This is a genomic window from Pseudomonas sp. EA_65y_Pfl1_P113 (assembly GCF_963970525.1).
GTDB lineage: Bacteria > Pseudomonadota > Gammaproteobacteria > Pseudomonadales > Pseudomonadaceae > Aquipseudomonas > Aquipseudomonas tritici.
On record NZ_CAXAQM010000014.1, the window covers coordinates 1 to 57,494 of the forward strand.

Below are 57,494 nucleotides of genomic sequence, written 5' to 3' on the forward strand. Positions count from 1 at the left end.
AAAGGGAAGAAAAGTATTAATATCACGCATAAGAACGCCGGTTTTTTAGATGTGTTTGCTCGCACGAACATCATCCATCAAATCGGCGTTCTTGTTTCTGTCTTTCCCGTGATTCCGTGAAGAACCATAAAAAAGCCCTGGCATGCCAGGGCTTCTTCTTTCGCTAAGACTCAGCGACGACGAAACAACGGCAACGGTTCATCCGTTGCAGCCTGGTACGTCACGGAGAAGTCCTTGAGGCTTTCCAGCGCTTCGTACGGGTCTTTGTCGGCGCGCAGGGCGAAGGCATCGAACCCGCAGCGGCGCAGGTAGAACAACTGGTCGCGCAGTACGTCGCCAATGGCGCGCAACTCGCCCTTGTAACCGTAACGGTCACGCAACAGGCGCGCGTTGGAGTAGTTGCGACCGTCGGTGAACGCCGGGAAGTTCAGGGCGATGACTTGGAAGTGTTCCACGTCGTCGCCGATCTCTTCGGCTTCTTCATCGGCGTCCAGCCACACACCCAGGCCGCCGTCGCGGGCCTTTAGGGCGTGGCCGTGTTCGCGCCACAGCGCCAACGGCACGATCAGGTCGTCGCAATTGGAGATGCCGTCGAAGCTCGCGTCCTTGGGCAGCAGGTGCCAGGTTTCGTCGAGGACTTCGTTGTTCTTAATGATTCGCTGCATAGACGCGCTCCTTGAACAGGTCAATGCCGATGCGCTGGTAGGTGTCGATAAAACGCTCATCTTCGGTGCGCTGTTCGATGTACACATCGATCAGTTTGCCGATCACCTCGGGCATGGCTTCCTGGGCGAAAGACGGGCCGAGGATCTTGCCCAGGCTCGCATCGCGGCTGGCGCTGCCACCCAGGGACACTTGGTAGAATTCTTCGCCTTTCTTGTCCACGCCCAGGATGCCGATGTGGCCGACGTGGTGGTGACCACAGGCGTTCATGCAACCGGAGATGTTCAGGTCCAGCTCGCCGATGTCGAACAGGTAGTCCAGGTCTTCGAAACGACGCTGGATCGATTCGGCAATCGGGATCGACTTGGCGTTGGCCAGGGAGCAGAAATCGCCACCCGGGCAGCAGATGATGTCGGTCAGCAGGCCGATGTTCGGTGTGGCGAAACCGCCTTCGCGCAGCTCGCCCCACAGGATAAACAATTGGCTCTGCTCAACGTCCGCGAGAATGATGTTCTGCTCGTGGGAGGTGCGCAGTTGGCCAAAGCTGTAGCGCTCGGCCAAGTCGGCGACGGCGTCCAGCTGCTTGTCGGTGATATCGCCCGGAGCAACGCCGGTAGGTTTCAGCGACAGGGTCACCGCGACATAACCCGGCTTCTTGTGCGCCAGGGTGTTGCGGGTACGCCAACGGGCGAAACCTGGGTGCCGCTGGTCGAGTGCCGCGAGCTCGGCGTCCTGATTGGTCAGGGCCTTGTACTCGGGATCAACGAAGTGTTTGGCCACGCGGTGCACTTCGGCTTCGGTCAGTGTGGTCTGGCCGCCGCGCAGGTGTTCCATTTCAGCGTCGACTTTCTGGGCAAACACCTCAGGGGTCAGCGCCTTGACCAGGATCTTGATCCGGGCCTTGTATTTGTTGTCACGACGGCCATAGCGGTTGTAGACCCGCAGGATCGCGTCGAGGTAGCTCAACAGGTCCTGCCACGGCAGGAACTCGTTGATGAAGGCGCCGACTACCGGGGTCCGGCCAAGGCCACCACCCACCAGTACGCGGAAGCCCAGTTCGCCGGCTGCGTTGTGCACTGGCTCCAGGCCGATATCGTGCACTTCGATGGCCGCGCGGTCCGAGGTCGAGCCATTGATGGCGATCTTGAACTTGCGTGGCAAGTAGGCGAATTCCGGGTGGAAGGTGGTCCACTGACGGACGATTTCGCACCAAGGGCGTGGATCGATCAGTTCGTCAGCGGCCACGCCGGCGAATTGGTCGGTGGTCACGTTACGCAGGCAGTTACCGCTGGTCTGAATCGCGTGCATTTGCACGGTCGCCAATTCAGCCAGGATGTCCGGCACATCTTCCAGTGCCGGCCAGTTGAACTGGACGTTCTGGCGGGTGCTGATGTGGGCGTAGCCTTTGTCGAAGTCGCGGGCAATCTTGGCCATCATGCGCGTCTGACGTGACGTCAGTTGGCCATAGGGCACGGCCACCCTCAGCATCGGCGCAAAGCGCTGCACATAAAGGCCATTTTGCAGGCGCAGAGGGCGGAACTCTTCTTCGCTCAGTTCACCTGCTAAGTAGCGTCGGGTCTGATCACGGAACTGCTTGACGCGGTCCTCGATGATGCGCTGATCGTATTCGTCGTATACGTACATATAGGTCCTGTTCTCGGCAAATCTGCGCGCACGGCCGCGCACTCCCAACGGAGCCGGGGCACGATACCAGTTTGCGTTTATGCGCAAAAGTGATGTTTGAGTATATGCAAATAACCAAATCGCCTAATTAGAGCCATTATTGCGATACCCACATTTGTCATACGGGCAATCGTCAACTTTACTGTGAGCGTGTTTAGGGGGCGTTCTCATCGATTTTCCCCGCCAGCGGGGAAAATCGATAAGAGCGCCCCCTAGCAATCACCTATAAAACCGATAAGAGGCGATGCGATGAGCAATCCTACAAAAGCCCGTAAACCCGACAGTACCGTTGATGCCTGGGCCATTCTGTTTTTGATCATACTGGTGGTGGGAACTGCCGTATTCTGGGTGAGCCACCAGTAAACGTCCTCGGGTGACTGTCGCATTGCCACTATCATGGCGGTCAATATTCAAGGTTTGATAACCATGTTGAAGGTGTTGATTGCGTGTGTCTGGTTGCTGGGGTCGGCGTATGGGGCAACGGCCCATGCCACGTCGGTGGTGTTTCTCAACCCGGGCATGTCGACGGAAACCTTCTGGGTCAGCTACACGCAATTCATGCAGGCCGGTGCCAAGGACCTCGGCCTGCATTTACGCGTGCGCTATTCCGAGCGCGATACCCAAAACACCCTGATCCAGGCCCGTGAGGCGCTGCAAGGCAGCGAGCGGCCGGATTACCTGGTGCTGGTGAATGAACAATACGTTGCCCCACAGATTCTGCGCATGGCCCAGGGCAGGGGGGTCAAGCTGCTGATCGTGAATAACGCGCTGACTGCCGACCAAGTGCAAATGCTCGGCCACGACGTCGATTGGCTCGGCAGCATCGTTCCCGACGACGAGCAGGCCGGGTACCTGATGTTCAGCGATCTACTGCGCCAGCACGGCCCTGTCGCGCCTGGCGAGCGCATTGATTTGTTGGCCTTCTCCGGCGTCAAGAACACCCCGGCCGCGCAGTTGCGTGAACAGGGCCTGCATCGCGCCCTGGCCGAGCACCCCGAGGTGCGGCTGCGCCAGTTGGTCTATGGCGAATGGAGCCGTCAGCGCGCGTTCGAGCAAGCCACGCAACTGTTCAAGCGCTACCCGAAGACGGCGCTGGTGTGGTCGGCCAACGATGAGATGGCACTGGGTGCGATGCAGGCGCTGCAGGGCAGCGGGCAAATGCCGGGCAAGCACGTGTTGTTCAGTGCGGCCAACAGTTCACCGCAGATCTTGCAGGCGCGGTTGGACGGTCGACTGAGTACGCTGGTCGCCGGGCATTTCACCCTGGGCGGGTGGGCGATGGTGTTGATTCATGATGATGCCAAGGGTGTGGACATTGGCACCTTCGGCGGACGTGATCGCCAGGAAGCGTTATTCCAGCTGATTGACGCCGCCCAGGCGCAGCGCTTACTGGGCGCTACTGCGCGCGTTGACTTTCGTGCGCTGTCTGCCGTCGGCAAGCCGGCGTCCTACCGTTATCCCTTCAGCTTGCAACTGCTGCTGCGCTAGACCCCGGCCAGGAGCAGCACCAGCTTGACGATGCCGAACAACGCCAAGGCAAACACCGCTGTGAACAGAATGCCCAGCAGCACAAAGTGGCTGGGCTTGCCGTGGGTAAAGTCGCGGGCGCGGTTCTTGCCACTCTGCACGCCAAAGGCGGCCGCCAAGACGCTGTGCAGCATCTGCCAGAAAGTAGGGGGCTTGTTGTTGACTGGATCGTCCATAAATCCCTCGACACAAGGTGTGTGAGGGACAGCATAGCTGACGATGTTTTGATCTGTAGTGAACGAGCTTGCCCCGCGCGGGGAAAGCCCGCTCACTACAGAACCTGGGGGGGCGGTCAATCAGTTGTCGTAACCCAGGTTCGGCGCCAGCCAACGCTCGGTCACGGCCAGGTCCTGGCCTTTACGGGCGGTGTAGCTCGCCACCTGGTCTTTGTCGACTTTGCCCACAGCGAAGTATTGCGCCTGCGGATGGGCGAAGTACCAGCCGCTGACGGCCGCCGCCGGAAACATCGCGTAGTGCTCGGTGAGGAACACGCCACTACGCCCGGCCTGCATTTCGCGGGCCTCGGGATCGAGCAGTTGGAACAGTTGGGCTTTTTCGGTGTGATCCGGGCACGCCGGGTAGCCCGGGGCAGGGCGGATGCCGCTGTATTGCTCCTTGATCAGCGCTTCGTTATCCAGTTGCTCGTCCCTGGCGTAACCCCAGTAGTCCTTACGGACTTGCTGGTGCAGCCACTCGGCGCAGGCTTCGGCCAGGCGGTCGGCCAGGGCCTTGACCATGATTGAGTTGTAGTCGTCGCCAGCGTCCTGATAGGCCCTGGCGACTTCTTCGGCACCGATGCCGGCGGTGGTGATGAAACCACCGATGTAGTCGGTTACACCGCTGTCTTTGGGTGCCACGAAGTCGGCCAGGGAGAAATTCGGCTTGCCGTCAGTCTTGATGATCTGCTGGCGCAGGTGGTGCAGCTTTGCGATCGGTTGGCCGTCGTCGCCGTAGACTTCCAGGTCATCGTCCTGCACCTGGTTGGTCGGCCAGAAACCGAATACCGCGCGGGCGCTGATGAGTTTTTCGTCGATCAGCTTGGCGAGCATTTCCTGGGCGTCGGCGTACAGCGCGGTGGCCGCTTCACCCACGACTTCATCGGTAAGGATGCGTGGGAATTTGCCGGCCAGGTCCCAGGAGATAAAGAACGGTGTCCAGTCGATGTACTCGGCCAGCACCTTGAGGTCGATATTGTCCAGCACCTTGGCGCCGGTAAAGGTCGGCACCACCGGCGTGTAGCTGCTCCAGTCGAACGGCGGCTTCTTCGCGATGGCGGCCGGGTAGCTCAGGCGTTCGGTGCGGGCGCTACGGTTGGAGGTCCGTTCGCGCACGTCGATGTATTCCAGGCGGGTTTTCTCGACGAAACCGGCCTTGAGTTCCTTGGACAGCAGTTGCGTGGCCACGCCCACGGCGCGCGAGGCGTCGGTCACGTAGATCACCGCATCGTTGCTGTACTTGGGCTCGATTTTCACCGCCGTGTGCGCCTTGGACGTGGTGGCGCCACCGATCATCAAGGGCAGGTGGAAGTCCTGGCGCTGCATCTCACGGGCGACATGCACCATCTCGTCCAGGGACGGGGTGATCAGGCCGGACAGCCCGATGATGTCGCACTTCTGCTCCTTGGCCACCTGCAGGATCTTCTCCGCCGGCACCATCACGCCGAGGTCGACGATGTCATAGCCGTTGCATCCCAGCACCACGCCGACGATGTTCTTGCCGATGTCGTGCACGTCGCCTTTCACAGTGGCCATCAGGATCTTGCCCTTGGCTTCCGGCTTGTCGCCTTTTTCCAGTTCGATGAACGGAATCAAGTGGGCCACGGCCTGCTTCATCACACGGGCGGACTTCACCACCTGGGGCAGGAACATTTTGCCGGCGCCGAACAGGTCGCCAACGATGTTCATGCCGGACATCAACGGGCCTTCGATCACTTCGATCGGGCGTGCGAATGACTGCCGGGATTCCTCGGTGTCGTCGACGATGTGGGTGGTGATGCCCTTGACCAGCGCATGTTCCAGACGTTTGTTGACCGGCCAGCCGCGCCATTCTTCGGTCTCGGCTTCCTTGACGCTGCCGTCGCCTTTGTATTTGTCGGCGATGGCGAGGAGGGCGTCGGTGCCTTCCGGGGTGCGGTTGAGCACCACGTCTTCCACGGCGTCACGCAGCTCGGCCGGGATCTGGTCGTAGATCTCCAACTGGCCGGCGTTGACGATACCCATGGTCAGGCCGTTGCGGATCGCGTACAGCAGGAACACCGAGTGGATTGCCTCACGCACCGGGTTGTTGCCACGAAACGAGAACGACACGTTGGACACGCCGCCGGAGGTCAGCGCATACGGCAGCTCGTCACGGATATAGGCACAGGCGTTGATAAAGTCGACGGCGTAGTTGTTGTGCTCTTCGATACCGGTGGCGACCGCGAAAATGTTCGGGTCGAAGATGATGTCTTCCGGCGGGAAGCCGACTTCATTCACCAGGATGTCGTAGGAGCGTTTGCAGATCTCTTTCTTGCGCGCTTCGGTGTCGGCCTGGCCGGCTTCGTCAAACGCCATCACCACCACGGCGGCGCCATAGCGCTTGCACAGCTTGGCGTGGTGAATGAACTGCTCGACGCCTTCCTTCATGCTGATGGAGTTGACGATGCCCTTGCCCTGGATGCACTTCAGGCCGGCCTCGATCACTTCCCACTTGGAGGAGTCGATCATGATCGGCACGCGGGAGATGTCCGGCTCGCCGGCAATCAGATTGAGGAAGGTCACCATGGCCTTCTTCGAATCGAGCATGCCCTCGTCCATGTTGATATCGATCACCTGGGCGCCGGCTTCTACCTGCTGCAAGGCGACTTCCAGGGCTTCGGTGTAGTTGTCTTCACGGATCAGGCGCGCGAAACGCGCGGAGCCGGTGATGTTGGTGCGCTCGCCGACGTTGACGAACAATGAGCTGCGATCAATCGTGAACGGCTCCAGGCCCGACAGGCGGCAGGCCTTGGGGATGTCCGGGATCTGGCGCGGCGCATAACCGGCCACAGCCTTGGCGATGGCTTCGATATGGCCCGGCGTGGTGCCGCAGCAGCCGCCGACGATGTTCAGGAAGCCGCTCTGGGCAAACTCCTCGATAACCTTGGCGGTTTCCGATGGCAGTTCATCGTACTCGCCGAATTCGTTGGGCAGGCCAGCATTGGGGTGCGCGGACACATGGGTGCTGGCTTTGTTCGACAACTCTTCCAGGTACGGGCGCAGTTCGCTGGCGCCCAGGGCGCAGTTTAGGCCCACGGAAATCGGCTTGGCGTGGCTGACGGAGTTCCAGAACGCTTCAGTGGTCTGGCCCGACAGCGTGCGGCCGGAGGCGTCGGTGATGGTGCCGGAGATCATGATCGGCAGTTCGATATTCAGCTCTTCAAACACACCCTGCACGGCGAAGATCGCCGCCTTGGCGTTGAGGGTGTCGAAGATGGTTTCGATCAGGATCAGGTCAGCGCCGCCTTCGATCAGGCCTTTGGTGGCTTCGGTGTAGTTTTCCACCAGTTCATCAAAGGTCACGTTGCGGTAGCCGGGGTTGTTCACGTCGGGCGACAGCGAGCAGGTACGGCTGGTCGGGCCGAGCACGCCAGCAACGAAACGCGGCTTGGCCGGTGTCTCCAGGGTCTTGGCGTCAGCGACCTTGCGCGCCAGGCGTGCGCCTTCTACGTTGAGCTCGTAGGCCAGTTCTTCCATGCCGTAATCGGCCATGGAAACGCGGGTGGCATTGAAGGTGTTGGTTTCGAGGATGTCGGCACCGGCATCCAGGTAGGCTTTTTCAATACCGCCGATCACGTCCGGACGGGTGAGCACCAGCAAGTCGTTGTTTCCCTTGACGTCACTTGGCCAGTCGGCGAAGCGTTTGCCACGGTAGTCCTGTTCTTCAAGCTTGTAGCTCTGGATCATCGTGCCCATACCGCCGTCGAGGATCAGGATGCGGTCCTTGAGGGCTTGGTGAAGGGCTTGCAGACGAGCGCTACGATCGGACATGGGACTACTCTGGTCAGGCATTTCGGAGGGCGTGAATCATAGCAAACCTGTGCCGATTTGGAGCATGTACGGGTTTTACATGAATATCGTTCATGTTGGCTGGGGGCATGGCCCGGTAGAATCACCGGCACTTTTCGCCGCACGCATTGAATCGGGACCGGATCCATGTCATTTCGCCTCATCGCCAGCGCCGTCCTGGCACTGGTTACCTGCACTGCTCAGGCCGACGGATCCGCCCCGGCGATTTCGTATACCCGCGACATTCAACCGATCTTCACCGAGAAATGCGTGGCCTGCCATGCCTGCTACGACTCCGCCTGCCAGCTCAACCTGGGCAGTGCCGAAGGCGCGGTGCGCGGTGCGAGCAAAATGCCGGTGTATGATGGCGAGCGCAGCCAGGCGGCGCCGACCACCCGCCTGTTTATAGATGCTTCTGGCAAGGCGGCCTGGCAACAGAAGGGCTTTTACTCGGTGTTGGACGCGCAGGGCAGCCAGGCTGCATTGATGGCGCGCATGCTCGAATTGGGGCACAACGCTGCACTGGCACCCAATGCCAAGTTGCCTGAAGACATCGTCCTGGGCCTGAACCGCGCGAACATGTGCGCAATACCCGGCGAATTCAACGCCTACGCCGGCGCCCACCCCAAGGAAGGCATGCCACTCGCCGTCACCGGCCTGACCGAGCAGCAGTACCAGGCGCTGCAACGCTGGCTCGCGTCCGGCGCGCCTATAGATGAACAAAGCCTGGCGCCGAGTGCCAGCGAAGCCTTGCAGGTGCAGCAGTGGGAGAACCTGTTCAACAAGCCAGGCGCCCGCGAAAGCTTGGTGGCACGCTGGTTATTTGAGCATTTGTACCTGGCGCATATTGACTTCGAGAATGGCGAGCCGGGGCATTTCTTCCAGTGGGTGCGGTCGCGCACCCCGAGCGGGCAGCCGATTGATCTGATCACTACCCGTCGCCCTAACGATGACCCTGGTACTCATGTGTATTACCGCCTGTGGCCAGTGCAGGGCGTGATCGTGCATAAAACCCACATCACTTACCCCTTCAGTGCTGCGAAAATGGCGCGCATCAAAGCGCTGTTCTACGCCGGCGACTGGCAGGTCAGCGCCTTGCCTGGCTACGGCCCAGCCCGTCGCGCCAATCCATTCGAAACCTTCGAGGCCATCCCCGCCAAGGCGCGTTACCAGTTCATGCTGGATAACGCCGAATACTTCGTACGCACTTTCATTCGTGGGCCGGTGTGCCGCGGGCAGATTGCCACGGATGTGATCCGCGATAACTTCTGGACCCTGTTCCAAGACCCGGACCACGACCTCTACATCACCGATGCGCGCTATCGCGGCCAGGCCACGCCATTACTGGCCATGCCGGGACAGAATGACGATGTGGGCAGCGTGCTCAGCCTGTGGCGGGCCTACCGCGATAAACGCAATGAATACGAGGCCCTGCGCCGTGACAGCTATGCTGACCTGCCGCCGCCAAGCTGGTCGAGCCTGTGGGCGGGCAATGACGATGCCTTGCTGAGCATTTTCCGCCACTTCGACAGCGCCTCGGTGACCAAAGGCCTGATCGGCGATGTGCCGCAGACGATGTGGTTGTTCGACTATCCGCTGCTGGAGCGTACGTACTACCAATTGGCGGTGAATTTCGACGTGTTCGGCAATGTCTCGCACCAGGCCCAGACCCGGTTGTACTTCGACCTGATCCGTAACGGCGCCGAGCAGAACTTCCTGCGCCTGATGCCCGCCGATACCCGTGAAGACTTCCTCGACGACTGGTACCAGAACAGCGGCAAGATCAAGCTCTGGCTGGACTATGAGGCCATTGATGATGAAAAACCCACGGGTTTGCACCTGAACCAAAACGACCCGAAGCGCGATTTCGCCAACCAATTGTTGACCCGTTATGCCAGCTTGAACGCCAGCCCGGACCCATTTAACCGTTGTGTGAGTGCGTATTGCTCGCGCAGCGGTATTGATCCGGTCTTGCAGGATGCGGAGCAGGCGTTGAGCCGCTTGACCTCACGCCCGGCCGCCGGGCTCAAGGTGATCGATCAATTGCCCGAAGCCACGATGTTGCGCATTCAAACTGCCAGCGGCAAGCGCGAGATCTACAGCCTGCTGCGCAACCGCGCCCACAGTAATGTCGCGTTTTTGCTGGGCGAAGCCTATCGCTACCAGCCGAGACTCGACACCTTGACCCTTTACCCCGGCGTACTAAGCAGTTACCCGAACTTCATGTTCAATATACCCGCCCAGGAAGTGCCCGAGTTCGTGGCTGAAATGGAGCGGGCCAAAGATGCCGATCGTTTCGAAAAGATCGTCGACCGCTGGGGCGTGCGGCGCAGTCATCCGTTGTTCTGGCAGTACTTCCACGATCTGTCGCAGTACCTCCACGAAGTCGCGCCCGTGGAAGAGGGGGTATTGGACATGAACCGCTATGAGAACCTATAACGACTCTCATTGATCCAGTCATCTCTCCAGGCGGAAGTTGAAGCAGTCGGATATCCAGTGCGCGGGGCTCGAAAAGGTACTCCGATAATGTTGATTTCAGTGCAATTTCTCCGCGCCTTGGCTGCATGGCTGGTGGTGGGTCACCATGTCATGCAGCTGTTTTTCAACTTTGAGGTGCACAACGCGCTGGAGTATCTGTTCGTCGAAAAAGGCGGCGCAGGGGTGGATGTGTTCTTTGTCATCAGCGGCCTGGTGATATTCCTTGCGACCGCAGACAAAGCCCTGACACCTCGGCGCTTCATGCTCATGCGCGTGGCACGGATCGCTCCGGCGTACTGGTTCTATACCTTGCTGCTGGCCCTCCTGACCCTGGCTGTGCCGTCGATGTTTCCCGATGTTCAACTCGCGCTGGGCCATGTGCTCCTGTCGATGCTCTTTATCCCTGCCCAGCACCCGGCAGGCTACGGCGTCTATCCGCTGCTGGATGTCGGCTGGACCCTGAACTTCGAAATGCTGTTCTATGGCCTGTTCGCCGTCGCCTTGTGGGTTCGTGGGGACTATCGGTTGTGGGTGGTGGCCGTGCTGTTGTACCTGGTGTGCTACCTCATCGCTCCCGCCCTTGACTTGGCCGACGGTTTTTACAGCAATGATATTGTCCTGGAGTTTCTGATGGGCATGGTCATCGGCATGCTGTATCGCCGCGGCCTGTGTCGGGCCAGGGCGTGGGTGCCGTTGTTGGGGATTGTGGCGGCATCAGTGGCGTTTTATCACGGGGCGGATCTGCCCCGTGCGTTTGAATGGGGCGTGCCCAGCGCGATCCTGGTCATCAGTTGCGTGGCACTGGAGCCTTACTTCCAAGGCTCACGCGTGTTGAAGCTGATGGGGGACTGCTCTTACTCGGTGTATCTGATCCACGTGCTGGTTCTGTGCGCTGGGCTGTGGGTGGTCAAGCGTACGGGAATAGATCCCTATGCGATGCTGCCTGTTTGCATCGTATTAACGGCGCTTTGCGCCTTTGCGAGCTACCAATGGCTGGAAAAATCGACCTATCGCACGCTTAAGCGTTGGTTTGGCATTGATGATCCCGCAGCTCTTTCCCGACAAAAATACTAGGACTTTGTACCTCTGTAATGATTTGGCGTAAACTGCCGGCAAGCCTGTGAGGAGTTTCCATGACTGCCATAACCATTACCGACGCCGCCCACGATTACCTGGCTGACCTGCTGTCCAAGCAGAACACCCCAGGTATCGGTATTCGTGTCTTTATCACCCAACCCGGCACCCAATACGCCGAGACTTGCATTGCCTACTGCAAGCCAGGGGAAGAGAAGCCTGAAGATACCGCCTTGGGGCTGAAAAGCTTCACCGCGTACATCGACGCCTTCAGCGAAGCCTTCCTCGACGACGCCGTGGTCGACTACGCCACCGATCGCATGGGCGGCCAACTGACCATCAAGGCGCCGAATGCCAAGGTGCCGAACGTCAACGCCGACAGTCCGGTGAACGAGCGCATCAACTACTACCTGCAAACCGAGATCAACCCGGGCCTGGCCAGCCACGGCGGTCAGGTCAGCCTGATCGACGTGGTGGATGACGGCATTGCCGTGCTCAAGTTTGGCGGCGGCTGCCAAGGCTGCGGCCAGGCGGACGTGACCCTGCGCGAAGGCATCGAGCGGACCCTGCTGGAGCGTATTCCAGAGCTCAAGGGTGTACGTGACGTGACCGACCACACGCAGAAAGAAAACGCCTACTACTGAGTAAGGTGTTCACTGCGGACAAAAAAACGGCGCCCCGTGAGCGCCGTTTTTATTGTTTAAATTCAATGGTTTGAGATACTTAGCTAAGAAAGCAGATCAACTGTGGGAATAAACCCGCTCCAGCGGGTTTATTATAATTTATTCAATTAAATCAGTGCTTTGAATCTGTAAGCTGATTCAGTTTATTAAGATCGATAAAGGTGCGCATGCCCTGCGCGATACAGCGAAGACTCACTGAAACCCTCACTGCCCAACACCCGACCCACCACAATCAACGCCGTTCGCCGAAATCCCTTCGCCGCCACTTTCCCGGCAATATCGCTCAGCGCCCCCACCACCCAATCCTGATCCGGCCACGTCGCGCGGTGCACCACGGCAATCGGGCAGTCCGCGCCATAGTGCGGCAGCAGTTGAGCGACGATTCTCTCCAAGTGATTGACCCCCAGATGGATCGCCATGGTGGTGCCATGTCGCGCCAGGCTGTCGAAGTCCTCGCCATCCGGCATGCTGGTTTTATCTGCATAACGGGTCAGGATCACACTCTGGGCGATGTCCGGCAGTGTCAGCTCGGTTTCCAATAACGCTGCGCAAGCCGCCACTGCCGTGACGCCGGGAATGATCTGGAATGGGATGCCCAGCTCACGCAAATGACGGATCTGCTCGCCAATCGCCCCGTACAGGCTCGGGTCGCCAGAATGTACGCGTGCCACGTCCTGGCCTTTCGCGTGGGCGGTCTTGATCAGGTCGATGATCTGTTCAAGGTGCAATTCGGCACTGTTGACCAGTTGTTCTGCCTGGTGGCCTTCGAGCACTGCCGTCGGCACCAGCGAGCCGGCATAGATGATCACCGGGCAACTGCGGATCAGCCGCTGGCCTTTGACGGTGATCAATTCCGGGTCGCCGGGGCCTGCGCCGATGAAGTAGACGGTCATGGGAATATCCTATGGAAAAACGCACGAGCATGAAGAACGCTCATGATCGGAGCGGGCGATTATCAGGTTTTCAGCCGGCGCAAGCCAATGCGAAGGTGGCCTGGGCGGTTTGCTTGCGGGTAATCAATAGCCGGGCAGGGGCGTTGGCGAGGTGTTCAGCCAGGGCCAGGGCGGCGCTTTCGGCAATGCCGTAGCAGCCTGTATGGGCAAACGCGATCGCGGATTTGTGGCTCAGCTGTTCTGCATAGCCCGCCAACTGATCAGCGTCGAAACACTGGAACGGCACGTTCAACAGATCGGCCAGGGCTCGAAGGCCAGGTTCATCGCGTTTGCGGTCGATACTGGCCAGCGCGGTGATCCGTTGGGGCTCGATACCGCCCTCGGCGAGGGCGCTCTCGAGCAGGGCCAGCAGGGTGTGAACGTCACAACCCCGCTGGCACCCCAGGCCGACCACTAAAATCATGCTGGGTATTGATCATCACGATTGCGGCGGAACAGCCAAGCGCTGATCAGGCCCAGCGCTAGCCAGAAGGCGACATTGGTCAACTGCGAAGCAATCTTGAACTGCGCTTCCAAGGCTTCGGGGGCTAGCATCGAATGCACTTGCGGCTGGGGCGCGCCGATCACGTGTGGCACGACCAGAATCGCTACGCCCAGCGCTTTGAGCAGCCAATTGCGGCCGAACACGATCAGCGCTATGCCCGCAGCGGTGGAGGCGGCGGTGCCTACCCACCAGATCTGCCGTTGTGCGAGATCAGCGGCAGCAGTGCCTGGCAGCTCAGGCGGCAGGCCCATTGTCGGCGCCAACACGAAGGTTGCGTAGCCGGCCAACCCCCAGAGCAGCCCCTGGGCAGTGCGGGTGGGTGCGCGCAGGGTATAGAGACCGGCGAGCATCAGCGCGAAACCGACAGCGACCACCAGATTACCGCCGGTGGTAGACAACACGCGCTGCCAGCCGTCTTCCGGCTCCCAGGCTTCGAGGTCATGGGTATGCGCGGCAGCACCGGCTGCGTGCTCATGCATCACTTCAGTCGCTGCCGGGGCCTTTTCAAAGGTTTCCGCCTGCAGAATTAACGGAGCGACCCAGAAGCTTTGCAGCAGGGTCAGCAGCAGGGCAGCCAGAAGACCGGTGAAACCGGCAGTTTGCGCAATACGCTTGATCATGTCGGCAGGTCTCAGTGGCACGGGAACGCGGCGCTGTGGCGGGTATCGTGGGCAGCGTTGTGCACCGCCTCGATGTGCGAGAAGCCGGCGAAATACACCAGGCACGCGCCCAGGATCGACGCGCCGATTGCGGCGGTCAGGCGTTGGCTCAAGGTAGAGGTGCTGCTGGCGGAGTGCGAAGTGCTGCTGATGATCGACATGGCGCGTCCCTTTCAGGTATCAGGGTGAAACGAGCGCATGAAAACCCCTCGAGCCAGGCTCGCAGGGTTTTGAACAGCGCCCGCCCACCGCGGGTTTGTTATCTGATTTTTCGGGCCGGTCTCCGGGCTTGCGAGGGGCATTGTGCCTAATTAAGCATCGCCTTCCCATGCCTTAGCGGCACAGTGGATCTGACGCTTCACTCGCTTACCGTTGCGGGGGCAGCACCGGACTTGCCATATATTATGGCTCACCGGTTTCCCGTTTCACCCTGTGAAGGGCACCCGAAACAAGGTGAGTAGGAGAGCATGGGGGTGGGAGGGGAGTCAATTGGGGAGTGCATATCCGTTATTTGGGTAATGGCTGCTATTGGTTCCGCCGTAATGGCGGAACCAATAGCAGCCGTAACCGCAGAAACGGATATGTACACCAACCCAACCCCATCATTGACCATCCCCCAAGCACTGCGTAGCCTTGCACCCTCGAGGTTCTTCGGCCCAGGCCAAAGCTAAGAAGGGAACGCGGTCCAAGCCGCGGCTGCCCCCGCAACTGTGAAGGGTTTATCTGACTGCCACGCCACTGCCGATACGGCGGGAAGGCGCAGCCAGCGCCGGTCGCAAGACCCGCAAGCCCCAAGCCAGGAGACCTGCCTCGCAACCGATTTTCAATTCAACCGGGCGGGGTGATCCGGTGACGAAAACCGCTGCTGCGCGCCGTCGCAGGGCCTATCGTCCCGTATGCCCGCCCCAAAGGGCATCCGATGAAAACACTGGCCAAACTCCCCGTCACCATCGTTACCGGCTTTCTCGGCTCGGGCAAAACCACCTTGCTGCGCCATATGCTCGACAACGCCCAGGGCCGTCGTATTGCCGTGATCGTCAACGAATTCGGCGAGCTGGGCATCGACGGTGAAATCCTCAAGCAGTGCTCCATCGGTTGCACCGAAGAAGAAGCCAGCGGCCGTGTTTACGAACTGGCGAACGGCTGCCTGTGCTGCACCGTGCAAGAAGAATTCTTCCCCGTGATGCGCGAACTGGTCGCGCGTCGCGGTGACCTTGACCATATCCTTATCGAAACCTCCGGGCTGGCCCTGCCAAAGCCGTTGGTACAAGCCTTCCAGTGGCCGGAGATCCGCAGCGCCTGCACCGTTGATGCGGTGATTACCGTGGTCGACAGCCCGGCCGTGGCCGCTGGCACGTTCGCGGCATTCCCGGATCAAGTGGATGCCCAGCGCAAACTCGATCCGAACCTGGACCACGAATCGCCACTGCACGAACTGTTCGCTGACCAACTGGCCAGCGCCGACCTCGTTATCCTCAATAAATCCGACCTGATCAGCCCTGAAGACCTGGCCCGCGTGCGCCTGGAAGTCGCCGAAGAGCTGCCGCCAGCGGTGAAGATCATTGAAGCCAGCAGCGGTCGCGTGCCGTTGGACGTGCTGATTGGCCTGGGCGCTGGCTCTGAAGAGCACATCGACGGCCGTCACAGCCATCACGATCACCATCACGAGGGCGAGGACGATCATGACCACGATGCCTTCGACTCCATTTCCATCGACCTGCCGCAGGCTGACGAAGCGCTGCTGCTCGATGCGCTGAACCAATTGGTCGTGCAACACGGCATCCTGCGCGTCAAAGGCTTCGCTGCCATCCCGAACAAGCCGATGCGCCTGCTGATCCAGGGCGTGGGCACGCGTTTCGACAAACACTTTGACCGCGCCTGGGGCGCCGACGAAGCCCGCATAACGCGACTGGTGCTGATCGGCCAGGCGCTGGACGCAGCGGGCCTTGAAGCGCAACTGCGCGCCGCCCTCAGCGTTTAACCCATGCACCTGCTCAGGACCCAGCCCGGTGGTTTCGTCTCAGACGACAATATTGCCGACCTTGGCCAAACCCCCGCTGAACTGGTGATCTTGTGCAGCGGTGATTCGAGCCTCGCACTGCTGGCCGAAGCCGCCCAGCACTTGCCGGATGATTACCCGACGTTTCGCCTGGCCAACCCGATGCAAGTGCAGAACCATGCCTCGGTCGACCTGTACGTCGATGAGGTGCTGCGCCACGCCAAGGTCATCCTGATTTCGCTGCATGGCGGCATTGGTTATTGGCGTTACGGCATCGAGCGTCTGGTGGCGTTGGCGGAACGCGGCGTGCAACTGATCCTGGTGCCGGGGTGTGATCGCCCGGACCCTGAGCTCAGCGGCTTGAGCACTGTTGGCGCACAGGAACGTGACCGCCTGTGGCACTTTCTGCGCCAGGGCGGCCTGGCTAACGCGCTGGATTTTTACCGCTGCCTGGCCAGTGCCTACCTAGGCCAAGACTACGCCTGGGCCGAACCGCAAACCCTGCCGCGCACGGCGATTTATCACCCGCACAACGCCACTGCCCGCCTGAATGATTGGCAGGCGGATTGGAACGCTGATTGGCCGGTGGCGGCGGTGCTGTTCTACCGCTCGCATTTGCAGGCCGCCAATACCGGCTTTATTGATGTGTTCTGCGAGCGCTTGCAGGCGGCGGGGTTGAACCCGTTGCCGATGGCGGTGGCCAGTCTTAAAGAGCCCGGCTGCCTGACGGTGGTCGAGGACTTGCTGGATGAGGTCGGCGCGGCGGTGATCCTCAACACCACCGGTTTTGCCCAATCCAGCCCCGAAGCGCCGCATTTGCGGCCGTTTCGCCGCAATATCCCGGTGATCCAGGCGATCTGCGCCCAGGACAATCAGCCCGGCTGGGAGGCCAGCGAGCAAGGCCTCGGCCCGCGCGATCTGGCGATGCACATTGCGTTGCCGGAGCTGGACGGGCGCATCATCAGCCGGCCGATCAGCTTCAAGGACCTGGCCTGGCGCAGCGAGCGCAGCCAGTCGGATGTGGTGTGCTATCGAGCAGCGCCCGAGCGTATGGATTTCGTGGCTGAGCTGGCGCGGCGCTGGGTCGAACTCGCACGGGTGCCGAACGCGCACAAGCGTATCGCATTGATCCTCGCCAACTACCCAACTCGCGATGGCCGTATCGGTAACGGCGTAGGCCTGGATACGCCCGCAGCGGCGCTGAATATCCTGCGTGCCCTGCAGGCCGAAGGCTATCCGCTGCCGGACACGTTGCCCGACAGCGGCACTGCGCTGATTCATCAACTGCTGGGCGGTGTCACCAACGACCTGGACAGTCTCGACCTGCGTCCGTGCCATCAAAGCCTGGGCCTGGACGACTACGAGACACTGTTCAGTCGCTTGCCCGAGGCTAATCGTCGAGCCGTGATGGAACGCTGGGGCACGCCTCATAACGATCCGATGTGCCGCGACGGCCGGATGATGATCGCCGGCCTGCGCCTGGGACTGACCTTCGTCGGTATCCAACCGGCGCGGGGTTATCAGGTCGACGCCAGCGCGGTGTACCACGACCCGGACCTGGTGCCACCCCATGGCTATCTGGCGTTCTATTTCTGGCTGCGCCATACCTACGGCGCCCACGCTGTGATTCACGTGGGTAAGCACGGCAACCTCGAATGGCTGCCGGGCAAGGGCGTGGGCCTCTCGGAAAACTGCTGGCCCGATGCGCTGCTGGGGCCGCTGCCGAATATCTATCCGTTTATCGTCAACGACCCAGGTGAGGGCGCCCAGGCCAAACGGCGTACCCAGGCGGTGATCATCGATCACTTGATGCCGCCGCTGACCCGCGCCGAAACCTATGGCCCGTTGCGTGACCTGGAGTTGTTGGCCGACGAGTATTACGAGGCGCAACTGCTCGACCCACGCCGCGCCCTGGAATTGCAGAAAGACATCCTCACGCTGGTGCGCGAAACCCGTATCGACCAGGAGCTTGAGCTGGACAAGGACGCCGACGCCGCCATCTGGCTGCCGCGCCTCGATACCTACCTGTGCGACTTAAAGGAATCGCAGATCCGCGACGGCCTGCACATCTTTGGCGAGTCGCCTGAAGGCCGCTTGCGTATCGACACCTTGCTCGCCTTACTGCGCATCCCGCGTGGTGACGGCCGAGGTCCGCAATCGAGTGTGCTGCGAGTGTTGGCCAAGGCTTTCGAGCTGGGCTTCGACCCACTCGACTGCGCCCTGGCCGAACCCTGGACCGGGCGCCGGCCCGACGTGTTGCTGAAAATCGATGAGCAGTTGTGGCGCACCGCCGGCGATACCCGTGAGCGCCTGGAGTTGTATGCAGCGCGGCTGATCGAACAGGCGTTGGAAGGGCCGCTTGAACAATTGGAAGCGCCCGGTTGGGAGGAGGTGAAGGCGGTGATCGAGAGCCTGCGCAGAGTCGTGGCGCCATGCCTGGACGCCTGTGGGCCGGCAGAAATGCGCGGGTTGCTGGACGCCTTGAGCGGCCGCTTCGTGCCTGCCGGCCCCAGTGGCGCACCGAGTCGCGGGCGTTTGGACGTGCTGCCGACCGGGCGCAATTTTTTCACCGTCGACGTGCGCAACTTGCCGACCACCACGGCCTGGCGCATTGGCTTCCAGTCGGCCAACCTGATTCTTGAGCGGCACCTGCAAGACCATGGCGACCACCTGCGCCAGCTCGGCCTGTCGGTGTGGGGCACCGCCACCATGCGCACTGGCGGCGACGATATCGCCCAGGCCATGGCGCTGATGGGCGTGAGGCCGGTGTGGGCGACGGGCAGCCAGCGCGTGGATGACTTTGAAATCCTGCCGATCAGCCTGTTGGACCGTCCGCGCGTTGACGTGACGTTGCGCGTGTCCGGCTTTTTCCGTGACGCCTTTGCCAACCTGATCCGCCTGTTCGACGCGGCGGTGCAGGCGGTGGCCGCGCTGGACGAACCAGACGACATGAACCCGCTGGCGGCCAAAGTGCGCAGTGAACGTGAGGCGTTGTTCAAGTCGGGCCTGGACGCAGAGGCCGCAGCGAAACAGGCCGGCTGGCGCATCTTCGGCGCGAAACCCGGCGCCTATGGTGCGGGTGTGCAAGGCGCGATCGATGGTCGCCTGTGGCAAAGCCGCGAAGACTTGGCCGAGGTCTATTTGAACTGGGGCGGCTACGCCTATGGCGGCTCCGATGAGGGCACCGCCGCCCGCGAGCAATTCGCCCAGCGCTTGAGCCAGGTGCAGGCGGTGTTGCAGAACCAGGACAACCGCGAGCACGACCTGCTCGACTCCAATGATTACTACCAATTCCAGGGCGGCATGCTCGCCGCCGTGGAAGAACTGAGTGGCGAAAAGGCCGCCAGTTACCACGGTGACCACAGCCAGCCGGACCTGCCGAAGATCCGAACGCTGAAGGAAGAGCTGAACCGGGTGATCCGTTCCCGCGCCGCCAACCCCAAGTGGATCGACGGCGTGAAGCGCCATGGCTATAAAGGTGCGTTTGAAATGGCCGCGACCGTGGACAATCTGTTCGCGTTCGATGCCACCACCGCGCTGATCGACGATCATCAATACGCCTTGCTCGCCGACGCTTACCTGCTGGACCCTGACACACGGGCCTTTGTGCAAGAGCACAATCCCGACGCCCTGCGTGACATGACCGAACGCATGCTGGAAGCGCAGCAACGTGGCCAGTGGCAGGCGCCGGGGGCTTATAAAGAGGCGTTGGAAAACCTGTTGCTGGATATAGAAGAAGACAGCTGATGACTGATACTCCGCATTTTCCGCTGTCCGCCGTGGTCGGCGCCGACGACTTGAAATTGGCCCTGTGCCTGACTGCCATCGACCCGAAGATCGGCGGCGTGCTGATCGAAGGCCCGCGTGGCATGGCCAAGTCCACCTTGGCGCGGGGGCTGGCAGACCTGCTGGCCAGTGGTCAATTCGTCACCTTGCCCTTGGGCGCTACCGAAGAGCGGCTGGTGGGGACGCTGGACCTGGACGCCGCATTGGGCGAAGGCCGCGCGCAGTTTTCCCCCGGCGTCTTGGCCAAGGCTGACGGCGGGGTGCTGTATGTCGATGAAGTCAACTTGCTGGCCGATCACCTGGTGGACCTGCTGCTCGACGTGGCGGCCAGCGGCACCAACCTGATCGAGCGTGACGGCATCTCCCATCGCCATTCGGCGCGTTTTGTACTGATCGGCACCATGAATCCGGAGGAGGGCGAGTTACGCCCGCAACTGCTCGACCGCTTCGGTTTCAACGTGGCCTTGAGTGGGCAGACCCTGCCGGTCGAGCGTGGGCAAATCATCCGTCGTCGCCTGGACTTTGACAGCGACCCGGCGGCGTTCTGCGCGCATTGGGCAGAGCCCCAAGCCGCTCTGCGCGAGCGCTGTACCCAGGCGCGGGCGCGACTCGACACCATCGCACTGGATGACCAGGCACTGGCGCAGATCACAGAGCGGTGCTTTGCCGCCGGTGTCGATGGCTTGCGTGCGGATCTGGTTTGGCTGCGCGGCGCCAGGGCGCACGCGGCATGGCGCGGGGCGGATGCGATCGCCGAGGAAGACATCGAAGCCGTCGCCGAGTTTGCCCTGCGCCATCGCCGCCAGGCACCATCGCCGCCGTCCAATGCGCCGAGTAAAGGGCAGTCGCCAACGTCCTCCGACACGTCGCCGGGTCAAGGCCAATGGGGTGACATGCCCGCACCGGCCCTGCCCACGGGCGCACGCCGGGATGTACCCACCTGGCCAAAAAAGCCCTAGGCATTCGCCCTCGACCTGACGCGGGGGTGGATGCCCGGCCCAAGGCAGGACGACTCGATAGAGGCAGGCACGGTAAGGTCCGGAGTGCGAAACAGGGTTCGATCAATTGGCCGGGCACTCTGCTCGATGGCCGGCCGCAATCGCGAGAGGATCTACGGTTTCACCTGCGCAGTCGCTCGGCCCATGAGTTGTGGCTGGTGATTGTCGATGCGTCGGCGTCAACCCGGCGCCATCGTGCGCTCACCGATGCCAAAGGTTTGCTGGCCCAGTTGTTTGATGACGCCTACCGCCAACGCGCGCGGATGGCCTTGTTGACGGCCAGCGGGCAATCGCCCAAATGGCAGGTACAGGGACTGAAAGCTGCGAAGGGTTTGGCCGGATGGTTGGACCTGTTGGGGGCGGGCGGGGGCACGCCGTTGTTCGCGGCGCTGACTGAGGCTGGGAATTGGCTGGCGGTGCGGCGTAAGCGGTTTCCGACTGAGCAGCAGCGCTTGTTGGTGATCACCGATGGGCGGCTTAAGGATGTCGCAGGACTGCCGTTGCTGGAGTGCTCGGGATTATTGATAGACATCGAGCGTGGGCCGATCAGGTTGGGCCGGGCTGAGGAATTGGCGGCTGGGTTGCAGTTGGATTATCAGCATATCGATAAGGTTTAGCGCCTGGGCCGCCGCCTTCGCGAGCAAGCCCTCAACTACACCACAAGGTTATCAGCCCGCCCCCGGCACATTCGGCCAAAGATCCGCCACCAGAAACAGCCGCTCAGCCTCTTCCCAATCCTGACCCGCCTGAACCAGCCGTACTAATAGCTGCGCTGGAGCCATCGGATCCAGGTCCGCCAGCCAACCCTGCATCTGCTCCTCACTCCATACCTCATCCGCTGGGTAATGCGCCGGCGCCAGCCATGCATGCCGGGGCAGGGGTTGCCAGCGGCCGGGGGCGCTGGCGCTGACAAATGCCCGCCAGTCGCGCTGATGCAACCAGCGCCCACGCAAATGCTGCGGGTGGGCACCCACGGGTGCCTGCGCTTCACCGGGCCAGGGATACAGCAAATACCCGCCCAGCCACAAATGCGCATCGAACTGCTGGATATCCAGCGCCGCCAACACCTCGCGGCTCTCCGCCCGCGCCGAGATTGGCAATTGGTGCTGGGCCAGATGCGCCAGCTTGCGGTCCAGCCGATCATGACAACCCGGCCCCAGCCACTGCGCCGTGTCCTGGCCGTCGCCGTCCTGCGGCCCCAGATAGAGTTTGATCGCCAGTTCCAAGTGATGCACGCCATCGCGGTCGCGCAGCAACATATCCAGCTCGCCGAGGGTATGCCCGGCGCGGCGGATCGGCAGGTTGGCGGCCAGCAACTCCACGCCCGGCGCATGCTGCACGGCGAACTGCCATAACCGCTCGTAATAAAGCCCAAGACGACGGGTACGGGCCAGGCTCAGCCAGTGTTGCAAGGGGCTGCTGTCGTGATCGAGTGCACGTAGCCATTGTTCGAGCAGGTGTGGCGCTTGCACCCAATCACTCCCGGCCAACGGGTGGCGTTGCGGCCACGGCGTCTGCGCCAGCATTGGCGGGGCGAGCATCACCCACGCCAAGTCGCGCACTTCAGGGTGGCGCAGCTGGCGGGGCAGGGTCTGCAGATCCGGGAACACAGTCATGGTCCGAGCATAGCCTTTTAACGGGGGCTCAGGTGGCTGAGAACCGTTGTCATCAAGGGTTCATGGCCACAAAGGATTTTGCCTGGGGCAGCCTTTCGCCCATAATCGTTCTTTTTGCCCCACCCCAAATCCCGCAGGAGCCCCATGGAGCAATTTCGCAATATCGGCATTATCGGTCGCCTGGGCAGTACCCAGGTGTTGGACACCGTCCGCCGGCTGAAAAAATTCCTGCTGGAACGCCACCTGCACGTGATCCTCGAAGACACCATCGCCGAAATCCTCCCAGGCCATGGCCTGCAAACCTCGTCGCGCAAGATGCTCGGCGAAGTCTGCGACATGGTTATCGTGGTTGGCGGCGACGGCAGCCTGCTCGGCGCCGCCCGGGCCCTGGCGCGGCATAACGTGCCGGTACTGGGGATCAACCGGGGTAGCCTGGGGTTCCTCACCGATATCCGCCCCGATGAGCTGGAAGTCGAAGTGGCCAAGGTGCTCGACGGCCATTACCTGGTGGAAAACCGCTTCCTGCTGCAGGCCGAAGTGCGCCGCCACGGCGAAGCCATCGGCCAGGGCGACGCCTTGAATGACGTGGTGCTGCACCCCGGCAAGTCCACGCGAATGATCGAGTTCGAACTCTATATAGACGGCCAGTTCGTGTGCAGCCAGAAGGCCGACGGCCTGATCGTCGCCACGCCGACCGGCTCCACCGCCTACGCGCTGTCGGCGGGTGGCCCGATCATGCATCCCAAGCTGGATGCCATTGTGATCGTGCCGATGTATCCCCATATGTTGTCCAGCAGGCCCATCGTGGTCGACGGCAACAGTGAGCTGAAAATCGTAGTGTCCAAAGACATGCAGATCTACCCGCAGGTGTCCTGTGACGGTCAGAACCATTTCACCTGCGCGCCCGGTGACACCATCACCGTGAGCAAGAAGGCACAGAAGTTGCGGTTGATCCACCCGCTGGACCACAACTACTACGAAGTGTGCCGCACCAAGTTGGGCTGGGGCAGCCGCTTGGGGGGTGGAGGCGACTGATGCTCGATCCCGCGCGTAGCTACGACCTGATTGGTGACGTGCACGGTTGCGCTCATACCCTTGAGCACTTGCTCGAGCGGCTGGGGTACCACAAGCAGGGCGGCACCTGGCGTCATCCTTCGCGTATGGCGGTGTTCCTCGGCGATATCATCGACCGTGGCCCTCGTATCCGCGAGGCGTTACATATCGTCCACGACATGGCCGAGGCTGGCCAGGCGCTGTGCATCATGGGCAACCACGAATTCAACGCACTGGGCTGGAGCACGCCAGCACCGCCGGGCAGCGGCAAGCAGTTCGTGCGTGAGCGCAACCCACGGCATGCGCGGTTGATCCACGAGACGCTGACCCAGTTCGAACACCACCCGGCCGACTGGCACGACTTCCTCGGCTGGTTCTATGACATGCCGCTGTTTGTCGACGCCGGGCGTTTCCGGGTGGTCCACGCGTGCTGGGATGACGGGTTTATCGAGCCACTGCGCGCGACCTTCCCGGACGGCTGCATCGACCAGCACTTCCTGCAGGCCGCCGCCGTCCCGGGCAGTTTTGCCTGCAATGCGTTTGACCGCCTGCTGCGCGGCACCGACATGCGCCTGCCGGATGGCCTGACGCTGACCGGTGGCGACGGCCTGACGCGCTCGTTTTTCCGCACCAAGTTCTGGGAAGACGACCCCAAGACCTACGGCGACATCGTGTTCCAGCCCGACGCACTGCCGGAGCCGGTGGCGCGCACGCCGTTGTCGTCCACTGAAAAGAATTCCCTGCTGCGCTACGGCGTCGACGAGCCTTTGCTGTTCGTCGGCCATTACTGGCGCAGCGGCAAACCGGCGCCGATCCGCGACAACCTGGCCTGCCTGGACTACAGCGCGGTGCTGTACGGCAAGTTGGTGGCGTACCGCCTGGATCAGGAACCCCGCCTGGATCCGCGTAAATTTGTATGGGTCGACGTTGAGCGGCCCGAGGTCATCACATGAGTACTGTGGCTGTATTGCGCCTGCCGCTGGGCGTCGACTTGGGTGGCTTCGTGAAGCTGCTGCAACGCATGCAAGTGCCCCATCGCATCAGCGAGGAATCGGGCGAGCAAGTGTTATGGGTGCCCGAGACCATCAGCGACGATGTGCGCGTGCTGTATCAGCGCTTTCCTGCGGGTGATCCGGACCAGCAACTGGATATTCCTGAGCAAGCGCCGGTCAAGCGCCCGGGTTTTGTCGAGCAACTGCGGCATAGCCCTGTGACGGCGTTGGTGCTGCTGGCGAGCATCATCGTTGGCGCGGTGACCTTGCTTGGCGAAAACCTGCAGGCCATGAGCTGGCTGACGTTCCTGCCGTTTCGCATTCTCGGTGAGTACATCCAGTTCACGCCGCTGGCCGATACACTGGCCTCGGGCCAATGGTGGCGGTTGGTTACGCCGATGCTGATCCACTTCGGCATCCTGCACCTGGCCATGAATGGCATGTGGTACTGGGAGCTGGGCCGGCGCATCGAAGCGCGCCAGGGCAGTATCAACCTGCTGGGGCTGACGCTCTTGTTCAGCCTGGTCTCCAACTACGCTCAATACGCCTACGGCGGCCCCGGGCTGTTTGGCGGTTTGTCCGGCGTGTTATATGGCCTGCTTGGGCATTGCTGGATTTTTCAACTGCTGTCGCCGAACCCGGCTTATCGCCTGCCCCGTGGGGTGCTGGCGATGATGCTGATTTGGCTGGTGCTCTGTATGTCGGGGCTGATCTCGATGATCGGCTTCGGCGAAATCGCCAACGCTGCCCATGTCGGCGGCCTGGTTATCGGTTGCTTGACCGGCTTGCTGGGCGGGTTGTACAGCCGCCGCAAATCGTCTATTTGATAAGGAAGAGCCTCATGTCCTCTTTTGCTGAAATGATTGAAAACATCACCCCGGACATCTACGAGAGCCTCAAGCTCGCCGTGGAAATCGGCAAGTGGTCCGATGGGCGCAAACTGTCCCCTGAACAGCGCGAGCTGTCTCTGCAAGCCGTGATCGCCTGGGAACTCCAGAACTTGCCGGAAGACCAGCGCACCGGCTACATGGGGCCGCAGGAATGCGCGTCCAAGTCCGCGCCGGTGCCGAACATCCTGTTCAAGTCGGATGCGATCCATTGATTGAAATTGGTCGTGGTGCAGTCAGCAAGATGTCGGCGCAACTCGGTGAGCCGACCGTTCAATACGCGTTTCGCCTTGGCGATGCCGAGGTGCCGGTTAATCCGTTGATCGGCACGCACATTCGCCTGGAATACCTCGGTGCCATCCATTGCAGCCATTGCGGCCGCAAGACCAAGACCAGCTTCAGCCAGGGGTATTGCTACCCGTGCATGACCAAGCTGGCCCAGTGTGACCTGTGCATCATGAGCCCCGAGCGTTGCCATTACGACGCCGGCACCTGCCGCGACCCAGGCTGGGGCGAGCAATTCTGCATGACCGACCACGTGGTCTACCTGGCGAATTCGTCGGGGATCAAGGTCGGCATCACCCGTGCCACTCAACTGCCGACGCGCTGGCTGGACCAGGGCGCGAGCCAGGCGCTGCCGATCATGCGCGTGGCGACCCGCCAGCAATCCGGTTTCGTCGAGGACGTGCTGCGTAGCCAAGTGGCCGACAAGACTAACTGGCGCGCGCTGCTCAAAGGCGATGCGCAGCCTGTCGACCTCAAGCACGTGCGTGATGAACTGTTCGCCTCCTGCGCCGAGGGCCTGCTGAGTTTGCAGGAACGCTTTGGGCTGCAGGCCATCCAAACGATTGCCGACATCGAACCGATCGAAATCCGCTACCCGGTCGAGCAGTATCCGACCAAGATCGTCAGCTTCAACTTGGACAAGAACCCGATTGCCGAAGGCACGTTGCTGGGGATCAAGGGCCAATACCTGATCTTCGACACCGGCGTAATCAACATTCGCAAGTACACGGCCTATCAGCTCGCCGTGCATCAGTAAAAAGGATGCCACCCATGCGCACCGAACAACCGAAGATGATTTACCTGAAGGACTATCAGGCGCCGGACTACCTGATTGACGAGACGCACCTGACCTTCGAGTTGTTCGAGGACCACAGTCTGGTCCATGCGCAACTGGTGATGCGCCGCAACCCGGAGCGCGGCGCAGGTTTGCCGCCGCTGGTGCTGGATGGCCAGCAGCTGGAGCTGTTGAGCGTGAACCTCGCCGATCAGGCGTTGACAGCCGATGAATATCAGCTAACCGACAGCCACCTGACGGTGCATCCGCAGAGTGCGACGTTTACCCTGGATACCACGGTAAAAATCCACCCGGAAACCAACACCGCCCTGGAAGGCTTGTACAAGTCCGGCAGTATGTTCTGCACTCAGTGCGAGGCCGAAGGCTTCCGCAAGATCACTTACTACCTTGACCGCCCGGACGTGATGAGCACATTCACCACCACGGTGATCGCCGAGCAACACCGCTATCCGATCCTGCTGTCCAACGGCAACCCGATCGCCAGCGGCCCCGGCGAAGACGGCCGCCACTGGGCGACCTGGGAAGACCCGTTCAAGAAGCCTGCCTACCTGTTCGCCTTGGTAGCGGGTGATTTGTGGTGTGTTGAAGACACCTTCACCACCATGACTGACCGCACTGTGGCGCTGCGCATCTATGTCGAGCCGGAAAACATCGACAAGTGCCAGCACGCCATGACCAGCCTGAAAAAATCCATGCGCTGGGACGAAGAAACCTACGGCCGTGAGTACGACCTCGACATCTTCATGATTGTCGCGGTGAACGACTTCAACATGGGCGCCATGGAAAACAAAGGCCTGAATATCTTCAACTCCAGCGCCGTGCTGGCCCGCGCCGAAACCGCCACCGACGCCGCCCACCAGCGCGTGGAAGCGATCGTTGCCCACGAATATTTCCACAACTGGTCGGGCAACCGCGTGACCTGCCGCGACTGGTTCCAGCTGTCGCTGAAGGAGGGTTTCACGGTGTTCCGTGATTCGGGCTTCTCGGCTGATATGAACTCGGCCACGGTCAAGCGCATCCAGGATGTGGCGTACCTGCGTACCCACCAGTTCGCCGAAGACGCCGGCCCCATGGCTCACGCCGTGCGCCCGGACAGCTTTATCGAAATCTCCAACTTCTACACCCTAACGGTGTACGAAAAGGGCTCGGAAGTGGTCGGTATGATCCACACCTTGCTCGGCGCTGAAGGCTTCCGTAAAGGCAGCGACCTGTACTTCGAACGGCATGACGGCCAGGCCGTGACCTGCGACGACTTCATCAAGGCCATGGAAGATGCCAACGGCGCCGACCTGACTCAGTTCAAACGCTGGTACAGCCAGGCCGGCACGCCACGTTTGGCGGTGAGCGAGTCCTACGACGCAGCGGCCAAAACCTACAGCCTGACCTTCCGCCAGAGCTGCCCGGAAACCCCGGACAAGGTAGAGAAACTGCCGTTCGTGATCCCGGTGGAATTGGGCTTGCTGGACGCGAAGGGCGCGGGTATCGCCTTGCGCCTGGCCGGCGAAGCGGTTGCGGGCGGCACGTCGCGTGTGATCTCGGTGACCGAGGCCGAGCAGACCTTCACCTTCATTGATATCGCCGAGCAGCCTTTGCCTTCGCTGCTGCGCGGTTTCTCGGCGCCGGTGAAGCTGAGCTTCCCGTACAACCGCGATCAACTGATGTTCCTGATGCAGCATGACAGCGATGGCTTCAATCGTTGGGATGCCGGTCAGCAGCTGTCGGTGCAGGTGTTGCAGGCGCTGGTTGGTCAGCATCAACAAGGCCAGGCCTTGAAGATGGATCAGCGGTTGATCACCGCGCTGCGCAGCGTGTTGAGCGACGAACGCCTGGACCAGGCAATGGTTGCGGAGATGCTATCGTTGCCGGGTGAAGCCTACCTGGCCGAAATCAGCGAAGTGGCGGATGTGGATGCCATCCACGCCGCCCGTGAGTTTGCGCGCAAGCAACTGGCCGACAACCTGCATGAAGAACTGTGGCTGCGCTACCAGGCCAATCGCGAGCTGTCCAAGCAAACGCCGTATGTTGCTGCCGCTGAGCATTTTGCCCGTCGTGCGTTGCAGAACATCGCGCTGTCGTACCTGATGCTTAGCGGCAAGCCGGAAGTCCTGGCCGCGACGCTTGAACAGTTCGACAGCAGCGACAACATGACCGAGCGCCTGACCGCACTGGCAGTGTTAGTGAATTCGCCGTTCCAAGTGGAGAAGGCGCAGGCGCTGGCCGTGTTTGCCGACAACTTCAAAGACAACCCGCTGGTCATGGACCAGTGGTTCAGCGTTCAGGCCGGCAGCACCTTGCCGGGCGGGCTGGCGCGGGTCAAAGCGTTGATGGAACACCCAGCGTTCACGTTGAAGAACCCGAACAAGGTGCGCGCCTTGATCGGCGCCTTTGCCGGGCAGAACCTGATCAACTTCCACGCAGCGGACGGCTCGGGTTATCGCTTCTTGGCGGACCTGGTGATCGAGCTCAATGCCTTCAACCCGCAGATCGCTTCGCGCCAATTGGCGCCACTGACCCGTTGGCGTAAATACGACAGCGCGCGTCAGGCGCTGATGAAAGCGGAGCTGGAGCGCATTCGAGCGTCCGGCGAACTGTCGAGCGATGTGTTCGAGGTGGTCAGCAAGAGCCTCGCCTGAGTCACTACGCTGCAGTAAAAAACGGCCTGTCGGGCCGTTTTTTTACGGCTGTAGCTTTCTCCGTAGGCCATAATGCCGGGCATGACTTCTGACTCACCGCTCGCTGCCTACCAATACGCCATTGCTCAACAGGGCTTCGTTGCCGACGACGCCCAGCGTCGCGCGGTGGATGCGTTACAAGCCTGCCATGAAGCCTTGCATCAAGGTCGCGCGCCGATCACCGGCGTGTACCTGTGGGGGCCTGTGGGCCGTGGCAAGACCTGGCTCATGGATCAGTTCTACCAAAGCCTGCGGGTGCCCGCGCGGCGCCAGCATTTTCACCACTTCATGGGGTGGGTGCATCAGCGTCTGTTCCAACTGACGGGCACCCACGACCCTTTGCAGGCGCTGGCCCGGGAGCTCAGCCAGGAAGTGCGCGTGTTGTGCTTCGATGAACTGTTCGTCAATGACATTGGTGACGCGATCATCCTCGGTCGCCTGTTTCAGGTGATGTTCGAGGACGGCGTGGTAATGGTCTGCACCTCTAACCAACCGCCTGACCAGTTGTATGCCGATGGCTTCAACCGTGAGCGGTTTTTGCCCGGCATTGCGGCGATAGAGCAGCATTTGCAAGTGGTGGCGGTGGATGGCGCTGAGGATCATCGCTTGCACCCTGGCGCCGGCCTTCAGCGCTATTGGGTGAATCAACCCGATGCGTTGGCAGCTGTGTTCAAGCAATTGGCCGAAGACCAGGCAGTGAGCAGCGGGCCGATTCCCGTCGGGCATCGTTCTATTCTGGCTGTCCAGTCCTGTGAAACAGTGCTTTGGTGCCGTTATGCCGATCTCTGTGAGCAGCCGCTGGCCGCGATGGACTTCATGCTGATGTGCGATCGTTTCAATGCCATCCTGTTGAGCGAAGTCCCTAATCTCAGCGCGCAACAGCGCCCGGGCCGCATAGCCCGTGGCACCGAAGACGGCGCCCAGCGTGTGGTGGCCGGTGATCGCGAATTGCCGCAGTTGTCGGTGCACGACGATAGCGTGCGTCGGTTCATTGCATTGGTGGACGAATGCTACGACCGCAAGGTGCCGTTGTTCATCGAGGCTCAGGTGCCCCTCGAATGTCTCTATACCGAGGGTTACCTGGCGTTTCCTTTCCGCCGCACCCTGAGCCGTTTGCAGGAAATGCAGTTGCAGCGTTATGGCTCAAGCGTGTGCGAAAAGATCAGGAAATGAAAGATTCGCGCTTTTTTACCGGCACAACCTTCGCGTTTTCAAACGCATATTTGTAGTTAATCTCCTTCAGCAGGTGGTGATTCCACGTTTACAATTGGCCTCTCAAAGGGAACCGAATCCCTTGTTGCCGTTATCGAGGAAGGAAATGGACACCCCTGACATCCTGGTGCTGCAAGCCAGCTACACGAACGCCGTGCATGCCGAAGCCATCGCGCTGGTGCTCAACCATTACGCCGAAGACGCGATGGGGGGCGGGCACAGCCTGGACCCGGATTTGCTAGCGCAACTGCCGAGCGAATTAGCCAAGCGTGCGCACGCGTTCAGCGTGTTGGCGTTTGTGAATGGAGAGCCGGCGGGGTTGGTGAATTGTTTTGAAGGTTTCTCGACCTTCGCCTGTCGCCCATTGGTCAACGTCCATGACGTGGCGGTAATGGATCGGTTCCGTGGCTTGGGCTTGAGTCAGAAAATGCTGCAGAAGGTTGAGGAAATCGCCCGCCAACGCGGTTGCTGCAAGATTACTTTGGAAGTGCTTGAGGGCAATGAAGTAGCGAAGGCCGCATACCGCAAGTTCGGGTTTGACGGCGCTAAATTTGATCCCGCTTATGGCGCCATGTTGTTTTGGAATAAGCCGCTGTAAAAAATAGTGTTATGACGGGCAATAAAAAAGGCGCCATTACATGGCGCCAAGTTAATCTTTGTCAACGGAGCGGAATGACAAAGAGTATGACGGTACATCAACTTTTTGGTTGCTGTGTTTCATCGGTTTTCGAGTTTTTAACCTCGCTGGAGGCCGTTTCCTCGGCTGGGCCGTTCATCTTGTCCTGCATGAAATTAAAGTTAGCGTAAAACTCTTTAGAGCGCTCTGAGCCGCCTTCGGCGAAGGCAGCGGCGGAAGTCAAGGTCATTAAGCCAGCCAGCATCAGCGTCGAGATTTTCATTGTCAGTATTCCCAAAAAGTGTGATCGGTGTCTGTTCTCTTAGATCAGACTCGTGGGGCAGATTATGTGCAGGGTGGATTAAGCGAAGCTTAATTGGATAGGCGTCAACCTTAACGATTTTGTTAAGGTTGGCGGTCATATAAGCTGTAGCTTAAAGCGTCCAATCCAGCGCAAGCGTGATAGCGCGCGGGTCGCCCCAATAAACGCCGTTATAGAAGCCGACGCGTTCGTAATATTTTTTATCAAATAGATTATTGACGTTGATCGACGCCGAAACGTGTTCGTCGAACTGGTAGCGGGACATCAGGTTGACCACTGCGTAGGCCTGCTGGGTGATTTTCGCCCGTTCGGTGACCCGCTGATTACCGACACGTTGGCCTGTAGGCCTGTCGCTGAACTCATAGATATCGCTCTGCCAGTTCACGGCACCACCCACCGTCAGGTTTCGCCACGTCCCCGGCAAACGGTAGGCGCTGGACACCTTCAGCAAATTCAATGGCTGCCCGGTGTTGTTGCGCTTGTCCGAGCCATTAACGGAGTGGGTGTAGGTGTAGCCCGCCGTCAGGTTCCAGTCCGGCATCACTTCGCCGGCAACCTCCAATTCGAAGCCGTTGACCTTGTTACCTTTGCCGCCGGACTTGTAGTACTCCTCACCCGTGGTCGGGTTAGGCAGGGCCGATTCATCCCGCTCAGCGACGTTGTCCTGTGTGCTCCAGAAGTACGCGGCTGCCACATTCAAGCGCTCTTTCAGCAAACTTCCCTTGAGACCCACCTCATAGTGGCTGCCCACCACCGGTTCCAGGTACTTGCGGTTGACGTCCTTGAGGCTTTGCGGTTTGAAGATGTCGGTGTAGCTGGCGTAGACGGTGTATTCCGGCGTGATGTCGTAGAGCAGGCCGGCGTAAGGCGTCAACAGGTCGTTGTGGGTCTGGCGAGTCTTGTTGGCCGCGATCAACTGGTCATCGTCACCGTATTCGGGCGTCGCGCTCTCCAACGCCCAACTGCCATAGCGGCTGCCCAGTACGGCGTGCAAGCGCTCGGTGAGGCTCAAGCGCGTGGCCAAGTAGCCGGCTTTCTGTTGCTTGCTGCTGTGTTCACCCTTGAGGTCGGTAACGGTGTCGCCGAACGTGCCAATCCCGCCCATGTATTTCCAGTCTTCGATCGTGTAGTAGCCACCCGGTATGCTGCTGCGCATCACAGGGGACACGTCGCGCTGCGTGGCCTCGCCATAACCCATCATCAGTGCATGCTCGCGGCCCAGCAACGCGTAGCTGCCGGCAAGGTTGAGGTCCACAGCTTCCATTCTTGAGGTGCCACGCATGTGGCTGGCCCAGGCGGTCATGCCGCTGCGGTCGTCATTGGGGAAACCCGCGCCACCGTAGTACACCTTGCCATCCGTGTCGCTCTGGCGATGGGTATAGGCGGCCTTTAAATGCCAGTCACCGCCCAGCCGATGATCGAGGCTGGCGAAGGTTGTCTTGTCGGTCAGCGGCCAGGAACTCCAGTGCGCCGCCATATTGGTCGAGCGCGACAACCCGGCCTTGCCACCCTGGCTATTCCAGTAAGGCACGGTGCCCCAGGACGTGCCTTGCACTTGCTTGTTCTGGTAATCAAAACCTACGGCCAGCACGGTTTCGTCTGATAAATCTGCTTCAAGAATGCCGTAGCCAACCGACCGTTGCAGCCCGTAGTTATCACGCAAGGATTGGCTGTCGCGGTAGGCCAGCACCGTGCGCCCGCGCAGCTTGCCGTCGAACGCCAGCGGCCCGCCCACATCCATGTAGCTGTAGTAGTTGTCGTAGCTGCCGGCTCTTACCCCGGTTTGCGCCTGCCATTGAGCGGTAGGGCGCTTGCGCACCATATTGACCGTGGCGGAGGGGTCGCCGGCGCCGGTGGTCAAGCCGGTAGCGCCACGAACCACCTCAATGTGGTCGTAGATGATGGTGTCGGCATCGGATTTCATGTAGCCAAAGGTGTTGAGCATCCCATCAATCTGGTAGTTGCTGATGCCATAACCACGCGAGGAGTAGGAGACACGGTCGGAATCGTTGTGCTGAACGTTGACCCCCGTGGTCTGGCGCAGCACCTCTGTCAACGTATTGAGATTGAAATCATCCATCTGCTGGCGAGTGATCACCGAGATCGACTGCGGGGTTTCCTTGACGGACAGGTCAAGGCGGGTGGCGGTACTCATCGAACCGGTCGTGTAGGCGCCCGTGTGTTCAGTGGTGGCGCCAAGGCTCTCGGCGGTGATGCTCGTGGCGCCCAGTTCGAACGTTTTCTGTTCGGGGTCGGTTTCAGCCAACAGATCCGGGCTCGCGACCACGCTGAAGAGGCCGAGGGTGAAGGTCATGGAACGGGTTAGAGGCGCAAACATCGCAGAAGACTCCTTGTCGTCTTTTTGGCCTTTCCGGTCGGGAAAGGCCATGGTTCAAAGACGAAAAGAGCGGGCGAACTTTAGGCTTAAGCGAGAATGATTGTTATTTTTGTGTTACGGCGCCGGTTGTTCCTGGAGCACCACGTCAGTCGGGCTCACCTTTTTCGGCTTGATCAGGCTGAAGTCGATCAGGGGTTTTTGTTGGCGTAGGTATGGGTTACCTATCATCTGTGGGCGCGCCGTGAAGCGGTCGCTCACCAGGCTTTTCGTAAGGTCCAACTCGCTGAAACTCAGGCCGGCGAGGTCGGCCCACGTATGAATCAGCTGTGAGCTGCTGTAAGGCCGTTGCAAGTCGCCTGCAAAGCTCCAGTCATGGCTTTCACGCCATTTTGGCGAGGCGTAGGCCATGAACGGAACGGTGTACATCGGCGCCGTCGGCTTGCTTTCGTTGCGTCCCAGCGTGCTGTGGCCCGCCGAGTCGAACACGTCTTCGCCGTGGTCCGATAAGTACAGCAGGAAACCGTTTGGATCGGTCTTGGCGTAGTCTTTGATCAGGCTCGACACCACGAAGTCGTTGTACAGCACGGCATTGTCGTAGCTGTTGTAAGTCGGCAATTGATCGTCACTCACGCCTGCAGGCACGCCCTGGCGGCCGGTGAATTTATCGAAGGTCTGCGGGTAGCGATACTGGTAGCTCATGTGGGTGCCCAACAGGTGCACCACGATGAACTTACGCTCGGCCGGGTCGGCCAGGGCCTTGGAAAACGGCGCCAGTACGTCGCCGTCGTATTGACGGGCGTTCTGGTTGCGGTTGTTGTTCAGGTACACCTGCTCGTCGGCCTGTTCGGAAAAGGTCGTGAGCATGGTGTTGCGCTTCGTCATGGTCTGTTGGTTGGTGATCCAGTAGGTCTTGTAGCCGGCCTGTTTCATCACGCTGACAATGGATGGCGTCTTGAGGTACAGGTCCGGGTTCTCTTCGTCAGCGAAGGTCAATACCTGTTGCAGCGCTTCGATGGTGTAGGGGCGCGGGGTGATGACGTTGTCGAACACCGCCAGTTGGTCGCGCAGTTTGTCCAGCTCCGGCGTGGTGTTACGCGGGTAGCCGTAGAGGCTCATGCGCTGACGGTTGGTGGATTCGCCGATCACCAGTACCAGGGTTGAGGGCTGGCCGGCCATGCTGTCCTTGAGGTTTGTCAGAGGCGGGATCTGGCTGGCGCTGTCGAGCATGCCTTGCATGTTGTCCAACTGCTCGGTGTAATGGTGGTAGGCGACGATCATCTGCCACGGCACCGCAGGTTCGATGCGCGATTCAAAGCGGTCGATGGCATCGTCCATCGTGTCGCTGCGGGCGATCTGCTTGACCAGCGGGTAACCAATGACGCCCACCAGGATCGCCGTCGCTGCGAGCAGCGCCTGGCCACGTGGCAGATACACCGGGCGGACGCGGGTCCATAGGAAAATGGCCGCGGCGGTGTGGGCGATGAACGCCAGCACGATCCACCAGGCGAAATATTGGGTGGCGTATTCACCGGCTTCAGAGATGTTCGACTCGAACATGATGAAGATGACGCTTTGAGAAAATTCCTGCTGGTAGATGAAGAAATAGCCCAGGCTGGCCATGGAGCAGGCCCACAGGACTACGCCGATCAAGGCGGCGAACAAGCGCGTACGGCGGGGGAATATCAGCAGTGGCGCCAGCCAGATCGCACTCATGAAGAACGCTTGGCGAAAACCACTGAAACCAGAGGTGCCACTGAGCTGAATCAGCAGTTGGGTAATACCCGAGAAGTACCAGAAAAACAGGAATAGCCAGCCAAGACCGGCCCAATCAAAGCTTTTCGCAGACTTCGTTCTGCGTTCGAACATCGCCATCCAGCGCTCCAACCCGATAATTTTTCAGTCGACGCGCAGGGCTGCGCGCAACAGAGGCCACCCTTGCATGGGGTGGCCCTTCGGGCGGGAGTATCGGGAGGGAGGTGTGAAAACGTTGTAAGATTTTTGTAGGCGTAATCTTACAACGTGATGACGGGGCTCAGCAGAGCGCTGGCTGGGCGCCGGAAGGCTGATCCAACTGGGCCTGGATGATGTGCGAACGCAGGCGTATGACTTCCTGCTGCAGTTGTTCGCGTTCGTCTTTCAACTGGCGCAGCTCGTCGCGTCGAATGGTGACGTAGAGGGTCTGTGGCGGACGGTTCATCTGTGCAGTGCTCATTGCTTACCTCGCAAATAGCCAGTGTGTCGCGGTGTGCCAGAACGCTTGAGTCGAGGTTCTCGGCAGCAGTCAGGACGATTCTGAATTCTTTTTGCGAGCAATGGAACTTTTTTATTTTTGAAGGTCCTGTGACTTTTTGTGCAGTGATGCCGAAGTGGTGGCAAATTTTTCTCATGAAACTACAGGTATCCGCGCTGGACTAACCCTCATTAGCCTCATTGCGCTATAAACTATGTCACACATTTTTTAGTAGTTAGGAGCATCAGCACATGCAACTGGGGATTATTGGACTAGGCCGCATGGGCGGGAATATTGCACGGCGCCTGATGCTCAATGGGCATACCACCGTTGTTTACGACCGTAACGAAGCATTTGTCAAAGGCTTGAGCGAAGAGGGCGCCACTGGCGTTGCCGGCCTCAAGGCCCTGGTTGCCGGGCTGCAAAAGCCACGCACCGTGTGGGTGATGTTACCGGCAGGCGCGCCGACCGAAGACACCATCAACGAATTGAGCACACTGCTGGAAGACGGCGATGCAATCATCGACGGCGGCAACACCAACTATAAGGACGACGTTCGCCGGGCCAAGGCACTGGCGGAGAAAGGCCTGCACTATGTCGACGTCGGTACTTCCGGCGGCGTCTGGGGCCTGGAACGTGGCTACTGCATGATGATCGGTGGGGATGCCGGGACCGTGCAGCGCCTTGATCCTATCTTCAAGAGCCTGGCCCCGGGCCAGGGCAACATTGCGCGCACCAAGGACCGTTCTGCCAGCGCTGACCCTCGCGCCGAGCAGGGCTATATCCACGCGGGCCCTGCGGGTTCCGGGCATTTCGTCAAGATGATCCACAACGGCATCGAATACGGGATGATGCAGGCGTTCGCCGAGGGTTTTGACATCCTCAAGACCAAGAATTCGGAAAACCTGCCGGAAGACCAGCGTTTCGACCTGAACGTTGCCGATATTGCCGAAGTCTGGCGCCGTGGCAGTGTGGTGTCGTCCTGGCTGCTGGACCTGACCGCCGACGCCTTGGCCACCGACCCGAAACTCGACGGTTACTCCGGTTCCGTTGCCGACAGTGGCGAAGGCCGCTGGACCATCGAAGCCGCCATGGAACAAGCCGTGCCGGTGCCCGTACTGTCCACCTCGCTGTTCGCCCGCTTCCGCTCGCGTCAGCAGAGCACGTACGGTGACAAAATGCTCTCTGCCATGCGCTTCGGCTTTGGTGGTCACGTGGAGACTTCCAAAAAATGACCGCCAACGGCAAAAAAACCAAGGCCGAACCCGCACCACCGACCACCTTGTTTCTGTTTGGCGCCCATGGCGACCTGGTCAAGCGCCTGCTCATGCCGGCGCTGTACAACCTCAGTCGTGATGGGCTGCTGGGCGATGGCTTGCGCATCGTCGGCGTTGATCACAACGCCATCAGCGACGCCGATTTCGCGAAGAAACTCGAAGACTTCATTCGCACCGAAGCGGCGAGCAAGGTCAAGGGTAATGCGGATAACGCCCTGGACCCACAATTATGGGCGCAGTTGGCCAAGGGCATCAGCTACGTCGAAGGTGATTTCCTCGACGACAGCACCTACGCCGACATTGGCAAGAAGATCGCCGACAGCGGCACTGGCAACGCGGTGTTTTACCTGGCCACCGCACCGCGCTTTTTCAGCGACGTGGTGCAGCGCCTGGGCAGTGCTGGCCTGCTGACGGAAACCGATGACAGCTTCCGTCGCGTGGTGATCGAAAAACCTTTCGGTTCCGACCTGGCCACCGCCGAAGCGCTGAATGCCAGCCTGCTCAAGGTGATGAGCGAGAAGCAGATCTATCGCATCGACCATTACCTGGGCAAGGAGACGGTGCAGAACATCCTGATCAGCCGTTTCTCCAACGTGCTGTTCGAAGCGTTCTGGAACAACCATTACATCGACCACGTGCAAATCACCGCCGCCGAAACTGTCGGTGTTGAAACCCGTGGCAATTTCTTCGAGAAGACCGGCACCCTGCGCGACATGGTGCCCAATCACTTGTTCCAACTGCTGGCGATGGTGGCGATGGAGCCACCTGCCGCCTTTGGTGCCGACGCCGTGCGCGGTGAAAAAGCCAAGGTGATTGGCGCCGTACGCCCGTGGTCCCTGGAAGATGCGCGGACCAACTCGGTACGCGGGCAGTACACCGCCGGTGAAATCGGCGGGAAGCCACTGCCGGGTTACCGCGAAGAAGCCAACGTTGCACCTGACAGCAGCACTGAGACCTTCGTCGCCCTCAAGGTGATGATCGACAACTGGCGCTGGGTCGGCGTGCCGTTCTACCTTCGCACTGGCAAGCGCATGAGCGTGCGCGACACCGAAATCGTGATCTGCTTCAAGCCGGCACCCTATGCACAGTTTCGCGATACCGAAGTCGATGAGATCAAGCCCACCTACCTGAAAATCCAGATCCAGCCGAATGAAGGCATGTGGTTCGACCTGCTGGCGAAAAAGCCCGGGCCGACCCTGGACATGGCCAACATTCAGCTGGGTTTTGCCTACAAGGACTTCTTCGAGATGCAGCCCTCGACCGGGTACGAAACCCTGATCTACGACTGCATGACCGGCGACCAGACTTTGTTCCAGCGTGCGGATAACATCGAAAACGGCTGGCGCGCCGTGCAGCCCTTCCTCGATGCATGGCAGGAAGATGACGGGATCCAGGCCTATAAGTCGGGTGAGGATGGGCCTGCAGCCGCCGATGCGTTGCTGGCCCGTGATGGCCGTGCCTGGCACAGCCTCGGATGAGTGATGCAGCGATTCATCCCATCCGTTTTATCCTCAGTGATGTGGACGGCACGTTGTTGCATCCTGATCACAGCCTCAGCCAGCGCACTGCCGACGCTGTGCGCGCCTTGCGCGACAGTGGGGTGTTTTTCAGCCTGGCCAGCGGGCGACCGCCCAAGGCCATGCTGCACCTGATCGAAACCTTCGGCATCGATGTGCCGGTGGCCGGCTTTAACGGTGGCACGCTGATCCACCCGGATGGCAGCATCCTGGTCGCCCACCATCTTCCGGCAGAAGCGGCGCTGGTGACCCTGGCGCTGTTTTCAGCGGAGCCGGAGGTGGAAGTGTGGGTGTTTGCCGATGGCGATTGGCTGCGCCGTGACCCGCCAGGGCCGATGCAGCAGCGCGAAACCGATGGCCTGGGATACGGGCCGGTAGTGGTGGAGAGTTTTGAGCCGTACCTGGACCGGATCGACAAGATTGTCGCTGCCAGCCACAACACGCAATTGCTGGTGGAGCTGGAAGCGCAGCTGCAGCCCAAGGTGCAGGGGGCAGCCCAAGTGTCACGCTCGCAACCGGTGTACCTGGATGTCACTGCGATGTTGGCCAATAAGGGCGAGGCCTTGAAAACCTTGGCGGCGCACCTTGGGGTCCCCTTGGAGCAGACGGCGGCCATCGGTGATGGTGGCAATGACCCGGCGATGTTTCATGTGGCCGGGTTATCGATTGCCATGGGGCAGGCTGAAGAAACCGTCAAGCGCCAGGCCAGTGTGGTCACTGGCAGCAATCTCGAAGACGGCGCTGCCGAAGCGATTGAGCGGTTTATTCTCGCGAAGCGATAAGCGGTTTTCGCTCTAACACTGAACGTGCGCTCATTTAAAACGATGAGCGCAAGTTACAGCGCTGGATTACTTCGGCATGGCCCAGGATTGCAACTGGTGGCCATCTTTATCGAGCTCGGCACGGGCTTGCAACAGCAAGTTTTCCAACTGCATCGGGTCGGTATAGGCACTTGACGACAGTTGTTTGCTGCCGATGCGGGTATTGGTGCGGTCGATGACGCTCAGGCTCAGGGCGCCGTTGCCATCGTGCCAGGCCACGCACTGAAAGGGTTGGAAGGCACGGTCTGCGATCAAAAGAGCTTCGTTGATGCGGAGCGGGGCGTTCATGTGGGTTCTCTCTCATTGCCCATTCAAGTGAGTGCCGGCGGTTGGGCTGACCGTGCGGCGGGTTACTTGTACTGATGCACGATGGCCGGGTACGGGTCACACATTAAAACAACTATTTTCAACATTTAGTGATTAACGTCATGTAAGCGGCTGTTTTGAAAGCGGATTGAACGTTTCAGCGTCGCGTAACTTTTAACGGCGCGAAGTTGGGGGATGGCTTTTTGCCCAGGCTTATAGCGAAACGGTACAAGGACTGCGTCAAGATCTTGCTAGGGTTGGCAACAGATGTTCCAAACTGTTGTTTCTAAATAAATTTACCAATTTTGACGCCAAGGAACAGTCATGGGTGGCCCGCCCGTTCAACGTCGATTGCTAGTAGTTGATCCTTGTGATGAGTGCCACGGGCTGTTGCCCGGTTTGCGCGCGGCGGGGTGGGACGTCGACAGTTGCAGCTTGGACGCGGTGGGCGACCGATCCTGCGACGTCGGCCTGCTGCGTTTGCAGCCCGCTCACCTGGAACGACCCGAAGCCGTCAAAGAGCTGATCGGCCGCAGTGGGACCGAGTGGATCGCCGTGCTCGACCAGGATGTGCTGCGGCTGCAGAACTTCGGTGACTTCGTCTGCGAATGGTTCTTTGACTTTCATACCTTGCCTTTCGACGTCTCTCGCGTACAGGTGACCCTGGGCCGTGCTTTTGGCATGGCGCGGTTGCGGGGCAAGGGCCATACCTCGGTGGATGAGCCCGAGCACGAATTGCTCGGTGACAGCCGGCCTATTCGCGAACTGCGCAGATTATTGTCGAAGCTGGCGCCCACCGAATCTCCCGTGTTGATTCGTGGCGACAGCGGCACCGGCAAAGAGCTGGTGGCCAAGACGTTGCATCGACAATCGCAGCGGCATGACAAGCCGTTTGTGGCGATCAACTGCGGTGCGATCCCTGAACACTTGATTCAATCCGAATTGTTCGGCCATGAAAAAGGTGCGTTCACCGGCGCCCATCAGCGCAAGGTCGGGCGAATCGAGGCGGCCAACGGCGGCACGTTGTTCCTGGATGAAATCGGTGATCTGCCGATGGAGCTGCAAGCCAATCTTTTGCGATTTCTCCAGGAAAAGCAGATCGAGCGGGTTGGCGGCAGCCAGCCGATCCCGGTGGATGTGCGGGTATTGGCCGCCACCCACGTCGACCTGGAAGCCGCCGTTGAGAAAGGGACCTTCCGCGAAGACTTGTATTACCGCCTTAATGTCCTGCAAGTGGTGACCGCACCATTGCGCGACCGCCATGGCGACGTCGCGATGCTGGCCAACCACTTTTCACGTTTCTACAGTCAGGAAACCGGTCGTCGCCCGCGTAGTTTCAGTGATGACGCCCTCGTCGCGATGGGCGAGCACGCTTGGCCTGGAAACGTGCGCGAGTTGGCCAACCGCGTGCGCCGCGGGCTGGTGCTCGCCGAAGGACGCCAGATCGAAGCCGTTGATCTGGGCTTGCACGGCCAGCAGGCAATTTCGCCGCCCATGGCTACACTGGAAGACTATAAGCACCGCGCCGAACGCCAGGCGCTGCGCGACGTGCTCAATCGGCACAGCGACAACTTGAGTGTGGCGGCCCGTGTACTGGGCGTTTCCCGGCCCACGTTCTACCGGTTGCTGCACAAACACCAGATCCGCTAGGGCGGGTAAACCGAAAAGCCCCGCAACGACCCTTATCGTTGCGGGGCTTTTCCTTGTGCGCTGCGTGCAGCGTATTTACTTGGGCCGCTTGGTGTCAGAAGTAGTACGGGAATTTCAGGCTAAACGTGAAGTCTGGCGCATCGTCCGTCATGCCGATCGCCAGGTTAGGCACGATTGTCAGGTTTTGCGTCGCCGCAATCGTCATGCCCACGTTGAAGTAACCCGCGTTGGCGTCGCTGGACGTCACCGACTGCCAGTCCCCACCGTTAGGCTTGAGCTTGCTCTTGCGCTGGATCAGGTCGGACACCGAGAACGACATGCTCATCTTCTCGTTCAGCGCGAAGGCCACGCCGAGGCCAAGTTGGAAGCTGTCGCCCAGGCTGACCTTGCCGCCGACCTTCTGGTTGACGTCACTGCTTATATCGTCAAACGACTCCTCGAAGTTATGGGTATAGGACAGCGAGCCAAACAGCACGGCTGGGTCGAAAGTCTTGACCAGCGAGATACCCGGCGTGATCGACCATACACCGTTACCCGTCGGCAGGTTTTCCGGCACATACAGGTTGTCGTTGGCGGTAGACCGCACCAGCTTGATGCCAAACGGTTCTTTGCCCGTAGGCGCTTTGACGCGCACCGACACTACCGCATCCGGCAGGGTCGGGGTTTCATCGAGGAACTTGTAGGCCACGCCGAAGTTGACGTCGCCGATGGTTGGGTCGCGGCTCACCGACTCTTCCGAGGTGGCGTTGGCGTTGTTGCCGGCACCGCCGGACTGGTAGGTCGATTCGCGGTACACCACCGGCACGTTCACGTCGAACTGCCAACGGTTGTCGACGTTGTAGCGGCCAGTCAGGTCCAGGGTCCAGTTATCCGACTTGATCCGGTCCAGGTTGATATTGCCCAGGAAGATCGAGTCCAGCGCCAGGAAGCCGTTGAGCGTGAGTTGGCGAGCGTCGTAGCGCGCATAGGTCACACCGGTTTCAAAGCTGAACTTGCCATTGCCAAAAAAGCCGCTGGCCTCGTTGTAGAGGTTGCTTACGCTTTGCGCAGGCGCTGAATCGTCCTTGAGCGACTGACCGTAGGAACTGCCACCGCCTCCCGCACCGCCTGATGCTGCTGCCGCGCCGGTACCGGCCACCGTTGTGCCGCTGGCTTTCTGGAAGTCTGCCGGGGATTTGGCCAGGCGTTTGGGCGCCGGTGTGGCCGGTTGATCCTCGACTTGACGAACCCGCTGCTCCAACACCGCCAAGGCTTTTTGTTGTACTTCGTACCGCTGCTTGAGTTCCAGAAGTTCCTGCTTGAGGGCTTCGATATCGGCGTCTGGCGCGGCATACAACATGGATGCAGGCAAGAGCGTACTTAAACAAACCACCGCACGTAGCGATAACGATCGATGCATGAAATAAGCCGTCCTTTTCTAATGCGAAAGTGTCGAGGGTCAGCGTAGTTCAATAACCTAGCGTGCGTAGGCCTTTGAGTGGGTCCAGATTGCAGTTCAATGCCGGGTTGGTCAGGCCGTTGTTCATCACCACATTGAGCTGCGTCATGTTAGTGACGACGTTTCTATCGCCGGTTAATACCGTGCCTTGGAGCACTTGCCCGCCACCGATCTGCTGGCGGCTGTTGCCCTGGTTATGATTGCCTTGGATCGCCATCTGCAAGCCGCCATTGTTGGCCGACACGCTCACACGGCCGGCCGCGCTGTCGCCGCTGACTGTGCCACCCGCCACCAGCACATGCCCTGATTGCACGATGCTGGAGGGGGCGAAGCCATTCTCTGTGACGTTGATACCGACATTGTTGTAGGCAGTGTTGCCATCGCCGGCGGTGCGTACGCTTTGGGTCACGCCCGTGCCAGTGCCCAGGCCTGCTCCCCCGACCACGTTACCGGTACCGGTATTCTGGTGGGTGCCCGTGCCAGCCGAGCCGGTGGTCTGCACGTAAAACTGCGGGGTGATGGTGGACGAGTCGACTTGCATGCTGGCCTTGCCGGTGATGGTGTCGCCTATGGCATTGGTCCAGGTGCTGCTCATGACAATACCGAAACTGATAATCCGCCCCGGCATCACATACCGGCCGCGCAGTTCGGCCATTTCCGAATCCTTGAGCTCAATCGGCTTGAACCCCGATGAAGCATAAGCGGGCATTGAGGCTGCCAGGCACAAGACCGTCAGCCAACGGGAAGTGTTCATCTCTTGCTCCTGGAGCGTCCTGCTCCTTTTTGCGCTTCTTAGAAGAAGTCGCTCTGGATGAAACCGAAGTCCATCAACTCGGCATCGCCTACGGGCGTGAACTCATTCAACTGGTTCTTGGCGGTCAGTGGCGTGGGCGGGTCAAGCAAGGCGTTGGCCTTGTCGTAGCCTTCACCCAGCACGGCGAAGACGATGCCATTCCAGCCTTTGACGAAGTCGTCGTGCGAATAGCGCTTGTGGCCCAGCACCGGGTCACCGACATAGACCCACTCCTTGTCCGCGCGCTGCAACACCACGAAGTGCTTGTAGCCACGAATTTCCAGCAACACCACCACGGGGATCTTCACGGTCGCCAGGGTATCTGGCCCGATTTTGTAGCCCCGGGCACGCATGCCGATGCTTTCGAGGTAGCGCTTCATGTCCAGCATGGAAAAGCCCTGGGTACGTACCAGGTCCTGGTCTGCATTGAGCAGCATGCCTTTGATGACGTGGTCTTCGTCTACGTCGAGCCAGTAGCCCTGGCGCAGGATGGTGGCCAGTGCCGCAGCACCGCAGCTGAAATCGGTTTTCTGTTCCACCAGGTTGGCGAACCGGCGTTCACGGATACTCTCGACCTTCTTGTAGATGACTGCACCACCAGGCATGGCGGAGATCGCCATGGTGCCTGCCCAGGTAGGGCCGGTAAGCAGCATCAAGAGGCTGAGGGTCGCGAGGCGCATGATCGTATGACCTGCTGGGCACTGTAATAAAAAGGGCCTTGTTGCCAAGGCCCCGTTGGATCAGAAGCGCACGCCGCTGGCGCAGACGCTGCAACCTTGGCTGATCGACAGGCTGCCGCTGGCTTGGTTGCCGGAGCCGGACTGCAAGTTCACAATTGTGCTGCCGCTGTTGCGGTTAACTGCGTTGTCGAGGCTGGAGTTGTTCGACACGTATTGAGGTTTGCTGTAGTGGCCATTCCCGCTGGCGGCCGCGTTGAGGTAGCTGTTACCGAGCGAGTTTTGCTCGGTGTTGGCCGCCGCTGCGATATTTTTACCGTCAGCAGTGGTGATTGCCAGGTTGCCCTTGGCCTGGTTGCCTTGACCGGCTTGACCGTTATAAATCGTGCTACCGGAGTTGCCGTTAACCGCGTTATCCAGGGATGCGTTGTTTTGGGTACCTTTGTTGACATAATTGTTCAGCACGCTGTTTTGATTCACATCGGCCACGGCAAACACGGTTGCAAAGTCGCCCTTGGCGCTGGAGATGGCGCCTGAACCGTCTGCCTGGTTTCCGGTGCCTGACTGATTGTTAACAATGGTGCTACCACTGTTGCCGTTTACCGAGCCATCAGCAGAGGCGTTGTTTTCGGTGTTGGTGTCATCGAACTTGTTGCCCGCGCTGTTCTGCACATCCGTAACCACGGAGGCGACCACGCCGGTTGGTTGAGGCGCAGGGTGCCAGCCACCCCCTGCTTGAGCGGCAGCAGCCATGAGCGCGGCGAGAGCGAAAACCATTGGTTTCAGAGCCATTTGAGGTTTCATGGTGTTTCTCCTTGCTTCTAATTAGTGGGTTAAGTGTTGGTACGGTCTAACGTGTGCTACCAAGCTGTTACTTGATAGTGATGCCCAGGGTGTTAGCCACTCGGTTCCCCACCCCTGCACTCTGGTTCACCTGAATCACTCCTCGGCTGCCGGTGAAGGCCTGGTCGCTTGTCACGACCTGGCGGCTGCCAGTGGTGGGGGTGAGCCCTGAGTCGGTTGCCAGCGTCGTCGTGTTCTGTTGCAACAGGACGCTGTCGTCGATGCTTTGCGGGCCAGGGTTGAGGCTGATCCGCACGGCATTGATTGATTGGTTATTGGCCCCGGCGGACTGGTTGATGCCCACCATGCCGTTGCCATTGGTAAAAGAGGCGCCTTCGATCGAGGCCTTCGCGTTGAGAGAGGGATCGACGTTGCCGTTCATGTTCTGGGTATTGCGGGTGGTGGCCTGCCCACCGAGCGTGACGGCGCGGTTATTGGCCATTTGTTGCTGGTTGCCGGCCGCCTGATTGATCATCACGTTGCCGTTGTAGTCTTTGCCGCTGTTGTTAATCACGGCGGTGTTGTCGGCCATGGCCGCCGTGCTGCTCAGCAGGGCGAGAAGCAGCAGGGAACGTTTCATTATTTGCCCCCCATCATGCTGCCGAGGTTGTTCAGGGGGGCCATGCCACGTTGGATTGAATCGCTGATCTGCCCGCCCATGGAGGCGCCTGCACCATGGCTGACGGCTGCGCCGGAACCGAGTGTCGACACGCTGCCTTGGGTGTTAGTCAAACCAGGGATGTTGCCGTTTGGGATGATGGCGCGGGTGATGCTTGAGCCGCTGCTGATGCCAGCGATGTCCATGTCACTGAGTTCGCCGGTGGACCCTAGGATCTCGCGGCTCGGATTGGCATTGGCGGTGGTGGGGTAGGGGTCTTTGCCGAATGCAGATCGACCGTACATGTGCCCCTGTACGTCTCGGCCAGTCACGATAACGCCGTCACCCGCATAGCTCGGAACACTGAGGCCGACACTGAGTGCACAGCTGATCAGCAACACGTTCATCGAACCTTGAGTGCATGTATTCACGGCGGCATTCCTTATTCTTCGCGCTGACCCTAAACAGCGCTGTAAGGGATAGAGCAGAAGCCGTGCCGCTTTTTATTTGGCCTTGGTATTCAATGTGTTACGGGCATTGATGGGCAAAGTGATGGCATCGCTGTTTCAATCCTGAAACAGTACCCTGCCCAAACCCACAGACTTAGCCACTGCACAAACGCTTCACTCGCTGTATCAGCGCTGTAACAACACGCGTGACAAAACGGTGAATGCGCTGAGCACGGGCGATTCAAGGCCGGGGAGTGTTAAAAAAATGGACACTTGTGGCGCGACATCGCCCGTGCAAGGAGGCAGGGTGTCAGCCTTTAGGTGTTTTACGCGGAATAGAATTAAGTACGGGGTTGCCGTCCTGGTTCTGGGTCAGGTATACCGGCAAAACCTTGGGCAGGGAGGGAATGAGGTTGTTGACCTCATCGATGTTGTAGATACCACCGATGCGTATCGCTCCGGTCGTGGCGTCGGCCAGCATCACCGGCTTGCTCAGGTAGCGGTTGATCAGCGGCAACGCGTCGGCCAGGGCCAGGTTGTCGAGGACCAGCTTGCCCTGGCGCCAGGCCAGCGCGGTGTCATTCGGGTTGATCGTGCGCACGCGTGGCGTGGCATCACCCTGCTGGTAGCTGGCTTGCATGCCGGGTGTCAGGGGCACGCTCCCGTGGACCTGGTCGCTGGCAATCTGAACCGAGCCTTCAAGCAACATCACCCGTACCTGGTCTTCATATTTCCAGACGTTGAACTGGGTGCCCGTCACACGTACCTGACCACTGCCTGCGTGCACAATGAACGGATGGGCGCTGTCATGGCTGACCTTGAAGAACGCCTCGCCTTTTTTCAGCGTGACCCGACGCTGGTCCTTGTAGTTGCTGTAGACCAGTTCGGTGCCCAGGTTGAGTTCTACCTGGCTGCCATCGTCGAGGATGACCTGGCGCAGGCCATTAGCGGCATCAAAGCGCTCATAGGAACTGGGCAACCAACCGGCTTCCCAGCCAGTGAAGGCGGCCAGGGGCAGGGCGCCCAGGCAGATCGCCGCAGCCACCGCGTAGATGCGCGACCGGCTGCGGGGCTTGAACGGCACCTCTGTCGGTGTGGTGTTTTGGCGTGGCAGATGGTCCGCAACGTCCCAGATCTCCAGCATTGCCGCGTATTCGAAGGCGTGCAGCGGGTGCGAATCGTGCCATTGGGCAAAAGCCTGACGTTCACTCGCGGTGCAATCACCCGCGTGCAGGCGCATGCACCAATGCGCGGCGGCGTCGGTGATGGCGTCATATTCGGTTTCTGAAATGGACTTTTCGCTCATTAACTCATCCTGATTTCGTACATTCTAACCTCCCAGGATGGGCCGCGAGAACAGCCATCATGGCGATTGCACATCAATTGGAACTTATTCTCGTTTGAAAGCACCTAAGAAATTCAGGACATTTCCCACGATGGAGTAAGAAAATGCTGAAGAAAACCTTAGTCGCTCTGTGTGCAACCTCCGCGCTGCTCGGCGCCGGTGCTGCCTTTGCCGATAAGCCGGGCGCGGGCTGGATCCCGATCGAGAAGGCGATTGAAGTTGCCAAGACCAAAGGCGGATACGTCGAGGTGTACGCCGCTGAGGCAGACGACAATGGCTACTGGGAAGTCAAAGGCCGCAAGTCTGACGGTACCGTATATGAAGCCCGCATTGATGGCGCCTCGGGCAACATCCTGCGCGACCAGAAAGACTGATACACCCCTCGGGGGCCTGTTCAGGCCCCCGGAACCAGCTTGCGCCCCAGGTGCGTAATCAAATAGGTCACCGAGTCCGCATTGGCCAGAATGATGTCCATCCTTCGGTCCGCATCGCTCATAAAGATCTGCCGGGCATCGTCCAGCGTCCTGGCGCCGGTGAGATTCAGAATCTTGTCACGCGGTTTGGTCGAGCCCAAACTTCCTACGTCCTCCCATTGAAGTGAAAGGTCGTCCCATGTTTTAAACAGCATGGTGGCAGGAGTCAGCACTGACAGCGCGGTGCGTTGCAGGTTGGACAGCGCGGTATGCTGTCGCAGGCCGTCCGCCGTACCCCGGCTGATCAAGTCGGCAAACGGGCGCATGGAGTCCAGGTAGGCGATATCTTCAGTCTTCGAAACCAGATGGCTTATCTCATGGATCAGGGTTGCTGCCCTTGCATGATCGTCAAGATCGAACGGCGCGTTGAGATGACCCCGATAAGCGTCCATGTGCGTATTGAAAAAGTAGTCGAGCAAGTAGATTTTCTGCTCTGGGTCTGCGGGTATTACAAAAGCATAGGTGTTGGTCGGCGACCAACGGGCCGCGCCCGTGACGAGTCGGATTGAATCTGGCCTGATCAGGCTTTGCTGGGTCAAACCTTTGGTAATCTCGGCGACACGTTTCTGAATTTTCGTGACCTGCGCTGCGTTCAAAGTGGGTATACCGAACATTTCGGTCAAGAAGCGGCCTACGCGCGAATCCGGATCACGTTGCTGGGCAAAGTGCGCGAGATTGCGTTCACACATGACCGCGTAGTAAATCGCGACGTTGAGCGCGCGGTCGATGCAGTAGGCTTTTCCAGGATGGAGTGCACGGATCGCCGGCATTCCCACCGCTTCAATATTCATCGAACTGCGCTCGACACTATAGGTGACGACCCGTCCTTTGAAACGCGACACTGCGGGACCGAACCGCGGTTCTTGTGCAGAAAAGTCCAACACCCAGCCACCCTGTGCGTTGCGCTCGACAAACGGGCCCAGCACCTGCGCCAGGCGCACCCGCCAGCGTGCGCCGGCTCTTTCGACCGGGTACACCCGCCCGGCCACCGGCACATAATGATTGCCGCTCGGTGTGACATAAACATGCTGCGACGGATCTTGCTCCAACTGCGCCAGCGACACTGTCACGTCTTCAAAGCACTGCATGCGGGTACGCACCGGGTTTGTCACGTCCAGTGTTGCACTGGTCGTCACAGGGGCAGGGATACTGTCCGGCAGATCCGTGGCTGGCGATGAAAGCAACGGCTCCAGTAGCTCATCGAGTTCCTCGCGCAATGAAGCGAGTGTCCCCAATCCCTGGATGAATCTGAGCAAGCCTGCGCCGAAATGCTGTTGCTGCAAGGCCTCGGCCGAAGCCTGGAACAACTTGAAACTGCGCCACACGACCAACGGGAATTGGAGCTTGCCCGCAATAAACTGCGCTGCCATGGGGATGCCCCTGCGTAACAGGCCGGTGACCCCGTCCCACTGATCTTTACTCCCGCGTTCGAATTGGCTGGCGAGCATTTTGATCAACTGCGCCGTGTTGTCATCGAATAGCCGCGGCAGAATATTGCGCCTGATCGGGTGTGAGGCCAGCCTGACCTCCTGTGTGTCCGGGGCGGCCGGTTGCTGGAGCAGGTTGCGGTATATCGCCTGGTCGGGATCGCCCAACTGCCGGATGATCCAATCCTGTAAAGGGCCGGGGCGGTTGATCTGAGTGCGCAAGCTTTCTTCGTTGGTGTATTCCGTGAGCACGCGAAAAGGCGCGTATGGCGCGTAGAGCACCCGCGGGCCGGTCGCCGGCGCCTGCGGGCCGATCACGTAGACGCAAGGGACGGTCACCGGCGTCGCGCCCGGGGTAGCGATCAGTTCCAAGGGGTGAATCCTTGCTGCTGCCCCGTTGACCTTATCCCGCGCCTCGGCATCCGGCATGTCGAAAATTTGCTGGATAAAGCACCAGGCCGCAGCACTCAGGCGCTCTTCGAGTTTTTCTTCATGGGCGTGGCGCAGCACCTGCCAGGGTAATTGACGGCAAAACAGGGCGCGACGCTGTCGGGCATCGTCGGTATCGGCGGCGAGGTGGGTGGTGAGCCATTCGCGGTAGGTTTTAGCAATATCCAACTGGCGGACCAACTGCACCACTGCCGTGCCGTCCAGTGCTAGCGGCAGGGTGGTGGTGTCGCGGGCGGTGGGGGTGAGGTTGTCGGCGTTCGGTTCCGGCAGGTGGCGCAGAGCAAAGTCGGTCAGGCTTTGGGCATGCCCGTCGAGCAGTACGCTTGCCGGTATCTGGATGTTTTCCGGGTCCAGGGCGGCGTCGGGGAAGCGCGCCTTGAGCAGGCCCGTCAAGGTGCGGGCAACGTGCTCACGCAAGGTAGGTACGCTGTGCAGGTAGTCCTGATTGTCAGGCGCGCTGAGGCGGTATTGCTCCAACAGTTCGGCGTGCAGCAATTGATCCTCGGCCGAAGCCATACCCAGCCACACTGGCAAGGCCTGCTGCTGAACCATTGCCTGGGCGATGGCACTGGCGCGCTCCAGGTTCGACGGCGCCAGCTGTCGCATTTGCTCATCCAGGCGGTCTTGCAATGGCGTTGGCCCCAGTGGCGTGGCGAGCCAGTAGTCGATGGCGTCGAGGTGGTAATCCAGGTAGCTCTGCTGGCGGTTGTTCAAAAAATGTTCGTCGATGCGTTGCAGGGGCCCGAGGCGATAGACCTGATGGGGCGCGCGAAGGCTCATGGGCAGGTTAAGCAACAGCGGCAAGCGCCGGTCGGGTTGGGTCAGGCGCAGTTCAAGGGATTGGCGCAAGGCGTGCACTGAGGCGAAGGGCTCAAGACCCTGCTGGGGTGTCCAGAGCACGACGTTACCCGAAAGCTCAGGGTCGATACCGCCGCGCTGCGTCAGTGCAAAACAGCTGGCCAGGGGGTGGGCTCTTTTGTCGTCGCCTAGGGTCAGCGTCAAGCTGTAGGCATCCGGCAGAAAACCCTTGAGCCCATGGCGCTTGTCGCGAGTCATGCTGTCGGGCCGCAGGACCGCGTCGAGAATCGCCTGGTGGTCGGGGCTCAATGTCTTGTTGAGCAGCCGCAGTTCGGCCTCGCTGCGCAGTCCCTGCATCAGGGAAGCGTTCATTTCGTTGCGATGACCTTCCAGGAACAGGCGCGGCAGGGTGCGTATGTCGTGCTGTATAAAAGGGCGCATGGCCTGTTCGATGACCGTATTGAAAACACGGCTGTTCAGGTTGTTCCAACGCGTGGCGGTCCCGCTGCGGCGAGCGCTGTAGAGACCGATGCGTGGCGAGTCGCCGACAGGGTCGGCAACCTTTGCCAGACGCTCGACGAGATGATCGACCATGCTTCGTGAAGATTCAGGGACACGGTCCTCCTGTTGCTGCGCTTCAGTGGCGTAGGTGTTGGCGAATACATCCGTGGGGTCCAGGTCCAGTAGGTGTAGGGCCAACGCCGTCTTCAGGGCATGTAAAGCCAAGCTGCGCAGAGTGGGATGCTTCTGGCGTTGCGCCATCAACGCTTCCTGAGCCGCGCGCAGTGCTACCCGCTGTTGTTTAGCGCGCTCCGCCTGAACCGTCGAGGGCCGGCCGTTGCCGCTGGTGGCTGGGTGAAGGCTCCAACGTCCTTCGGCTTCCAGGGCCAGCAGCCGGTGGTCGAGCATGTGGCGCAGGTCCAGGGCGCAATCGAGCAGCGCTGCCAGGTCTGCTGCACCGTCGTTGCGGCGAAAGAGCGCGAGTGCATGGTCCATGTTGCTCAATTGCTTGCTGGCAATGTCCTTGACCATCCCACCGAACACACTTTCGGCCACAGGCAGCCCGCTGACTTGCACCGCATCCATGCCCAGGTACAGGCTGCGCTCGTCCAGGGACAGGAAATTCAGCAACTCGTCCTCATGCCCGGCGGCCTTGAGCATGCTCAGCAGGACGTCCTTCAGGTCGTCAAGGTTCTTGAGCACTTGCAGCCCGCGCGTCTGGGTGTAGAGGTAGGCATGCGTGTCGCTGATCAACAAGGTTGCAGCCAGCTCAACATAATGTTGATAGGGCGCATGAATGTTGACCTTTTCGATCCGCAAGGGCGCATGCCAGGCGCTGCGTGACGCTTTGTCGGGGAGGAACACGGCACGCAGTCGATGGGCTTCCTCGGACGTCAGAATAGCGTTCTGGTGCTTGAGCAGCAGGTCGGCGCGAAATTTGTCACTCATTACCAGGGCAAACAAATCCATGCGCGATTGGTTGCCGCCGATATCTTCATTCCACCACGTCTGCAACAGGCTGCTGAGCAGCGTGGAGAAGACGGCAGCGGTTTGTTCTACCACGTGCTCCCACTGCGCAAGTTCCTGTTTGAGCGCGTTGGCCGTCATGGCGCTTGTATCGTGCTTGGGGTGGGTGAACGCGCGCGTGTGGTTGGACGGCCACCCCTGTTTCAGGTAGTACTGCAGCAAGGTCTCATTGAGGGTCGCCGAGCCCACCCATCGGGTCACGGCATCACCGCTGTCCTGCGCTGGAACCAGGAAACTATTGACCAACGTCTGTTGCTGATCGAGCTTGGGAAAGTAAGGGCGCGCCATGATGCCCAGCAGTTTGTCGAGCATTGAGGGCAGGGTGGGGAGCTTGCGTAACTCCTCGAGCATGCGTTGCACGTTACGTTTCTGGCTTGCCTCAATCGTTTGTTCCTGGTCCACAAAGACGATGCCCGTAACGGGTGCAGCAGTCAGGGTAAACGTGCCATCGAAGCCACAATCCTGACGCTGATCAATAGACAAAAAACTGACTAAATCAACGCGCAATATATTGTTTGTGAGGCGTTCCCTAATTTCTGCAATTACGGAGGCGCGGTTGTCGAATACCTCGATTCCTCCGTAAGGACTGTATAGCAGCGCCTTTTTTTCGTCAGGGGACGGGCTCATCATAAACACGCCGGCCAGCGGTATTGCAGATTCCCCAAGCCTCTCAATCACCAGTTTTTCAACGGCCATAGGCGACTCGCGGCTCTGGCGCACGGCGTCGGTGGGGGTGTAGATCGTCATCAGCCATTCGAGATCCTTCAGGGTCAAGCCCAGCGCGCGCTCTCTGTCTGAAGGGTATTTGCGAGTGATCGGGCGCAGGAATTCATCGAAAAAATACGCGGGAGTTACGCTTGCCATGGGTTGCTCTCTCAGGACCAGGGGGGTGTCTCGAGCGCCAGATTAGATAGCGATGGTGCCGTTGCAGCGGTAGATAGCTGATGCAAACACAACGGGTCTCGCAAACGCTGATTGACAGCAGGCGCACGCCGCGTTGTTTAATCACAGGCTCGAGTCTCCCGTCTTGTTGCCCCTTCCAATCATAATTCGGAGCTTCAGATGTCTACGCCGTCCAAGGTCGTTGAGAGTTCCAATGTTTCCATTAGCTTCAGTGCGCTGGTGGCTTTGTTGCAACAGGTCTTTGAGCGCCATGGCACCTCGCCTGAGGTGGCTGCGATCCTCGCCCACAATTGCGCCAGCGCTGAACGCGACGGCGCCCACAGCCATGGCATTTTTCGTATTCCCGGTTATCTCAGTACTCTGGCCAGTGGCTGGGTGGATGGCCGTGCGGTGCCGCAGGTTACCGACGTGGCCTCGGGGTTTGTGCGGGTGGACGCCGCCAACGGCTTTGCCCAGCCAGCCCTGGAAGCTGCCCGTGCACTACTGGTGGAAAAAGCCAGGAGTGCCGGGATCGCCTTAATGGCGATCCATAACTCCCATCATTTCGCGGCCTTGTGGCCGGATGTCGAACCGTTCGCCGAGCAGGGGCTGGTGGCGTTGAGCGTGGTCAACAGCATGACCTGCGTGGTGCCCCACGGCGCCGACCGGCCGTTGTTCGGCACCAACCCTATCGCCTTCGCAGCCCCACGCGCCGATGGTTTACCTATCGTATTTGACCTGGCCACCAGCGCTATCGCCCACGGTGACGTACAGATTGCCGCGCGCAAAGGGGAGCGTTTGCCTCCGGGCATGGGTGTTGATGGGCTGGGTCAGCCGACTCAGGACCCCAGGGCGATTCTTGAAGGGGGCGCCCTGTTGCCGTTTGGCGGGCATAAGGGGTCGGCGCTTTCGATGATGGTCGAACTGCTGGCCGCGGCGTTGACCGGCGGCAACTTCTCGTTTGAATTCAACTGGTCCGATCATCCGGGAGCGCGTACGCCTTGGACAGGGCAGTTGTTGATCCTGATCGATCCCAGCAAGACCGCAGGGCAGAGCTTCGCCGAGCGCAGCCAGGAACTGGTGCGACAGATGCATGCGGCAGGGTTGCGGCGTCTGCCGGGAGATCGGCGGCACCAGACGCGGCTCAGGTCCGAGCAGGAAGGGATCGTCTTGGACGCTGAGGAGTTGCAAGGCCTGCGGGCTTTGGCCGCCGGCTGAACAGGCTGCGCCATGGGCGCAGCCTTTAATGCATCAGTTGCGACGACCCAACAGCAGGCCCACCACCAGGCCAAAGCCTGCGGAAATCGCAACGGTCTGCCAAGGGTGGCCACCGATGTAGGTTTCGGTGGCATCCACCACTGGCTTGCTGCGTTCACGCACGTTGGATACCGAGTCCAGCGCTTGCTTGAGCTTGATTGCAACCTGCTCGCGCAGGGTTTCACCTTCCTCGCCAACCAGTGAGGCACTGCTCTTGAGCAGCTTGTCCGATTCTTCGATCAGCGATTGCAGCTCGCTGAAGGCTTGGTCCTTGATTTGCTCTTCGACAGCTTGGGCGGCGGTTTTGCGGGCCATTGTGTGACTCCTTGCGAGTGAATATGACAGTGAACAATGGAGTATTGGGCTGCGGCAAAAGTTGCAGTTTTTTTCCGAAGCGTTGTCCTGCGTAAAATCCGAATCAGGAAGTTTCGACCTACAGTGTAAGATGTCGTCTATTTGCGCAGCAGGAAATTCAACATGAGCTTCAATCTCGCCAACAAGACCCTCGCCGAACGTGCCGAGCTGGAAGATGAAAAGTCGCGCCTCTATGACCTGTGGCAAAGCAACCTGGGCAAGGCCAAGGGCGAGGCCGCGCGGTTGTTCGGCGAGCGCGCCAAGCGCAAAGGCAAGTGGGCAGAATGGGTACGTGCGGAACTTGACGGTATGTCGCCGCCAGAGTTTTCCAGCATGGTGCGCAGTGAGGTTAACAAGTTGATGGCGGCGACCAAGTAAAGCTCGCCACAATCGCTTCACGCACCTTCAGCAACAGTGGATCGAGCTGCGCCTGGGTTCGCCAGCCCAGCTCGATCGGGTAGCGCGGCAGGGCCAGCGGGCACGCCAGTACGCGCAAACCGGTCATGGCGCCGATGACCTCGGCGGCGTGGCCGGGGATGGTTGCAACCGCCTGACTGCCCTTGAGCAAAAACGGCAGCGCGGCGAAGTGGCTGGTAGACGCACACACCTGACGACTGAGCCCCTGCGCCGCCAAGCCCTCGTCGGTGATCCCGATAAACCCGCCTGATGACACCAGCACATGCTCGCGGGTGACGAACTCGTCCAGGCTCATGCTTGGCTGGTCGGCGTCCACCAGGCAGCGATAATCACCTTCCCCCAGCACTTGGCGACTCAGCCTGCTGTGCGCGAAGCCGCCTGCGGTAATCGCCAGGTCCAACGTGCGATCAAGCAGCGCTCCGGCCACGATCTGGCTGTGGGTCTGACGGAAAATCACCCGCAGTCTCGGCGCGCGCCTGGTAATTTCATCCATCAGCCGTCGGCCGTAGGCTATTTCGAAGTCATCGGACAAGCCCAGCACCACGGACCGGCCCTGATACTGCTGATTGTCCGGATTAACCATGGCCAGGCTCTGTCGGCAGCGGTCCAGCGCTTCACTGATCAGCGGCTTCAATTGGTTCGCCCGCAAGGTCGGCGCCAGGCCGCGTCCGGTACGCACGAACAATTGATCGTCATATACCTCGCGCAGGCGCCGCAACCCTGCGCTGATGGCCGATTGTGTGACGCCCAGGCGCAATGCCGCGCGGCTGGCGCTGGACTCATCATGCAGGGCTTCAAAGGTTTTCAGCAGGTTCAGGTCGACCTGGGCGATATTCATTTGGCTCATATCATTCAGCAGTGAAGGGGGCTTTATTCATGATCGAGGCTGGCGGGAGAATGGGCAACCCCTGACTTCGGAGTGATCGTGATGCCTGTATCGACTGTGGCGGCCCTGCAAATTGGCTCCTTGCCGGGTGGCAAGGCTGAAACCCTGGCGCAGATTCTCGCCTATGAAGACGAAATATCGCGCAGCGGCGCGCAATTGGTGGTGATGCCCGAGGCATTGCTGGGTGGCTATCCCAAAGGCGAGGGCTTCGGCACGCAGCTGGGGTATCGCCTGCCCGAGGGCCGGGAAGCCTTTGCCCGATATGTTGCCAATGCCATCGATGTGCCGGGCGCCGAGACCGAAGCGCTGGCCGGCCTGTCGGCGCGTACCGGTGCCAGCCTGGTGCTTGGCGTGATCGAGCGCAGTGGCAGCACGTTGTATTGCACGGTGTTGTACTTCGAACCGGCGGGTGGCTTGGTCGCCAAGCACCGTAAATTGATGCCTACCGGCACCGAACGACTGATCTGGGGCAAGGGCGATGGCTCAACCTTGCCGGTAATCGATACGGCAGTCGGGCGCATCGGCGGCGCAGTGTGCTGGGAAAACATGATGCCGCTGCTGCGCACGGCGATGTACGCCAAGGGTGTGGAGGTGTGGTGCGCACCGACAGTGGACGAGCGTGAGATGTGGCAGGTGAGCATGCGTCACGTGGCTCATGAAGGGCGCTGCTTTGTGGTCAGTGCGTGTCAGGTGCAGGCTTCGCCCGAAGCGCTGGGGGTGGCGGTTGCCAATTGGCCGTCGGATCGCCCGTTGATCGCTGGCGGCAGCGTGATTGTCGGGCCGATGGGCGACATTTTAGCGGGGCCTTTGCTGGGTAAGGCGGGGTTGTTGACGGCGCAAATCGATACGGCTGACTTGGTGCGGGCGCGTTATGACTATGACGTGGTGGGGCACTATGCCCGGCCGGATGTGTTCGAGCTGACGGTGGATGAACGCGAAAAACCCGGCGTGCGCTTTATCACGGACTAAAGTGCCATTCCTCGCCACGGGCCATGGCGGGCAGGGCGATCTGTTCCAGGTAGGCGCGTGCACCATTGGCCGGGTAAGGCCACGGCACCAGGGCGGTCAGTCAGCAATACAGGCTGCATGGCGTTTACCAGGTCACCGTATTCGGCAGGTCCAGCGTGCCACGGTCGACAAAGCGCATCGTACCGAACAAGCCACCCGCCAGTTTGCCCCGCAGCACGTAGGGCAGGTTGTTCAAGCTTTGGGTCTGGCTCAGGCCCAAGGTCTGGCGCAACACGGAAAACGCTGAAACACTCACCGGCACCATCAGTA

At 60.1% G+C, this 57,494-nt stretch carries 49 protein-coding genes, 1 pseudogene and 2 riboswitches (1 of these 52 running past the window's edge); of the genes and pseudogenes, 24 read left to right on the top strand and 26 right to left on the bottom strand.

The genetic code is table 11. From position 1 onward, the window contains the following. Positions 1–170 precede the first annotated feature (170 nt). Together AACY52_RS14725 and AACY52_RS14730 are read right to left on the bottom strand one after the other, a co-directional pair. Complete coding sequence (locus AACY52_RS14725; protein ID WP_048727764.1) at positions 171–665, bottom strand: DUF934 domain-containing protein; 495 nt, start codon at positions 663–665, stop codon at positions 171–173. Then, entirely contained in the window at positions 649–2,307 is a 1,659-nt protein-coding gene (locus AACY52_RS14730) for a nitrite/sulfite reductase (protein ID WP_339560575.1), read from the bottom strand. Before AACY52_RS14730 ends, AACY52_RS14725 begins: the two co-directional genes overlap by 17 nt. A 465-nt stretch (positions 2,308–2,772) precedes the next feature. Here AACY52_RS14730 and AACY52_RS14735 point away from each other — a divergent pair, with 465 nt between their 5' ends. Next, positions 2,773–3,834 carry an ABC transporter substrate-binding protein gene (locus AACY52_RS14735; RefSeq protein ID WP_339436737.1) on the top strand — a complete coding sequence of 354 codons (1,062 nt, stop codon included), beginning with the start codon at positions 2,773–2,775 and terminating at the stop codon, positions 3,832–3,834. Here AACY52_RS14735 and AACY52_RS14740 read toward each other — a convergent pair. Next, entirely contained in the window at positions 3,831–4,049 is a 219-nt protein-coding gene (locus AACY52_RS14740) for a DUF2970 domain-containing protein (RefSeq protein ID WP_339418339.1), read from the bottom strand. The two genes, AACY52_RS14735 and AACY52_RS14740, sit on opposite strands and share 4 nt — an antisense overlap. Positions 4,050–4,169: 120 nt before the next feature. Then, positions 4,170–7,880, bottom strand: a complete 3,711-nt coding sequence (gene metH, locus AACY52_RS14745; RefSeq protein ID WP_339436736.1) for a methionine synthase — start codon at positions 7,878–7,880, stop codon at positions 4,170–4,172. Between the two features lie 165 nt (positions 7,881–8,045). On the opposite strand from metH, the gene AACY52_RS14750 reads away from it, so the two are divergent. The 3 genes from AACY52_RS14750 to nfuA all read left to right on the top strand — a co-directional run bounded on the left by AACY52_RS14750 (position 8,046) and on the right by nfuA (position 12,094). After that, positions 8,046–10,337: a fatty acid cis/trans isomerase gene (locus tag AACY52_RS14750; protein ID WP_339438883.1), complete on the top strand. Its 2,292-nt coding sequence runs from the start codon at positions 8,046–8,048 to the stop codon at positions 10,335–10,337. Positions 10,338–10,424: 87 nt separating this feature from the next. Beyond that, positions 10,425–11,450 carry an acyltransferase gene (locus AACY52_RS14755; protein WP_339436734.1) on the top strand — a complete coding sequence of 342 codons (1,026 nt, stop codon included), beginning with the start codon at positions 10,425–10,427 and terminating at the stop codon, positions 11,448–11,450. 59 nt (positions 11,451–11,509) lie between these two features. Continuing rightward, positions 11,510–12,094, top strand: coding sequence for a Fe-S biogenesis protein NfuA (gene nfuA / locus AACY52_RS14760; RefSeq protein ID WP_003190728.1), 585 nt, complete (start codon positions 11,510–11,512; stop codon positions 12,092–12,094). A 185-nt stretch (positions 12,095–12,279) separates the two neighbouring features. Here the strand turns inward: nfuA and cobM are convergent, their stop codons facing one another. The 4 genes from cobM to AACY52_RS14780 form a co-directional block, all read right to left on the bottom strand. Next, positions 12,280–13,026: a precorrin-4 C(11)-methyltransferase gene (cobM, locus tag AACY52_RS14765; protein ID WP_339560576.1), complete on the bottom strand. Its 747-nt coding sequence runs from the start codon at positions 13,024–13,026 to the stop codon at positions 12,280–12,282. Between the two features lie 70 nt (positions 13,027–13,096). Beyond that, complete coding sequence (locus tag AACY52_RS14770; RefSeq protein ID WP_339418348.1) at positions 13,097–13,489, bottom strand: cobalamin biosynthesis protein; 393 nt, start codon at positions 13,487–13,489, stop codon at positions 13,097–13,099. Next, positions 13,486–14,190, bottom strand: coding sequence for a CbtA family protein (locus AACY52_RS14775; RefSeq protein WP_339428037.1), 705 nt, complete (start codon positions 14,188–14,190; stop codon positions 13,486–13,488). Before AACY52_RS14775 ends, AACY52_RS14770 begins: the two co-directional genes overlap by 4 nt. Before the next feature lie 11 nt (positions 14,191–14,201). Next, entirely contained in the window at positions 14,202–14,390 is a 189-nt protein-coding gene (locus AACY52_RS14780; RefSeq protein ID WP_012723860.1) for a CbtB-domain containing protein, read from the bottom strand. A gap of 95 nt (positions 14,391–14,485) precedes the next feature. After that, positions 14,486–14,691, bottom strand: a riboswitch (cobalamin riboswitch). 165 nt (positions 14,692–14,856) lie between these two features. Further along, positions 14,857–15,057: riboswitch (cobalamin riboswitch) on the top strand. Positions 15,058–15,148: 91 nt separating this feature from the next. On the opposite strand from AACY52_RS14780, the gene cobW reads away from it, so the two are divergent. Genes cobW through AACY52_RS14800 form a run of 4 tightly spaced genes read left to right on the top strand, consistent with a single transcriptional unit; the run spans position 15,149 to position 21,629 of the window. Beyond that, complete coding sequence (cobW, locus tag AACY52_RS14785; protein ID WP_339428036.1) at positions 15,149–16,210, top strand: cobalamin biosynthesis protein CobW; 1,062 nt, start codon at positions 15,149–15,151, stop codon at positions 16,208–16,210. Positions 16,211–16,213: 3 nt separating this feature from the next. After that, positions 16,214–19,975, top strand: a complete 3,762-nt coding sequence (cobN, locus tag AACY52_RS14790; protein ID WP_339418351.1) for a cobaltochelatase subunit CobN — start codon at positions 16,214–16,216, stop codon at positions 19,973–19,975. Next, positions 19,975–20,973, top strand: a complete 999-nt coding sequence (locus tag AACY52_RS14795; RefSeq protein ID WP_339418353.1) for an AAA family ATPase — start codon at positions 19,975–19,977, stop codon at positions 20,971–20,973. The genes cobN and AACY52_RS14795 overlap by 1 nt, the downstream gene beginning before the upstream one ends. A 26-nt stretch (positions 20,974–20,999) precedes the next feature. Further along, entirely contained in the window at positions 21,000–21,629 is a 630-nt protein-coding gene (locus AACY52_RS14800) for a VWA domain-containing protein (protein WP_339560577.1), read from the top strand. A gap of 51 nt (positions 21,630–21,680) precedes the next feature. Here AACY52_RS14800 and AACY52_RS14805 read toward each other — a convergent pair whose 3' ends face one another. Continuing rightward, positions 21,681–22,628 (bottom strand): DUF1853 family protein, encoded by a 948-nt coding sequence (locus AACY52_RS14805; protein ID WP_339497559.1) that lies wholly within the window; start codon positions 22,626–22,628, stop codon positions 21,681–21,683. Between the two features lie 144 nt (positions 22,629–22,772). Between AACY52_RS14805 and AACY52_RS14810 the strand changes: the two genes are divergently transcribed. From AACY52_RS14810 to AACY52_RS14845, 8 genes are all read left to right on the top strand, one after another. Next, positions 22,773–23,663 carry an NAD(+) kinase gene (locus tag AACY52_RS14810; protein ID WP_003217892.1) on the top strand — a complete coding sequence of 297 codons (891 nt, stop codon included), beginning with the start codon at positions 22,773–22,775 and terminating at the stop codon, positions 23,661–23,663. Beyond that, positions 23,663–24,634, top strand: coding sequence for a metallophosphoesterase (locus tag AACY52_RS14815; RefSeq protein WP_339428032.1), 972 nt, complete (start codon positions 23,663–23,665; stop codon positions 24,632–24,634). Before AACY52_RS14810 ends, AACY52_RS14815 begins: the two co-directional genes overlap by 1 nt. Next, a complete protein-coding gene (locus tag AACY52_RS14820) occupies positions 24,631–25,500 on the top strand; it encodes a rhomboid family intramembrane serine protease (protein ID WP_339438877.1) in 870 nt (289 codons plus the stop codon). The genes AACY52_RS14815 and AACY52_RS14820 overlap by 4 nt, the downstream gene beginning before the upstream one ends. A 14-nt stretch (positions 25,501–25,514) precedes the next feature. Beyond that, positions 25,515–25,775, top strand: a complete 261-nt coding sequence (locus tag AACY52_RS14825) for a DUF1315 family protein (RefSeq protein ID WP_339418360.1) — start codon at positions 25,515–25,517, stop codon at positions 25,773–25,775. Continuing rightward, entirely contained in the window at positions 25,772–26,602 is an 831-nt protein-coding gene (locus AACY52_RS14830) for a DUF2797 domain-containing protein (protein ID WP_339418509.1), read from the top strand. Before AACY52_RS14825 ends, AACY52_RS14830 begins: the two co-directional genes overlap by 4 nt. A 14-nt stretch (positions 26,603–26,616) precedes the next feature. Then, entirely contained in the window at positions 26,617–29,274 is a 2,658-nt protein-coding gene (pepN, locus tag AACY52_RS14835; RefSeq protein ID WP_339418362.1) for an aminopeptidase N, read from the top strand. A gap of 81 nt (positions 29,275–29,355) precedes the next feature. Continuing rightward, entirely contained in the window at positions 29,356–30,486 is a 1,131-nt protein-coding gene (gene zapE, locus AACY52_RS14840) for a cell division protein ZapE (RefSeq protein WP_339418363.1), read from the top strand. A gap of 145 nt (positions 30,487–30,631) precedes the next feature. Next, positions 30,632–31,123, top strand: coding sequence for a GNAT family N-acetyltransferase (locus AACY52_RS14845; protein WP_339436730.1), 492 nt, complete (start codon positions 30,632–30,634; stop codon positions 31,121–31,123). 97 nt (positions 31,124–31,220) lie between these two features. Here AACY52_RS14845 and AACY52_RS14850 read toward each other — a convergent pair whose 3' ends face one another. The 4 genes from AACY52_RS14850 to AACY52_RS14865 all read right to left on the bottom strand — a co-directional run bounded on the left by AACY52_RS14850 (position 31,221) and on the right by AACY52_RS14865 (position 36,013). Next, positions 31,221–31,424: a hypothetical protein gene (locus tag AACY52_RS14850; protein WP_339418366.1), complete on the bottom strand. Its 204-nt coding sequence runs from the start codon at positions 31,422–31,424 to the stop codon at positions 31,221–31,223. Positions 31,425–31,575: 151 nt separating this feature from the next. Continuing rightward, positions 31,576–33,801 (bottom strand): TonB-dependent siderophore receptor, encoded by a 2,226-nt coding sequence (locus tag AACY52_RS14855; RefSeq protein WP_339436728.1) that lies wholly within the window; start codon positions 33,799–33,801, stop codon positions 31,576–31,578. A 114-nt stretch (positions 33,802–33,915) separates the two neighbouring features. Continuing rightward, complete coding sequence (locus tag AACY52_RS14860) at positions 33,916–35,673, bottom strand: phosphoethanolamine transferase CptA (protein ID WP_339560578.1); 1,758 nt, start codon at positions 35,671–35,673, stop codon at positions 33,916–33,918. A 160-nt stretch (positions 35,674–35,833) separates the two neighbouring features. Continuing rightward, positions 35,834–36,013 carry a DUF6026 family protein gene (locus tag AACY52_RS14865; protein ID WP_139113268.1) on the bottom strand — a complete coding sequence of 60 codons (180 nt, stop codon included), beginning with the start codon at positions 36,011–36,013 and terminating at the stop codon, positions 35,834–35,836. Positions 36,014–36,282: 269 nt separating this feature from the next. Between AACY52_RS14865 and gnd the strand changes: the two genes are divergently transcribed. Genes gnd through AACY52_RS14880 form a run of 3 tightly spaced genes read left to right on the top strand, consistent with a single transcriptional unit; the run spans position 36,283 to position 39,607 of the window. Beyond that, positions 36,283–37,266: a phosphogluconate dehydrogenase (NAD(+)-dependent, decarboxylating) gene (gnd, locus tag AACY52_RS14870; protein ID WP_339418373.1), complete on the top strand. Its 984-nt coding sequence runs from the start codon at positions 36,283–36,285 to the stop codon at positions 37,264–37,266. After that, positions 37,263–38,786, top strand: coding sequence for a glucose-6-phosphate dehydrogenase (gene zwf / locus AACY52_RS14875; protein WP_339418374.1), 1,524 nt, complete (start codon positions 37,263–37,265; stop codon positions 38,784–38,786). The genes gnd and zwf overlap by 4 nt, the downstream gene beginning before the upstream one ends. Continuing rightward, positions 38,783–39,607 carry an HAD family hydrolase gene (locus tag AACY52_RS14880; RefSeq protein ID WP_339418376.1) on the top strand — a complete coding sequence of 275 codons (825 nt, stop codon included), beginning with the start codon at positions 38,783–38,785 and terminating at the stop codon, positions 39,605–39,607. The genes zwf and AACY52_RS14880 overlap by 4 nt, the downstream gene beginning before the upstream one ends. A gap of 66 nt (positions 39,608–39,673) precedes the next feature. Here AACY52_RS14880 and AACY52_RS14885 read toward each other — a convergent pair whose 3' ends face one another. Beyond that, complete coding sequence (locus AACY52_RS14885) at positions 39,674–39,934, bottom strand: hypothetical protein (RefSeq protein ID WP_339418378.1); 261 nt, start codon at positions 39,932–39,934, stop codon at positions 39,674–39,676. Positions 39,935–40,276: 342 nt separating this feature from the next. On the opposite strand from AACY52_RS14885, the gene AACY52_RS14890 reads away from it, so the two are divergent. Then, positions 40,277–41,602, top strand: coding sequence for a sigma-54 dependent transcriptional regulator (locus AACY52_RS14890; RefSeq protein WP_339560579.1), 1,326 nt, complete (start codon positions 40,277–40,279; stop codon positions 41,600–41,602). 94 nt (positions 41,603–41,696) lie between these two features. Here AACY52_RS14890 and AACY52_RS14895 read toward each other — a convergent pair whose 3' ends face one another. The 7 genes from AACY52_RS14895 to AACY52_RS14925 all read right to left on the bottom strand — a co-directional run bounded on the left by AACY52_RS14895 (position 41,697) and on the right by AACY52_RS14925 (position 47,706). Continuing rightward, complete coding sequence (locus AACY52_RS14895; RefSeq protein WP_339418380.1) at positions 41,697–43,001, bottom strand: hypothetical protein; 1,305 nt, start codon at positions 42,999–43,001, stop codon at positions 41,697–41,699. A gap of 49 nt (positions 43,002–43,050) precedes the next feature. Continuing rightward, positions 43,051–43,794 (bottom strand): hypothetical protein, encoded by a 744-nt coding sequence (locus AACY52_RS14900; protein ID WP_339418381.1) that lies wholly within the window; start codon positions 43,792–43,794, stop codon positions 43,051–43,053. A 38-nt stretch (positions 43,795–43,832) separates the two neighbouring features. Further along, a complete protein-coding gene (locus tag AACY52_RS14905; protein ID WP_339418383.1) occupies positions 43,833–44,513 on the bottom strand; it encodes a C39 family peptidase in 681 nt (226 codons plus the stop codon). Between the two features lie 60 nt (positions 44,514–44,573). Beyond that, positions 44,574–45,314: a hypothetical protein gene (locus AACY52_RS14910; protein WP_339418385.1), complete on the bottom strand. Its 741-nt coding sequence runs from the start codon at positions 45,312–45,314 to the stop codon at positions 44,574–44,576. Between the two features lie 67 nt (positions 45,315–45,381). Further along, a complete protein-coding gene (locus AACY52_RS14915; protein WP_339418386.1) occupies positions 45,382–45,933 on the bottom strand; it encodes an adhesin in 552 nt (183 codons plus the stop codon). After that, positions 45,933–46,382, bottom strand: coding sequence for a hypothetical protein (locus AACY52_RS14920; RefSeq protein WP_339418388.1), 450 nt, complete (start codon positions 46,380–46,382; stop codon positions 45,933–45,935). Before AACY52_RS14920 ends, AACY52_RS14915 begins: the two co-directional genes overlap by 1 nt. Before the next feature lie 328 nt (positions 46,383–46,710). Continuing rightward, positions 46,711–47,706 carry a FecR family protein gene (locus tag AACY52_RS14925; RefSeq protein WP_339418389.1) on the bottom strand — a complete coding sequence of 332 codons (996 nt, stop codon included), beginning with the start codon at positions 47,704–47,706 and terminating at the stop codon, positions 46,711–46,713. A 143-nt stretch (positions 47,707–47,849) separates the two neighbouring features. On the opposite strand from AACY52_RS14925, the gene AACY52_RS14930 reads away from it, so the two are divergent. Continuing rightward, positions 47,850–48,119: a PepSY domain-containing protein gene (locus AACY52_RS14930; protein ID WP_339418391.1), complete on the top strand. Its 270-nt coding sequence runs from the start codon at positions 47,850–47,852 to the stop codon at positions 48,117–48,119. 20 nt (positions 48,120–48,139) lie between these two features. Here the strand turns inward: AACY52_RS14930 and AACY52_RS14935 are convergent, their stop codons facing one another. Beyond that, positions 48,140–53,284 carry a dermonecrotic toxin domain-containing protein gene (locus AACY52_RS14935; RefSeq protein WP_339560580.1) on the bottom strand — a complete coding sequence of 1,715 codons (5,145 nt, stop codon included), beginning with the start codon at positions 53,282–53,284 and terminating at the stop codon, positions 48,140–48,142. Between the two features lie 198 nt (positions 53,285–53,482). On the opposite strand from AACY52_RS14935, the gene AACY52_RS14940 reads away from it, so the two are divergent. Next, the gene (locus AACY52_RS14940; protein ID WP_339436723.1) at positions 53,483–54,520 is read left to right on the top strand and encodes an Ldh family oxidoreductase; all 1,038 of its coding nucleotides are present in this window, start codon (positions 53,483–53,485) and stop codon (positions 54,518–54,520) included. Between the two features lie 33 nt (positions 54,521–54,553). On the opposite strand, the gene AACY52_RS14945 is transcribed toward AACY52_RS14940, so the two are convergent. Then, entirely contained in the window at positions 54,554–54,874 is a 321-nt protein-coding gene (locus AACY52_RS14945; protein WP_339418395.1) for a DUF883 family protein, read from the bottom strand. A 162-nt stretch (positions 54,875–55,036) separates the two neighbouring features. Here AACY52_RS14945 and AACY52_RS14950 point away from each other — a divergent pair, with 162 nt between their 5' ends. After that, entirely contained in the window at positions 55,037–55,291 is a 255-nt protein-coding gene (locus tag AACY52_RS14950; RefSeq protein ID WP_339418397.1) for a hypothetical protein, read from the top strand. Here the strand turns inward: AACY52_RS14950 and AACY52_RS14955 are convergent. After that, on the bottom strand, positions 55,263–56,177 hold the full coding sequence (locus AACY52_RS14955) for a LysR substrate-binding domain-containing protein (protein WP_339428019.1): 915 nt from the start codon (positions 56,175–56,177) through the stop codon (positions 55,263–55,265). The two genes, AACY52_RS14950 and AACY52_RS14955, sit on opposite strands and share 29 nt — an antisense overlap. Before the next feature lie 81 nt (positions 56,178–56,258). Here AACY52_RS14955 and AACY52_RS14960 point away from each other — a divergent pair, with 81 nt between their 5' ends. Continuing rightward, a complete protein-coding gene (locus AACY52_RS14960; RefSeq protein ID WP_339418399.1) occupies positions 56,259–57,185 on the top strand; it encodes a carbon-nitrogen hydrolase family protein in 927 nt (308 codons plus the stop codon). Here the strand turns inward: AACY52_RS14960 and AACY52_RS14965 are convergent. After that, positions 57,181–57,285, bottom strand: a pseudogene (locus AACY52_RS14965) (GNAT family N-acetyltransferase); the annotation flags it as partial. The gene AACY52_RS14960 and the pseudogene AACY52_RS14965 sit on opposite strands and share 5 nt — an antisense overlap. A gap of 24 nt (positions 57,286–57,309) precedes the next feature. Beyond that, positions 57,310–57,494, bottom strand: the final stretch of a protein-coding gene (locus AACY52_RS14970) for an LEA type 2 family protein (protein ID WP_025857294.1). 277 nt of this gene lie beyond the right edge of the window; 185 of the gene's 462 nt are visible here — the last part of the coding sequence; its start codon lies beyond the right edge, outside the window; it ends in the stop codon at positions 57,310–57,312.

Coding starts and splice junctions, on each gene's coding strand:
- AACY52_RS14895 (WP_339418380.1), bottom strand. CDS start 43,001: ATGCATCGATCGTTATCGCTACGTGCGGTGGTTTGTTTAAGTACGCTC.
- AACY52_RS14960 (WP_339418399.1), top strand. CDS start 56,259: ATGCCTGTATCGACTGTGGCGGCCCTGCAAATTGGCTCCTTGCCGGGT.
- AACY52_RS14780 (WP_012723860.1), bottom strand. CDS start 14,390: ATGTCGATCATCAGCAGCACTTCGCACTCCGCCAGCAGCACCTCTACC.
- AACY52_RS14940 (WP_339436723.1), top strand. CDS start 53,483: ATGTCTACGCCGTCCAAGGTCGTTGAGAGTTCCAATGTTTCCATTAGC.
- AACY52_RS14915 (WP_339418386.1), bottom strand. CDS start 45,933: ATGAAACGTTCCCTGCTGCTTCTCGCCCTGCTGAGCAGCACGGCGGCC.
- nfuA (WP_003190728.1), top strand. CDS start 11,510: ATGACTGCCATAACCATTACCGACGCCGCCCACGATTACCTGGCTGAC.
- zwf (WP_339418374.1), top strand. CDS start 37,263: ATGACCGCCAACGGCAAAAAAACCAAGGCCGAACCCGCACCACCGACC.
- AACY52_RS14725 (WP_048727764.1), bottom strand. CDS start 665: ATGCAGCGAATCATTAAGAACAACGAAGTCCTCGACGAAACCTGGCAC.
- AACY52_RS14905 (WP_339418383.1), bottom strand. CDS start 44,513: ATGCGCCTCGCGACCCTCAGCCTCTTGATGCTGCTTACCGGCCCTACC.
- AACY52_RS14890 (WP_339560579.1), top strand. CDS start 40,277: ATGGGTGGCCCGCCCGTTCAACGTCGATTGCTAGTAGTTGATCCTTGT.
- gnd (WP_339418373.1), top strand. CDS start 36,283: ATGCAACTGGGGATTATTGGACTAGGCCGCATGGGCGGGAATATTGCA.
- AACY52_RS14755 (WP_339436734.1), top strand. CDS start 10,425: ATGTTGATTTCAGTGCAATTTCTCCGCGCCTTGGCTGCATGGCTGGTG.
- AACY52_RS14910 (WP_339418385.1), bottom strand. CDS start 45,314: ATGAAACCTCAAATGGCTCTGAAACCAATGGTTTTCGCTCTCGCCGCG.
- AACY52_RS14860 (WP_339560578.1), bottom strand. CDS start 35,673: ATGGCGATGTTCGAACGCAGAACGAAGTCTGCGAAAAGCTTTGATTGG.
- AACY52_RS14865 (WP_139113268.1), bottom strand. CDS start 36,013: ATGAGCACTGCACAGATGAACCGTCCGCCACAGACCCTCTACGTCACC.
- cobM (WP_339560576.1), bottom strand. CDS start 13,026: ATGACCGTCTACTTCATCGGCGCAGGCCCCGGCGACCCGGAATTGATC.
- cobN (WP_339418351.1), top strand. CDS start 16,214: ATGCACCTGCTCAGGACCCAGCCCGGTGGTTTCGTCTCAGACGACAAT.
- AACY52_RS14855 (WP_339436728.1), bottom strand. CDS start 33,801: ATGTTTGCGCCTCTAACCCGTTCCATGACCTTCACCCTCGGCCTCTTC.
- pepN (WP_339418362.1), top strand. CDS start 26,617: ATGCGCACCGAACAACCGAAGATGATTTACCTGAAGGACTATCAGGCG.
- AACY52_RS14935 (WP_339560580.1), bottom strand. CDS start 53,284: ATGGCAAGCGTAACTCCCGCGTATTTTTTCGATGAATTCCTGCGCCCG.
- AACY52_RS14775 (WP_339428037.1), bottom strand. CDS start 14,190: ATGATCAAGCGTATTGCGCAAACTGCCGGTTTCACCGGTCTTCTGGCT.
- AACY52_RS14925 (WP_339418389.1), bottom strand. CDS start 47,706: ATGAGCGAAAAGTCCATTTCAGAAACCGAATATGACGCCATCACCGAC.
- AACY52_RS14885 (WP_339418378.1), bottom strand. CDS start 39,934: ATGAACGCCCCGCTCCGCATCAACGAAGCTCTTTTGATCGCAGACCGT.
- AACY52_RS14825 (WP_339418360.1), top strand. CDS start 25,515: ATGTCCTCTTTTGCTGAAATGATTGAAAACATCACCCCGGACATCTAC.
- AACY52_RS14955 (WP_339428019.1), bottom strand. CDS start 56,177: ATGAGCCAAATGAATATCGCCCAGGTCGACCTGAACCTGCTGAAAACC.
- AACY52_RS14845 (WP_339436730.1), top strand. CDS start 30,632: ATGGACACCCCTGACATCCTGGTGCTGCAAGCCAGCTACACGAACGCC.
- AACY52_RS14750 (WP_339438883.1), top strand. CDS start 8,046: ATGTCATTTCGCCTCATCGCCAGCGCCGTCCTGGCACTGGTTACCTGC.
- AACY52_RS14795 (WP_339418353.1), top strand. CDS start 19,975: ATGACTGATACTCCGCATTTTCCGCTGTCCGCCGTGGTCGGCGCCGAC.
- AACY52_RS14950 (WP_339418397.1), top strand. CDS start 55,037: ATGAGCTTCAATCTCGCCAACAAGACCCTCGCCGAACGTGCCGAGCTG.
- AACY52_RS14730 (WP_339560575.1), bottom strand. CDS start 2,307: ATGTACGTATACGACGAATACGATCAGCGCATCATCGAGGACCGCGTC.
- AACY52_RS14930 (WP_339418391.1), top strand. CDS start 47,850: ATGCTGAAGAAAACCTTAGTCGCTCTGTGTGCAACCTCCGCGCTGCTC.
- AACY52_RS14850 (WP_339418366.1), bottom strand. CDS start 31,424: ATGAAAATCTCGACGCTGATGCTGGCTGGCTTAATGACCTTGACTTCC.
- AACY52_RS14735 (WP_339436737.1), top strand. CDS start 2,773: ATGTTGAAGGTGTTGATTGCGTGTGTCTGGTTGCTGGGGTCGGCGTAT.
- AACY52_RS14770 (WP_339418348.1), bottom strand. CDS start 13,489: ATGATTTTAGTGGTCGGCCTGGGGTGCCAGCGGGGTTGTGACGTTCAC.
- AACY52_RS14815 (WP_339428032.1), top strand. CDS start 23,663: ATGCTCGATCCCGCGCGTAGCTACGACCTGATTGGTGACGTGCACGGT.
- AACY52_RS14740 (WP_339418339.1), bottom strand. CDS start 4,049: ATGGACGATCCAGTCAACAACAAGCCCCCTACTTTCTGGCAGATGCTG.
- cobW (WP_339428036.1), top strand. CDS start 15,149: ATGAAAACACTGGCCAAACTCCCCGTCACCATCGTTACCGGCTTTCTC.
- AACY52_RS14945 (WP_339418395.1), bottom strand. CDS start 54,874: ATGGCCCGCAAAACCGCCGCCCAAGCTGTCGAAGAGCAAATCAAGGAC.
- AACY52_RS14900 (WP_339418381.1), bottom strand. CDS start 43,794: ATGAACACTTCCCGTTGGCTGACGGTCTTGTGCCTGGCAGCCTCAATG.
- AACY52_RS14805 (WP_339497559.1), bottom strand. CDS start 22,628: ATGACTGTGTTCCCGGATCTGCAGACCCTGCCCCGCCAGCTGCGCCAC.
- AACY52_RS14820 (WP_339438877.1), top strand. CDS start 24,631: ATGAGTACTGTGGCTGTATTGCGCCTGCCGCTGGGCGTCGACTTGGGT.
- AACY52_RS14810 (WP_003217892.1), top strand. CDS start 22,773: ATGGAGCAATTTCGCAATATCGGCATTATCGGTCGCCTGGGCAGTACC.
- metH (WP_339436736.1), bottom strand. CDS start 7,880: ATGTCCGATCGTAGCGCTCGTCTGCAAGCCCTTCACCAAGCCCTCAAG.
- zapE (WP_339418363.1), top strand. CDS start 29,356: ATGACTTCTGACTCACCGCTCGCTGCCTACCAATACGCCATTGCTCAA.
- AACY52_RS14880 (WP_339418376.1), top strand. CDS start 38,783: ATGAGTGATGCAGCGATTCATCCCATCCGTTTTATCCTCAGTGATGTG.